We start from the raw sequence: 57,671 nt of genomic DNA on the forward strand, positions 1-57,671 counted from the left end.
TAAATAATGTCTGCCGATGGGTGATGTCTTGAGCCACTTCGCAAATCCAAATTTATTATCTCACAAGCGATATTGCTTTGTGTTGTAGAGATTTTAGTTTCTCTATCAGATACTATAAACATATATGCAGTAAAAAGTCCGACAGCTATGTTTATCATAGCCACAACTATTTTTCTTCCCATAGCTTTCCTTATTTGTCCTTGCGGATTTATAAATTATTGCATTGTTCCATGAGAATTTTATCTATCATAGAACATTTCTTGAAAAAGGGATATGTATGATAAAAGTCCTTCGGGTCAATGGAGTCAGAATCTTGCTCCATCATCCATGCCGAAACGATTAAGACCATCATTTCGTAGTTCGCCTTTTCTTTCTGCCGTGGAGACAATCGTTTCAATGCTTTCCGAAGCCCTTCTATCTTTTGGGGATATTTCCGCAACATTCGGCTTAATCCTTCAGAAAGGGTCTCGTCATACGTCTCATCGGTATGCGACAAGCAATGCCTTATCACCAATATGTAGTCCTGCTCTTCGGAATGTTCTTGGGCAAAGAAATCACCATCTATGATTCGGCTGAGAAATAGGCTGTCGGTATTCGTTTCTTTCTTGCCTTTCAATTCTATCCTTCTTATGCTTTTGTCACAGAAAAGGACTCCATCAGTAGAAGCGTTTAGTGGATAGATATAACATTTTTCTCGCCCTCTTTTAAACAAGTATTTTATATCATAGAAGATTTCGCCAGTCACAGTTAGCGTATCAGCCTCTAATGAAGCAAAGTAAAATTCTTCGATTTTATTTTTGCCAAGTGCTTTGTTACTTTTGGAGATTTCCAATGTGCCAGTGGTGTCATTATCAAATGTAAGTTTTACAGATATTGTTGTGTCAGAAAGTTTCACATCTCCGACATAACAACATATACCTTTTCCAAAAGTAGCTGATTGACATCCCATACTGCATAGAAACAGTATGGTGATGCTTGTCAAAATGATAGCTTTTCTTCTTCCCATAATCACTTTAAACATTACGTTCTTTTTCATTCGTAATAAGTTCTTTCATATCCACAGACAGTAATTGTGCAATTTCAAGAAGTGTGGTAAGGTTAGGTTGAGAGCGGTTGCATACGTAAGCATTGACCGTACTGAAACTTCTTCCCAACTTCTTTGCAAGCCATGTTTGGCTTATCCCTTTGTCCTCTAAGACTGCTCTTATGCGATTTAACTTCATCTTTTTATCGTTTTTATGCTACAAAAATAACGTTTTATTTTGATAATCCATCCAAATCCCTTGAATATCTGCTGTATTCCGTCGTAATTTAGACAAAATAGAAATATAATCTGCAAAAATGGAACTAAGCAATTGATTTCCCAATATGGGAAGATACATATATGCGTTTATGAATATGTTCTTTTTGCCATACTCTTAAAATGACATATAAAGTATTTACAACCGATTATTACTCAATATTTTATAGATAATAAGTCAGAAATATGGTTGTTATTTTTAATTGCACATTCTAAAAGGTGAAGATTTAACGCTTTTATTGATTATTAACTCAAAAAGGACATCAACTTGGGTCGTTTCTTCTCTTTTCCTTGCTATTCGTTTCCGATATTCCACTTTTGTTTTGGTCTATCTCATATGTACTGCAAAGGTATTGATTTTTGTTTGATATTGCTCCTTGCTTGCTCCTTGTCGTAGATTAATTTTCACACAGGAATTTTTGTTCTCTTTCTATAGGGGCTTGAAACAATCCATTTATTGGAAACAATTAAAGACGGAGCTGGTTTGCCCCAGTGCTTTTTAAGAAACAGGGCAATTATTTTATCTCCACAAAGGCTCTTGTTCCCAATTATGAGGAAAGCCTAATAAACGAGTTCTTACTGATGGGTATTTCGATAAAAGCTGCTTGAAATCTGCAACAAAAGTGTTGCCCATAGAAATGGAGTTAAGCCAATACACCACATAGCAGAGTTGCGGATAAAGTGTTTGTTCACGGAACGAGAAATCCGTAATCCATGTGTTTGGCATACGCATAGGCATCATTGGCTTGACAGGAAAGACCCGATTTGACAGTCTTGAATGATGGGCGCAGCAATTACGAAGTACGGGTCTGGGTACGGATTAAAAGGCTAAGTGATTATTTCCAGTCATTTAGCCTTTTTAATTATCTAATTTTTCCCCACATTTTCCCCACAGCTGTCTATTTATATATTTTAGAAACATATTTTTCCGTAAAGTTATGTACCTTTGTCGGCAAATAAAGATATTCTCGTCAAACAAATATAAGAGGAGTTCTATAAATTAAAATATTGTAGTACAGTTGTTTATATGGTTCCAAGAGCGTAAATTTGCAGAAAATAAGAATTTTATAATGAACAAGTTATCCCGATACCGTAAGCTTCGTTATAATCAACTATTTGAGTCAGAGAATCGTGAATTGCGTTTGAATGAAATGGGCAATCCTCTTGAAGTGTTGTCTCAGTATGTTGATTTTGAGATCTTTCGTCCTACTCTTGAATCAGCCCTTTTTACCGGAGAGCGCAAAAGTAATGCCGGTCGTCCGCCGATAGACTGTGTGCTGATGTTCAAGGTCTTGTTTCTTCAGCGTTATTATGGTTTGAGTGACCATCAGATAGAGTATCAGATAGTTGACCGTACGAGTTTCCGCAAGTTTCTTGGTATTGAATGTGTTGACGATGTTCCTGACGAGAAGACGGTGTGGAAGTATCGCGAACTCCTGACAAATACAGGCGTTTATGACAAGCTTTTTTCGGAATTTCATAGTTTCATGGAAAGTAAGGGTCTGCAATTCAATGAGGGTCGCATCATTGATGCCAGTTTTGTTATTGCCCCTCGCCAACGTAACACCCGTGATGAAAATGAGCAGATAAAACAGGGAGCGGGTGATAAGTTGTGGAATGACAATCCCCACAAGAAGTGCCACAAGGATGTAGATGCCCGCTGGACAAAGAAGCGTGATGAGACTTTTTACGGCTACAAGCAGCATACTAAAGTTGAGAAACGCAATAAGATCATACTTTCTTATGATACCACGTCGGCAGAAGTGCATGATTCCAAAGGCTTTGAAGGACTGCTGGATGAAAAAGACGAAGGCAAGGACTTGTATTTGGACGCCGGTTATGTCGGACAAGAGGAGATTGTAAAACAGCATAAGATGAATCCGATAATTTGCGAAAAGGGCTACCGTAACCGTCCGCTTACCAAGGAGCAGAAATCAGACAATAGGAAAAAATCCAAGACACGTTGCCTTGTCGAGCATGTATTCGGGTTTGAGGAACAAACCATGCGTGGACTTGTGGTGCGTACAGTAGGGCTTATTCGTGCTAAAGCCAATGTAGCATTCACCAGTCTTGTGTATAACATCAGTCGTTACACGCAAATAATCAGGCTGAAACCTGAGTTGTTGGGGTGAATTATGCCTGCACATCCAATTTTTACAACAAACACAAGTTAATTATTGTAAAAATCGGGGGGGGGGTAGAAAATATTCGCTAAATTTGCAAGACTAAAACTCACAAATTGGGCAGTTAAAGAGTTCTGCTGTCTGATACAAGAGGATAAATTGAATTGATAGAACTCACCATAAATAATATAAACATGGAAAAAAACAGAAAAAAACAAATCGTAGTTTTGAGTATAGCTTTAGTTTGCATTTTCATCTTGGTATTTTCATTGTTCCATAAATCAGCGACAAAAGATAGCGCAAATCCTCCTTTAACAAATGTTTTGACTGATAGCATTTCTCAAATTGTCTCAGCTTGTCCTGGCGAAATTGGTGTGGCGGTTATTGTTAATAACAGAGATACGGTTAAGGTCAATAATAAGAGTGTTTATCCTATGATGAGTGTGTTTAAGGTTCATCAGGCATTAGCTCTTTGTAATGACTTTGACAATAAAGGAATTTCACTTGATACCTTAGTAAATATAAATAGGGATAAACTTGACCCAAAGACTTGGAGTCCTATGCTGAAAGATTATTCAGGGCCAGTCATATCATTGACAGTGAGAGATTTGCTGCGTTATACTCTTACTCAGAGTGACAACAATGCAAGCAACCTTATGTTTAAGGATATGGTTAATGTCGCTCAAACAGATAGTTTTATAGCCACACTCATTCCTCGTTCAAGTTTTCAGATAGCTTATACGGAAGAGGAAATGTCGGCTGACCATAACAAGGCTTACTCTAACTATACATCTCCTCTTGGTGCTGCAATGTTGATGAATCGTTTGTTTACTGAAGGTCTTATCGATGATGAGAAACAAAGTTTCATTAAGAATACGTTAAAAGAATGCAAAACAGGTGTAGATAGGATAGCAGCTCCACTTCTTGATAAAGAAGGGGTTGTTATAGCGCATAAGACAGGTTCAGGTGATGTTAATGAAAATGGTGTTCTTGCAGCTCACAATGATGTTGCCTATATATGTCTGCCTAATAATATCAGTTATACCTTAGCGGTATTTGTTAAGGATTTCAAGGGAAATGAATCACAAGCGTCACAATATGTTGCGCATATATCAGCTGTAGTATATTCTTTATTAATGCAAACTTCAGTAAAATCTTAAACTGCACTTGCTTTGATAATTAATGATAAACAATCTAAAAGCACTCTAATCGTTATCGGAGTGCTTTTAGATTACTAATCAAATTGCTTCTATTATAATTTGAATCCTCTACTTTTTCTTTCTTCCTGTTGCGGCACTCTTGCTCCATATCTAAGCCTGTGCCATTGCTCCCTGAACCAGTCGGCAATCGGCTTCCTGTTTATTGTCAGGTTCAGCCTGCTTTCATCGTCAGGGTCATTTTCCACCCTTAAAATATCATCCTTTATATCAAAGTTCCGCCTGTGTTGCTCGGAATAGATTTTACCGCTACATTTCAGGGCTTCTTTTTTGACTATAAGACTTTCAGTCATTTCTTTAGAGAATCCCAGCATGGCACAAAACTTTTCCATGCGCAGCATTTCCCTGAACATCGGAAACCACCTGAAAGCCTTGTCTATGATTCTGGCGAGCCGTGACAGTTCTTTTTCTTTCATGTCAAGTTCCTGCCTGTGCATTTCTCTGAGATTGTGGATTTGCGTATCATGCTGTTTCTGCATCTGCTGTACTTGGCTCTGCAATTTTTCAATATTGGTGTTCCGTTTTGAAACCTCGTCTTGCAGTTTTTCGTTGGCACGTTCCAGTTCTTTCAGTTTTCCACTCCCGAAAAGAGAAGCAACTCCACTAGTTATGGCTGTCGCTGCCGTGGTGGCTGTCTTCTTTAACTTGTCAGTGCGTATTTCTGATTTCACCTGTTTCAGTTCCTGCTCGGCAAGATTTATCTGTTCTTCTTTGTGCCGTTTGGCTGCATCCATGCGTTGCAGTTCAGCTTTCTGCTTCTCAATGATAAAGTCGTTCCGTTCCAGATGCTCCTTACCAGTGACAGCCTTTGACTGCCCGCGTTCCATCAGCAGGATGTCGGATGCAAGGGTCTGCATCTGCATCATGTCATCGTCATTGAGCTTTCGGCTCTTTCCTGTTTCGTGGTTCATCCAGTCGAAAACGATATGGGCATGATAGTTCGGCTTGAACCATCTGTCCCCGACTTTGAAGCTTTCCCTGTCTTCCGCTTCCGGCTGACCGTTCAGCCAATGCCCTTCATCCTTGTGCAGGAAGATTTGCAGCGGTGTGATTCCCCAGCGTCTTTGACACTCCTCACCGAATTTACGCACGTCTGCCAGTGTGGTGTCCGACCTGACAAGCAGCACTCCTTCACGTATGGGGGAGCATCCCGCAATCTTGACTATTTTACCGTTCTTGCCTTTGCGTTCACGCTCCTTTTCCTGCATGGCACGTCCGGTCTTTTCCTTTACCATCTGTCTGATATTGTCATAATGCATCCGCAAATCCGGACTGCCGAAGTCGGGATTTATCCACTGTTCGTTATCGGTGGATAGTTCAGGAACGACATAGATTCTGGACTCTCCGATGTGGCGCATGTATTCGGCAGTCCTCCTGTTGTGAGCCTCGCTCGATGCGATGTTGCAGGGCTTGATATGTATGCTTGATTTTGTTGCCATAGATACTTGTTTTTTGGTTTGTACTTTATTGTTTGCTTTTCCGCTGTCCGTAAACGCATGGGGTTCTTAGGGGTGCAACCCATAAGCGGAGATTGCAAAGAGAGGGTCACTCTTTGCTCTGGGTTCTCAGGGGAGAAACGCCCTGAGTGGGTCATTAGGGTAAAACCCTAATCCCCTCGGGAGAGCCCACAACTACGTAAGCGGAGCGTGTAGTTATAGTGGGCTATATCAATGGCAAGCCATTGTCTGCAAACTCCAGCCTACGGCTTCCGCTCTCCTCCGTCAGGGAGGTTTTTCATCATCGTTGCCGATTGGAGATGCACCGACCAGCACAAGGTCTAAATCGTCTATCAGTTTTTGCAGGACGGGATTCTTCTCTATCATCCGCTGGAGGATTCTCTCAGCCTCGACCAAGTGGTTGGCTGTACTCATCACCTTGCCCTCCCGTATCTGAAAGATAATCCAATCGGCTATGTCGATATGGGCTTCTTTTTGTTTCGGGGTGGCATTCCTTTCGATGATGTCCGAAACCACCACCTTACAAAAGTACATGCTCTCGGCTCGCTGTTTCCACTCGGCATAAGCATCGGCATCGGGAAAGAGAAGCACGGTTCGCCCTGACAGTACACGGAGTTTCTCTTCTCTCATCTGACTCTTACCACCCGTAGCCAGCCATACATAATCGGGGAAGATAGCAGAACCGATAACGGCACTCTTCTCGGATTCCACCAAGACCACCACCTTGTCGGGATGCGTTTTCAACAAGTGTTCCCCGAAAAGGCATTGGGATAGTTGCCAATCCTCTGCCAACACACGCTGCTTTTTCAATATGCTGTGTATCCAGTTCACTGCCGATGTCTGTCCTCCCTTGATACGGTGTCCGTCTTCGGGATTGTACTGCATCACCTTTCCCGTGCGTACCTTGCCCGTCCTGTCTATCTGCCAAAAGATAACAGAGCCGTCACGGGTAGCCCCCAAACGGTATTCCTCCAACAACCGCTTCAACACCTCTTTCGCCTTGTCGCCATAGTAGGAAGTAAGGAGTGTGAAGAGGAAACGGAAGAAATTGCTACGCTCGCTTTGCGACTTCTCCACATAGTGAGGGGGAATATAGCCGATGGCTGTCGGCTTACTTTGCTGCTTCACTTTCTTCTGCTCTGCTCTTTGCCTGTCAAAAGAGAAATCATTGGTAGTTCTGTGTTCAGGATGCTCTTGAAAATACTCTTTCGGAGTGTAGTGATACCCACAACCGCTTTCGTGGTTACATCTGCCGACCGATGGATGCAACGGCACATTATTTTCGTCCACGTAATAGACGAAAGAATGCCTGTCTCCGCATTTGGGGCAGGTATGCCGTGTTGCCGTTCCTTTATACTTCTGTAATGAATAATTGCCCATAGCTTAGTCCGTTTTTGATGGTTGATTGTCGGCTGTCCCATCCTGTCCCATTGTCCCACACTCTAAGGGTTGGGACAGTGGGACACTTGGGACACCTGCGTTTTTACTCTCTTTGCTGCGCTGGATGATACGGTTTACGGTGGACTTGCCACAATTCACCTGTGAGGCTATCTCCCTGACGGACTTGCCCGATTGGGAGAGTTGCAGAATTTGGCAATCCCTTTGGCTTGATTCATTGTCGCCCAATTTTTTCAAGTGTTCCTTTTCCGTGGAATAGCCCCTGAACACGAACTGCAAGAAAGCATCCACCTTGTCAATCTCGTAAACGATTACATTATCCGCATCATGAGAGAACGTGCCATAGCGCACTTTAAGCTGCTTCACATAGCGAAGCCCTCCGTCTTGGGCACTTTTTCCAATGGTGAACACGCTGTCAAAGAAATTGTAGAGCCGTTTGCTTCCGGCAAGGTCGTTGGATGTGATGGGACAATCCAAAGAGCGTTTGGGCGTATGTGCTAGGACAAGGATAGAGAGCGCATATCTCTTTTTGAGATTGTTCAGCTGAATCATCAGCCGTCCTGCGGCATCGCCTTTCTCCATGGCGCAACACAGGTAGGTAAGATTGTCAATGATGAAAATCTTGCAGTCGGTCTGCACAGCCATCTGTTCAATGCCGCCTATGATAGCTTCCTCAAAGTTGGCATCCAAAAGCTGGTTGCAGTCAATAGACACCCGATAGAGTTTGTCGGGAAAGGTGTAGAGCTCTCCATGCTCGTTGGTATAGCGGAGCTGGAACTGCTTTTCGGACAGTTCAAAGTCCAGATACAGCACATTGTCGGTTCGGGCGATGCGGTCGGCTATCTGCACGGCAAGGATGGACTTGCCCACGTTGGAATCGGCAAACAAGCAGGAGAGTTCCCCCTCGTACCAAAAGCTGTCCCACAGCGCACGGGGCGTAGGCAATAACGATGCTTCAAGAATGGTTTGGTTTGCCGTCTTGATATTCATCATGCCTACACTGTCGGGCATACCGTTATGCGCTTGGGATGCTTTTGTGAGGTCGCCACGTATCAGGTTGATATAGTTCTTATCCTCTTCCATATCATTCACCAGTTACGTGGGTTGGGCTTGCGACGGTGGGAAGAGGATAAGGACTTGTTCAGTTCCTCGTCTGACAACGGTATGGGATTCTTTCGGGCGGTTTCCAGCCACTTGTCCAGTTCGTCACGGTAAAGGCAATAGCGTTTGCCGGGCTTGGTGGCAGGGATTGTCCCTTCTGACAGTTTCATGTAGAGCGTACCCTTAGGGATACCTAAATACTCTGCTGCCTCGTCCACAGACATGGGCACGTGGGTGTCCACCGTTTTGGCATTGTTCACACTGCGCTGCTCGGCGAGCAGGCTTTTCAGGCTCATCACTTCGTCTCGAAGCTGAGCGACAACCTCGGGGAGGTCGTTGAAGGTAAGAATTGATTTTTCCATTCGCGTACTCGTCTCTTTTGTAAGACTTGGCGCAAAGGACTGAAATGATATATCCGTGAATATCTCCACGACACGTCATTGCAAAATAATTCCCGAATAATTAAGCCCAGCCATAAATGACGGGTAAAATTACTCGGGAAACGATGTAAAACAGGCGGTTATGAGTTACCGGATGGTTGTCGTTGGTGTCGTGATTATCCTAATTCCGCACATAATCCTCGGGATAGTGGAAATCAAGTTTGCCGTTTTCGGGTTCATCAATGGGAATTTCCGTCTTTAACGGCTCTACCTTGAAATTCTTGATGGTTGATAAGTCTGTATCAGCAAACGATTTCGGGAAAAGGGCTTTGATGAACTTGGCACGGTTATCCCCATTGTAGTATCTCTTGTACAGGAAACGCTCAGAGATATTCCATACGAAGTGACGGAGTGGAATGTTGTTGATGTCTTTGGTAAACGGTCTTTGTATGGGCTTCGGGGTATAAGTGTTAAGATTCATCCATTTGTCCACCTCAGTACAGATGTGGTTCACGGTTTCTTGGTCGGCAATGCGAGGCAGGTAATAATGGCAATACTCCATGACCATGCGGATGCGCTCTTCCTTTTCCCGTTGCTCTCTGCTTGCGTAATTGGCACGGTTCTTTTCGTGAAGATCCGGGGCGATAGTAAGCTCTATCGGTTGTGTTTGGATAAGTGTCTCTTCTTTTGTCGGGGATGATTCGGGTACAGGCTCAGGGACTGATGTAGGTCCAGGCACAGATGTGGCTTCTTCAAGTGTATTTTGTGACAGTTCTTCCTGCACCTCTATGGCTTCGGCAATCGTTTCTTTCTTGCCGAACTTGATTTTGTAGATTTCGTATGTATCAAAGATAAGTGTCTGAAAGGAGAGATAGAGCAACCATCCCAACAGGTTACAGCATACGAATACTATCCACCTGACAAAGTTGTCTTGGTTGAAGCTGTCCGCTATTACCAGCGTGGCAATGGAAGATATTAGGACGATGGCGAAGCCGACAAAGCCCAAGATGATGTATTTGTCCTTGATTGATGATTCCATATTTCGTTGAGAGATTGAATGTTCCTGTATTATTTTGTGCAAAGTTAATGCTATTTTTCCCAATTACTGCCCGTTATTTGCGGTTAGAACGGTCTTTTTCAATGTATTTCACGAAATGTCATCATATCATACTCTGTTTCATACTCTGAGGGGCTTATAAATGGTGGCATCAAGCCAAAAACATAGAGGGGCGATTATAGCCTTGTAGCCATAACCGCCCCTCTGAATACCTGTCAATGTGAGACATTTATGCCTCCTTGCGCTTCAAGGTTATCTTGTCCACCACCTGACACATCTGCTGCGCTGCTATCTTGGAATAGATTTGTGTGGTGGTAATGTTCTTATGTCCGAGATAGGCTTGGATGACAGCCATGTCCGTTCCCATTTCCACGTGCAGGCTTCCGAAGCTGTGGCGGGTACAGTGAAAGGTGATTTTCTTGGTTATCCCTGCTGCCGTGAGCCACCGTTGGAGTGGTCCTTGCAGCATCTTGTCCTTGAAATCCTCAAAGATAAGTCCCTCGCCCCGTTCTCCCAGCAGTCCATAGGCTTCATCACTGATGGGGTTATGCACTATTTCTTTGGTTTTCTGCATACGGGTGGTAACGAACATCCTGCCGTTGGTGTATGGTTGTATCTGCTGCCACGTGAGCTGTCTGATGTCGCTCTTTCTCAGTCCCGTAAGACAGGCGAAAAGAAAAGCTTTTTTCAAGACCTCCTCCTCACAGGGTGTTTCGGCAAGCCGTATCAGTTCCTCTTGGCTCAAATGCTCCCTGATGGTGGGAATGCACTCGATGCGGTCTAAGAAGCCGTTTGGGTTCTCCTTTATCTTCCTGTCACGGTAAGCGGTGTGCAGCACGGCACGGAAAGTTGACCAATAGCCTGCTGCGGAGTTGATGTGCAGCTTTTGGTTGGTGTGGATGGATTGGGGTGCATCAAGCAGGTATTCCATGAACTTGCGGCACAAATCCACATCCACCTCCTCAAAGGTGCATTTGCCGTTCACGAACCGCTGGAAATGCTTGTATACGTGCTGCCACTTGATATTCTTGCGGTCAGCCAGTCCTTTGAAATAGGCAAGGAAATCGCCCTTCATCTTGGTCTTGTCAAAAAAGCCGTTGTTTTCATTGAAAATGGCTTCGTAGCGCTGGTTGCGCAGGATGACCGCTTTCTTCATCATGCGTGCGTTGAAGTCCCGTTCCTGCTGGTTTGCAGGTTTGGCGAAGATGTAAATTCCTAAGGCTTCACGTGTAATCACTCTCATGGTGACATTGTCACGGTAGCCGGGATAGTAGTCAAGGCATAGTGAATACTGTGTCCCGTTCTTAATCTTGCGCTTACGCAAGGTAACTGTTTTGCATTTACTCATAATAATTATGTTTTAATTGGTTGTATACATTTTGGAGTTGTATCCATGTTTCCGATGGCAAAGGAACAACGTGAAATATCCGTGAATACCTCCACGATACATCATTTTGAAATAATTTTCGATAATCCCGATTTTTCACGGTTATTTGTTCCTTTCAGCCATGACACGCTCCACATCTGAGCGCAAAAGCAGGTTTTTCACACCCACCTTTATCTTTTCGATGTGCTTCACCTTGACGATATGGCAGATGTTGGCTGACGAAAGACCATAGATTTGCTGCACCTGCTCAACGGTATAGTAGCGTTCATCGTTCACAAGGTCAGTTCTGCGGAGTTCGTTCAAATGTGATTTGGAGTAATAGGTACGCCCGTACTCTCTTTTAGTGGGTATCTTATGGCGATAGGTGTAGGCACGGAGTGCGGTCGGCTTCATGCCGAACAGTTCCTCCACCTCCTCGGTCAGTAGCCAGTCGGTAATTTCGCTAATATCAACTGCCACACCGAAAAACTCGTCAATATGCTTCTTGCTGTAATAGTTCTTTCCTGCGATACGGCAGATGGGGATATGGTTACGCTTGGCGGAAGTGTAAAGCCATGACTGCTTTACCTTAAAAAGGGACATCACCTCCTCGCCCGAATAGAAGTCCAACACTTCTTCGCTTTCCTTTTCCCTTTTTTCTCTTTTGGCAGGTAAGGAAGATGAAGATGATTTCCTTGGTGTGGAGGTGTTGCCGGGCAGGATGCGGTGATAGGGATTGCCCTCCAACATCTGCTCGATGTCGGCTCTGCGGATGAATGCCATGCGGTTGCTGATGCGTGAGGCTTTCAGCTTGCCGATGGCTACAAGTTTGTAAATGTACTGTCGGGAACAGCCCATGAGGATGGCTGCTTTGGAAAAGGTGAGATACTCCTGATGCTGTATCTCCATCAAGGGTTGGGCGACTTTGAAGAGGTTGTTCTTCTGCATCACTCTGGCTCGTTTGGCTTCTGCCTGACAAGCCTCACTGCAATATCTTTGCATACCGCTTCGGGTTACAAAGGACTTGCCGCAAAAACTGCATTTTCTGGTTGCTTTCATACCGTTTTATCGTTTAATGGTTCATTTCTTCAATCCTATATCTCTGAAATGGTAAACGGATGTGAACGGAAGTCAACCATTGTCGCTTTTCTACACAGTGTGACTGTTTCCGCATATCGGGGCGGTTATTGTCGCTTGTCGTAAACGGTTGTAAACCCTTGTCAACTGTCTGCACGGTGTGACAAAAAACAAGCCCCGCAAATTCTCCACGTCAGAAATACGTCTCAAAAATATGTGGAAATTTGGGAAGCGACAAATGGCAACCGAAAAGTGTTAAATTTTAGAATATGCTGGTAATTAAAGATTTACACTCGGATATTTCTGATTAGTTTTGGTTGTTCTATGGTTATAAATACATTACATGAAAATTACTGTTGGTAACTACTCTTTTACCTTTGCAAAGACTAATCTTAATATTTTGTAAAATCACAGCATAAAATGTTGTTTTTCAGAAATTAGATTTAACTTTGCACTCGAAATCAAAGCGTTCTTTGTATATTGCAAAGTTGTGAAAGAAAAAGAATATAGCTCGTTTCTAAATCGTTAGCAGTCACATTCTTTAAAATACTCAACTCGCTGATATTCAATAAATAAAAGAATTTACTGTGACTCGATACATGGAAATAGGTATGGCGAAAGGAATGGCGAAAGAAAAGATAGCCACAGCTCACCGCCTTCTATCAATGGGCCTTTCAGATGAGCAAGTATCAACTGTCACCGAGCTTCCACTGGAGGATATTCAGAAAATGAAGGAATAAGAAGAGATTACTAGGCGGTTCTCGAACATATCGAGAGCCGCCTATTTTTCTTTATCATCATCCCTATATTTTTCCCAAAAACCAGGGGCACTTGCATAAACCAGTGTTTAGGCATAGATGTTAGTAAGTCAAACTCGCTCTAAATAGGACTTCTCTTGAATATCAAGAAGTTGTAAAATTACCTATTCTATATAGATAACGATATGGAAACGAGCGGACTTCTGCTCGTTTCTGTATTTTACAAATGCAAAGAACGCCTTTATTTGGCGTGCAAAGATACGACATTTTTCCAAATTTCGCATAGCTTGCAAGAAGAAAACTATGGAAATTAGAACTTTTTAGGTTAATATTCATGCTTTATATAAAAATCTGAGCAAATATTTGTATAATAATCTATAAAAAATAGAGTACAAGTATGGCTTTACGGTATAAAAACCTTACCTTTGCAGTCGGAAATATTTGCAATGATTCCGACCAAAAATCAAATAGTAAAGCTATGCAAGAAGCTGTAGTAAACAAGATTAAGAGCAAAATCGCACATTGTAAGTTCGGGGAGGTGTTCTTCGTGTCATCCTTTCCGCAGTATGATGTGGAATACGTCACCAAGCTACTGGCGATATTCGAGAAAGAGGGGATTATCTCCCGAATATCAAAAGGTGTGTATGTCAAGGCACGCAAGACTCGCTTTGGCATACTGTACCCTTCTGCTTCTGAATTAGCATCAGAAATAGCCAAGAGAGACAAGGCTGTGATTATTCCTACTGGAGTGACAGCAGCCAACCTGTTGGGCTTCTCTACACAAGTGCCTATGACAACGAGTTTCCTCACGACAGGCTCCAGCAGAAAACTCTCCATGGGAAAACGCATGGTAGTATTGAAACATGGCGCTCCAAGAAACTTTGCTTTTAAAGGTGTCTTGATGCGTGATCTTGTACAGGCACTTCGCTGTATTGGCGAAAACAACATAACGGCTGACGATGAGAAGCAAATTTCCAAGCTGTTGGCGGAAAATCCTGAAGAGGAGACTATAGAGCACGACCTGCTGTTGGCTCCCGTATGGATGAGAAATATTATCAGAAGAAACATAAAAAGCAAGGCATTATGAGCAAATGGATAGATTTTACAATAGATGAGCGCAAGGCAATGATACAGGCTGTCAGCGAGGAAAAGCAGATAGACGAGGCATCTGCCGAAAAGGACTGGTGGGTAACGGCTGTACTCTATGCCATATTCCATACCAGCATAGGCAAGTATCTCTTGTTCAAAGGTGGCACAAGCCTTAGCAAGGGATGGAATATCATCAATCGTTTCAGTGAGGACATTGACCTCGCACTTTCAAGAGATTTCTTCTTGAATGTCAAGAGCCTTGCCTGTGCCAACTGTACTTCGAATACACAAATCCACCATTTGCGAGAAAAGGCACAGGATTATATTCTTGGCGACTTCAAGTCTGAGTTAAAGGAAGAGTTGAAAAGATTGGGACTTCCCGTAACGGTTATTGGAGACAATGACGTATTGGGTGAGAATGGAGAGCCGCTCAAAGTGCCTCACGACAAAGACCCATCTGTGATTTTCGTCAAATATCCTTCGCTCTACCAAAGCAACGCTGCATACGCCACTCCAACGGTAAAAATTGAGATTAGTGTCTTGTCTATGGCTGAGCCTTTTGAAATGAGACGCATATCGTCATTGGTAGAACAAGCATTCGATGGCGAGGATGTGGACTCTGATTTGGTTCAAACCATTCGCACGGTTACGCCTGCTCGCACTTTCCTCGAAAAGGCATTTCTTCTCTGCGAGGAATATCAGAAGGCCGATCCACGTACCCATCGGATGACACGTCATTTCTACGATTTGGAAAAACTGATGCAGACTCCATACGCAGAAGTGGCTCTCAACGATGTGGCATTATACGAAGACATCGTCAACCACAGACGCAAATTCTATCATGTAGGGTATGTGGATTATGACAAAGAACTGCCACAAAGCATCCAGATTGTTCCAAGCGATGCGCTCTTGCCAAGTTATGAGGCAGACTACAATGAGATGAGAGGTAGCTTCATCTATGGTGAATCTTTGGACTTCTCTGCCCTCATGAAAAGAATGGCGGAACTTCAAGAACGTTTCCGCAAGATTTCAACTGAACAATAACTACAAATATAGAGCCCAACCCAAACTTACCAAGGAAGCTACGCTCAGGAATGTCCCCCAACTTGTTCCGGATGGAATACGAGGAGTTTTCAAGTTTCTATCTCCATGAGATATTAAAGGCGACACCGAAAGATGCTATTCAAGATAGTGCATACGTGGTCTTGTATCCAAATAAGGAGATGGAAAACAAGACGCTTTCACTTCCAATGGGTGCACGATTTGGTAACTGAACTACTTCAATATTCCTCACTCGCTTGCCTTATGCCGATTTGGCAACTTTGTGCAAATCTACTCATTCCCAACTGTTTACGTTCCAACCTCTCTTATTCTCCTTTGGCAGCTTTAGAGCTTTATGTTAATGAATCTAAATAGGAAGAACTTGACATCTATGACACCATACTGTTGTGCCCCAAATAGCTTTATCCTCATCCTTTCCAACAACTCATCGCAACGATAGTACATACAAGCAATAGTGATAGTACTTACAAGGCGCAAAGACGTTACAGAGAGGTCGCCATGATAGTACTGACGATGCGTAAAGCGGCTTGTATCGCTTATTGCCTCACTATGGCATAACATTGCCCCTTACCAAGGCAATAAACTGCCATTGCCAGGCACAAAACGACACGTCGGGAGCTGGTATAAACAACAACTCACTTTTTTACTCTTCACTCTTCACCAAATCGGCTGAACCCCCGATAAACACTGGGGTTGCGAGAGGTGAAGAGTGGTAGTCCACTCTTCACAACTCTTCACCCGTGCAAGTTTCTAAGCTACAGATATTTATGCTCTTCCGGTGAAGAGTGAAGAGTTTTTTCAAAAACTTTAGGGCACAACTGCATGGAGTACTTGATGTAAAATTCTTTACGTATAGACTATGCTGCATCTTTGGATAACCTCATCCACGGAACTATGCAGGTACGCCTAAATTACTAGGCGATTCTCGAACATATCGGGAGCCGCTTTTTTTTCTTTATCATCATACCTACATTTTTCCCAAAAACCTTGGAAGTTACGAGGAAAAATCGTATCTTTGCCACCAAATAGCAATATTGCGTCCACGACCTTATAAAACATAAGAAGATGGCAAGATTTATAGACCCACGTGTCGATTGGGCTTTCAAGCGAATCTTTGGAAGCGAGGACACTAAAGAATGCCTGATAACATTCCTCAACGGACTGTTTGAAGACGAGCTGGTAATCAAGGACGTGACGTTTGCCAAGACCGAAAAACTTGGCTTGCGCCCCGATGACCGTGGTGTGGTCTTCGATGTCTATTGCGTCACAAACGAGGGCAAGCATGTCATCGTCGAGATGCAGAAGAAAGAACAGGAATACTTTGCCGACAGGGCATTGTATTACACGGCACGTGCCATTGTGCAGCAGGGCGTTCGTGGAATCTGGGACTATCACTTGGCTCCTGTCTATACGGTATGTTTCATGGATTTCGTGTCGGATAGTCCAATGCTAAAGGAGTTTCGTACCGACTTGGTGCTTACCGATTTACAGACACGCCAGCGAGTGTCCGACAGGATGCGTATTGTTTACCTCCAACTGCCATTGTTCGACAAGCATACGGAGGCAGAGTGTATGGATATATTTGATTGTTGGATTTATATAGTGAAGAATATGAACATGTTTGAACAGATGCCATTCAGCGAGAAGTATCCAGTCTTCCGCAAGTTGGCAGAGATAGGCGACCTCCGCAAGCTTTCCCGAGAGGAACTTGAGCTTTATGACGAGGACATCAAAAATATGCGTGATATATATGCCATCAGAAAGTTTGATGAGAAGAGAGGTATGGAAAAAGGAATGGCGAAAGGTATGGAAATAGGAATGGCGAAAGGAATGGCGAAAGGAATGGCGAAAGGAATGGCGAAAGAAAAGATAGCCACAGCTCACCGCCTTCTATCAATGGGCCTTTCAGATGAGCAAGTATCAACTGTCACCGAGCTTCCACTGGAGGATATTCAGAAAATGAGGAAAAAATAGAATAAATGCAACGAGTTCTTAAGCATGTGCTTAAAAGGGTCAAAAGCTGAAAGTAGTGCTTTGGCAATCATTACTGCTGCAAAGATCAATGGTGAGTTAGAAAATCGGATGGCAACGGGAGAGGTGAAATTCAAGATGGTCGGATAGCCATTTCAACCGTACAGGTCGCAAAAGTCCTTAATCAAACCGTTAAGCGTAACATAGAGCGATTTCCCAACGATTTTCGTTTTGAATTGAGTAAAGAAGAATGTTTGAGGTCACAAATTGTGACCTCAAACGGCAGAGGTGGTAACCGATACTCAACTTATGCCTTTACAGAACAAGGCGTGGCAATGCTTAGTAGTGTCCTTCGTTCGAAAATAGCTGTTGAAACATTCCGTTTATCACATGACCGCTTTCTTTGCATAGATGATGACGTTTATCATATAGGTGCTTCTATCAAGGATCTTCCGAGAGCCGCATATTTTCTTTTTGCACTAACCCACAACATTTCCTCAAAAGCCTTGGAAGTTACGAGGAAAAGTCGTATCTTTGCACCGAATAAGTACAACATTTATATTTTTATGATTATGAGAACAGGCGACAAAGTATTAATATCTCCAGACTTGACACATGCCAAAGACTGGACACAGGGCGAAGTGATTGAAGTTGAGAACAATCCTTTCGTAGGAATTGTCATCTCCGCAAAAACCGCAGATGGAAACATATTCTTTGGATATAAAGACTTATTTGAGCCAGCAAAGGAGGCAGTATGTACGCACTAGCATTTGATATGGTTATTTCTGATTTACAGAAATACTATGGCGAACCTTACAACAAGGCTTACTACGAAATAAAAGAGCTTTACAAGTGAAGTCTGGTGAAAAATATCTCTTAAGGGAAGATTTTATTTCCCTTAAGGAAAAAAACATTTTCCCTTAAGGAAAAAAATAAATATCCTTAAGGGAAAATTTTCAATCTCTTCTTTTCCCATTTTCCGGGAGTTTCTCCTTGATTGTCTTTTTCCAGAATATTATTTACATAGCATAATATATGCCGGCAGAATGATGGAAGGACTATAATGTGATTCCCCCTCTCACCAGCCACTTTGCAAAGAAGCGGTCACTTACCAAATAGCCGTTTGGGGTCTTGCTTACCAGCTGCTTATCCACCAATGCCTTCAATGCCGTCTTCACGCTGCTTGTGGCTGGCAGATGGTGGGTGCTGATAAACTGCTGGCTCAATGGCGAAGATACCAGACTCTCACTAGCTATCGCCAACAACAGCATCTGCTGGTTCTCCGTAAGCCAGGCACAATAGTTCTGATAAGCCATCGCCTGCTCCTCTATCAACTCCTGAATCACCTCATCCACCAACGACTTCGTTATCCCGTAAGAACCATGCTCGTAAATGCCATGCAATATCGCCTGCACATACCAGGTTACACTGCCCGACTGCTGATAGATATAAGAAAAGACGGATTCGTCTATCACCCTATGCTGAGATGACAACAGACGATTGGCAAACTTACGATAAACCGGTTCTTCGATGCAAGGCAATGACAACACCAGCGAACTCTGGAAGAAAGGATAGAAATCATCTTTCAGTTGATGTAAGTATTAATATCCATATTTTGTCTATTGATCAGTGGGTAATCTAGAAGCGAAAAAATGACTTCAACATACATCACTCCCCTATTTCATAAATAAAAAACTGCTGTTGTACAACAAAAACACCTATAGTTGTACGACTATAAAGTTACAGTTGTACGACTATATAGGCTATAGTTGTACAACCATAGAGCTATAGTCGTACAACTATAGGGGTTATAGTCGTACAACTATAGAAATCTCGAAAAACGCCCTTGAAGAGCAAAAACATAACCATCTGATTTTCAATACATTCACATCGCACCTCATATTTTCAATATTCACAAACAAATAAGAATCAGATAAAAATACGAAAATCTCAGCAAAGGAAAGCTAAAGAAAAATCGTCACAGATGCAAACGTTTGCGCATTTCTTTTGCTCAATTTACACCAGTTGGAGAAACAACTCACCGATTTTCATCGTAACTTTGCAACAGTTATCAAAGCAACAACTCTAACTGAATAAATATGAAGAAAATCTACTTAACACTCGTTGCCCTACTGGCAACCATCAATATGTTCGCACAGGGTTGGCCTGCCAACTATAGCGGCGTGATGCTGCAGGGATTCTACTGGGATTCCTTCAGCGAATCCAAATGGACCAAGCTAGAAGCACAGGCTCCGGAACTGGGACAGTACTTCAACCTCGTATGGATTCCACAGAGCGCCTACTGCGGACACAAGTCAATGGGTTACGATGACCTCTACTGGTTTTCCAACTACGAAAGTTCTTTCGGAAGTGAAAGCGAACTCCGCTCTCTCATCAAGACTTTCAAGAATAACGGCATCGGTACCATCGCCGACGTGGTAATCAACCATCGCAAGAACGTATCAACCTGGTTTGATTTCCCAGTAGAAACATACAAAGGAGTAACCTACGAGATGAAATCTACCGATATCTGCGCCAACGATGATGGCGGTAAGACCAAGAAAGAGGCAGACAAGCAAGGCGTAAAGCTCAGCAGCAATAATGACACGGGCGACGACTGGGACGGAATGCGCGACCTCGACCACAGCAGCGAGAATGTGCAGACCATCGTAAAGGCTTATCTCGATATGCTCCTCAACGACTTCGGCTATGCCGGATTCCGCTATGATATGGTAAAGGGATACAGCGGAAAATTTACAGGCATCTACAATACCGCTACCAAGCCTTCCTATTCCGTAGGAGAATATTGGGATGGTGATGTCAGCAAGGTGAAGAACTGGCTCGAAAGCACCAAGGTGAACAAAGAGATTACCAGTGCTGCCTTCGACTTCCCTATCCGCTACGTGGTGCGCGATGCCATCAATGGCAAATGGTCAAACGTAAAGACAGATGGTCTGGCCAACGACCCAGCTTACAAGCAGTATGCCATTACCTTCGTAGAGAATCACGATACAGAATACCGCTCAGCCAGCGAACAGCAGGACCCTATCCGCAAGGATACCCTGGCAGCCAATGCATACATCCTGGCATCTTGCGGTACCCCATGCGTATTCTACAAGCACTGGATTGACTGCAAGCAGGATATCAAGGCGATGATCAATGCACGTCAGATGGCTGGCATCACCAACACCAGCAATACCACCTTCAATGCCTACAAGGGCGATGGATTTAATGGTATCTTGACCACCGGCACAAAGACTTCGCTCCTTGCCATCGTGGGTCCTAACGCCAACAAGTTTGAAGTGTCTAACGCATACGCTGAAATTCTCAACGGCTATCACTATCGCTATTTCATGTCCAAGAAGGCAAACGTGGCTTGGGTAAATCTGGCATCAGGCGAATACGAGGGTGCACAGAAGGCAAAGCTCGTGGCAGTAAGCAACGCAGACGATGCACAGTTGGTTTATACAACTGATGGCACCGAACCAACAGCCAGCAGCAAGAAGGCAAAGAGCGGTGAGGAGCTGGAGATTCCTTTCGGCGAGACAACCCTGAAGGTGGGCTTGCTGATGAATGGTGCAGTCAGCGGTATTCTTACCCGTAACTATAAGGTAGAAAAACCTGCTGCTTTCGACCCATACGATATCACCGTATATGCCAACGCAGACCAGGTAGGATGGAAAGATGGTTTCAACTTCTGGGCTTGGTGCGAGAAACCAGATGAGAATCTGACTACCACAAAAAAATGGCCTGGCGATAAGGTTACCCAATGCAAGGAGATCGAAGGAAAGAAATGGTATTATCAGACTTACAAGATCAAGAGCAAGGACTATAAGGTTTCATTCGTATTCAGTACAGGTACCGGAACTCCACAGACCGTAGATTTTACGGATATCAACAAGGATACCTACCTGGAGGTTCTGAATGAGAAGAATAATGAAGGTCACTATAAGATCAAGGATGTAACTGCCGATATGCCAACAACAGGCATCACCGATGCACCAGTCATCGACAAGGCAACAAGTACCAACAATGCCTGGTACACCCTGGATGGAATGAAGATGAATCAGAAGCCACAGCAAACTGGCATCTATATTCATCAGGGCAAGAAGATCGTTATCAGATAAAGTCGTTCAAGACTTTGTAAAATATAAGATATAGGTTTCAAAAAGGTTTAGATTTATTTTATAAAAGGTTTAAGATTGTTGATGAAAGATATAGGTTCTAGTTTGAATAAGGTTTAAAGATTGTAGGGTACAGTTTTGGTTTGAATAAGGTTTAAGATTGTTGATAACAAGGTTTAGATTATTTAAAAACATAGGTTTAGTTTTCAGGGTAAACATCAAAAAGAAACGCCTGGCGTAGCAATTCTGAAAAAGCTACACCAGGCGTTATTCTTTTTATATTACTATCTCTGCCTCTGATCTGCTCCCCACATCAGCTTTTCTCTCAGCGTAGAGAAATATCGCTGGTTGCGCTGCTTCACAATCTTGATAGAGTGAGGCGCCTTGCGGATAATCAGGCGGGTCTGCTCGGTCATGCGTTCGCTTCTGCCATCAATCGCCACGAGATAATTATGGCTTCGGCTCTCCACATCCAGCACGATCTCTGCCGTATCATTGATTACGATAGGGCGGATATTCAAGCTATGAGGTGCCACAGGAGTAAGACAGAGACTGCCACTCTGCGGAATGATGATAGGTCCGCCATTAGAGAGATTATAAGCCGTAGAACCCGTAGGCGTGGTCACGATAAGACCATCCGCCTGATAGGTAACCAGAAACTCGCCATCCACCTGCGTACGGATGGATATCATCGAAGCATCATCACGTTTCAGCACGGCGATGTCATTCAGGGCAAAAGGATAGCCCGCCAGAATGCCGCCCTCTGCCTTCACCTCGATGATGGCATGTTCCTCTATCCTGCATTCACCAGCATAGAGACTATCCAGCGCTGAATCTATCTCGCCAGGCAGCACATCAGCAAGGAATCCCAATCGGCCCATATTCACGCCGAGGATAGGCGTTCCCTTGGCTCCCACACGGCTCGCCGCCTTGAGGAAGGTACCGTCACCACCCATCGAAATAACATAATCTACATCAAAATTGTAATCCTCGAATACACCTGCTGCCTGCACTTCAAGGTGCTCCACCTTGGTAAGAAAGTCGTAGAAGAGACTTTCGATATACACTTCAGCCTCTCTTTTCTCCAGATAAGAGAGGATTCGCATGATGGAAGCACTCTTCTTGGCCTGATATTCATTGCCAAATATAGCAAATTTCAAATGTTGTTGTGCCATTATTTTGTTATTTCAATTATTATTCTTACATTTGCAGTTGCAAAAATAGCATTAATTATTGAATTACGCAATAAAAAAGATAAAATTATGGCTAAGGTATATGAATTTCTTGCCAACGGCTTCGAGGAAATCGAAGGATTGGCTCCTGTTGACATCCTGCGCAGAGGTGGCGTGGATATCAAAACTGTAAGCATCACCGGAACAGAATGGGTAGAGACTTCCCACGGCATCACCATCAAGGCTGACCTCAAGTTTGAGGACATCCAGAGTTTCGAGGATGCCGATATGCTCCTCCTGCCTGGCGGAATGCCTGGCAGCAGTCATCTCAATGAGCACGAGGGTGTACGCCAGGCTCTCATCGCCCAGCACAAGGCAGGCAAGCGAATCGGTGCCATCTGCGCTGCCCCTATGGTTCTGGCAAGCACAGGTATCCTGGATGGCAAGAAGTCAACCTGCTATCCTGGATTCGAGCAGTATTTCAGCGACAGTACCGAATATACCGCTACCCTCTTCCAGGAGGATGGCAACGTGATAACAGGCGAAGGTCCTGCAGCTACCCTCCCATACGCCTACAAGATATTGAGCTACTTCGCAGGCGATGGCATCACTGGCGAATTGCAGAAGGGCATGATGTACACCCACCTGATGGAAAGCAAGTAAAAGAACAAAAAAAAGAAATATGGATTATGTAATCATAGTAGCCGGAGGCAAGGGCCTCCGCATGGGAAGCGAGATTCCCAAGCAGTTTCTGCCAGTAGCAGGCAAGCCTATCCTGATGCGCACCATCGAGCGCTTCCACGAGTACAGCCCAGAGTTGAACATCATCCTGGTGCTCCCGGAAAGCCAGCAGGAATACTGGCACCAGCTCTGCCAGGAGCATCATTTCAGCATCAAGCATCAGATTGCCAATGGCGGCGATACCCGCTTCCAGTCATCCAAGAACGGACTGGCGCTGGTTCCTGATACCGAAGACGGCGTGGTAGGTTTCCACGATGGCGTGCGCCCTTTCGTATCAACAGAGGTAATCGATGAATGCTACGAAACGGCACGCGAGGAGTATGCAGCCATCCCGGTATATGCCGTTACCGATACCCTGCGCTACATCGACCAGCACGGAGGCGGAAAGAATGTACTCCGCAGCGACTACCGTGTGGTTCAGACTCCCCAGGCCTTCGACATCGGTCTAGCCAAGCAGGCATTCAACCAGGAGTACAAGGAGCAGTTCACCGATGATGCATCGGTAGTAGAGAGCCTCGGCTGCCAGGTGGCAATGGTAGATGGCAATCGTGAGAACATCAAGATTACCACCCCCTTCGACATCAAGATTGCCGAAGCCCTCCTGAATCAATAGCCCGCCAGCGCAAGCACGCTATCAGCAAACTCGCCCCCCGTTCCAGACGATTCCATCGCCTGTCCCCCATATCAAAACCATCACAAATATGAGCAGTATTCTAGATCAAGACATCCAATTCCTACCTAGCGTAGGCCCCAAGACGAAAGAGATTCTGAGCAAGGAGCTCGGCATCCGCTCGTATGGTGACCTGCTGGAATACTACCCCTACAAATACGTAGATCGCTCAAAGATCTTTCATATCAGCGAGTTAACCTCAGATATGCCCTTCGTACAGCTTAAGGGAAAGATCCTGAGCTACGAGGAAGTCGATATCGGCAAGCGCAACAAGATGCTCGTGGCGCATTTCTCCGATGGCTACGGCGTGGTAGATCTGGTATGGTTCCGCAGCGCCCAGTACATCATCAAGAGCTACAAGGTAGGAACCGAATACATCGTCTTCGGCAAGCCGTCCGCCTATAACGGCAGATTCCGGTTTGCCCATCCCGACATAGATGATGCAAGCAAGCTGCAGATTTCCGAGATGGGAATGCAGCCCTTCTACGGGTTGACAGAAAACATGAAGAAGCGCGGTTATACCTCACGAAGCATCGAAAGGATAACCCGCAACCTGGTCAGCATTCTCCCTCCTCTGCCCGAAACGCTCCCCGACTTCATCGTCAACCGCCTGCATCTCGTATCCCGCGATGCCGCCCTCCGGATGATCCACTATCCCCATTCCCACCAGGAAATGCAGAAGGCGCAGGTAAGACTGAAGTTCGAGGAGCTGTTCTACGTGCAGCTTAATATATTAAGGTACGCAAGCGACCAGCGACGCAAATACCGCGGCTACATCTTCAACCGCATCGGAGACATCTTCAACGGTTTCTACGCCCATCATCTTCCGTTCGAACTCACGGGTGCCCAGAAACGGGTGATGCACGAGATCAGGGCCGATATGTGCAGCGGCAGGCAGATGAACCGGCTCCTTCAGGGCGACGTAGGCTCGGGCAAGACGCTTGTAGCCCTGATGACTATGCTCATCGCTCTGGACAACGGCTATCAAGCCTGTCTGATGGCACCTACCGAAATCCTCGCAGAGCAGCATCTGCAGACCATCCGCGATTTTCTGCAGGGCATGGACATCCGGGTGGAACTCCTCACCGGCATCGTCAAGGGCAAGAAACGGAAGGAGATACTCGACGGACTTGCCACCGGCGATATCCAGATACTGATAGGCACGCATGCCGTGATAGAAGACCCTGTGGCTTTCCATCGCCTTGGCGTAGCGGTAATCGACGAGCAGCACCGGTTTGGAGTGGCGCAGAGAGCCAAGCTCTGGGCGAAGAGCGAGAATCCGCCCCATGTGCTGGTGATGACCGCCACCCCTATCCCCCGCACGCTGGCGATGACCATCTATGGCGATCTGGACGTGAGCGTTATAGACGAGTTGCCGCCTGGCAGAAAACCGATTCAGACACTGCATAAGTTTGACAATCAGCTCACCAGTCTCTATCAGAGCATCCGCCGGCAGATTAATCTGGGCAGACAGGTCTATATCGTCTTCCCGCTGATCAAGGAGAACGAAAAGATAGACCTGAAGAATCTGGAAGAAGGTTATGAGACGCTGAAGCAGGCTTTTCCGGAGTTCCGCCTGAGCAAGATTCACGGCAGGATGAAATCTGCCGAAAAAGAGGCAGAGATGGAGCAGTTTGTGAAGGGAGAAACTCAGATACTCGTTGCCACCACCGTGATAGAGGTAGGCGTGAATGTTCCGAACGCCTCGGTGATGGTAATCCTGGATGCCCAGCGCTTCGGACTCTCGCAGCTGCATCAGCTCAGAGGACGAGTGGGACGTGGCTGTGACCAGAGTTACTGCATCCTGGTAACCGGTTACAAACTTTCAGAAGAAACCCGCAAGCGAATAGACATCATGTGTGATACCAACGATGGATTCCGCATAGCCGAAGCCGACCTGAAGCTCCGTGGTCCGGGCGACCTGGAGGGCACCCAGCAGAGCGGAATGGCCTTCGACCTGAAAATAGCGAATATAGCCCGAGACGGCCAGCTGGTGCAGCTAGCCCGTACCGAGGCCCAGGCCATCATCGATGCCGATCCGCAATGCGAGCATCCTCAGAACTCTCTCCTCTGGAACCGCCTCCGGGAGCTCAAGAAAACCCATATCAATTGGGCAGCCATCAGCTAGAGTTTATAGTTAAGAGTAATCATAAAGTTCAAAGTTCAAATATCAAAGTTCAAAGTAATCATAAAGTTCAAAGTTCAAATATCAAAGTTCAAAGTCAAAGTAAATGGATAAAAGACGCAAACCAGCCATCCGGGAGCCTCGTCCCCACCTCACTATGGAGGAGATGAGATCCTATCTCACATCCCTAAAGGAAATAGAAAGCGTAACGGGCATCCGCTACATCAAGCTCCACGTTACCGCCAAGATGATTATAGGTATCCGCGAAGCATCGGGCAAGGAATTCACCATCAATCTCGATGATCTCTTCCGTGCCTACAACGAGTGCCTGCGCTTTACAAGTCCCGAAGTAAAAAAGTACATCTTCATGGGCCATTCACCCGCCGTGGCGCTGCTCAGAAGACTGCAAAACCGGCAACCATTTGATACAGAATCTTTCCACGAAGAAGAAAAGAAATGAAAAAATACCCTGTAAAGCTCTATTTGTCAAGAATACGAAAAAGAAGTTGCTAACAAAAGTTAAAAACAAAAAGTCAGCGTTAAATATCAAGCAGATAGCGTTAACAACCTTGGTTTTTTGGAATATTCTTGTTATATTTGCAACGTCTATATAACAAAATCACATCTTAAGGCACTTGCTTTAGTGGTTTTGGCAGGATTTTTTGCTATATTACGTTCTGCACTTATTGACACAATGGACCTAAAAAAGAAAATAGAATTTAAAAGTAGTATGAGTTTTAGAAAGCAAATAAAGAAAATTTCGGTCGTGGCGTTGTTGGCGTTAACAACTGTACCCGTTTGCGGTCAGGACTTATTAGCCAGACAAGCTCCAGTTGACCATCGAATGAAATCATTGGATACTCTCGCAGTATCGCATTATCGACTGATGGAAGATCGAGAAAACCCTTCTGCAGAACTGTATGAGGATTTCTCCAACAAGTATGCCCACAAGGCAACCACATTGCCTGAGCGCTACCGTATCGACCTCCGTCACTTCTGTATGCCAACTTCTAGTCGTGTTGTCACAAGTAACTTCGGTTACCGTGCTAGCTTTGGCCGCCAACATAAAGGTATGGACATCAAGGTTTATATTGGCGACTCAATCCACGCAGCCTTCTCAGGCAAAGTTCGCATAGTAAGATACGACCGTGGTGGTTATGGTAAGTTCATCGTAATCCGTCACAACAATGGCTTGGAGACCATCTATGGCCATCTCTCTGAGCAGCTCGTTTCAGAGAACCAGGAGGTAAGAGCCGGAGAAGTAATCGGCTTGGGTGGTAATACCGGTAGAAGTACAGGTTCTCACCTCCACTTCGAGACTCGTCTCTGCGGTGTAGCCCTGAACCCAGCCCTGTTCTTCGACTTCCGCAACCAGGACGTTACCGGTGACTTCTACAATTTCAACCGTGATACTTACGAGAGTGAGTATGCTGAGGCAAATGCAGCCCGTGGCAAGATTGGCAACGGCGGCTATACCCGAGAGCAGGTAAACGGTGGCGAAGTGGGCAGATATACCACAAGCGCATCTGGCGAGAAGCTTTACCACAAGGTAAAGGCTGGCGAGACTTTGATGAGCATTGCTGAAAAACGTGGCGTTAGCGTAGAGCAGATCTGCCGCCTCAATGGCTATCGCAAGGATAAGAAGCTGTCTCCAGGACAGATTATCCGCTACTCTTAAATTACCAGTAAGTTAATATACAAACAAAAAAAGAGATAAGCACTTCGTGATGCTTATCTCTTTTTTTTGTCTGTATCTATTATATTCTCCAGCGACCATTACATCAAGCCGAAGAATCGCAATACATCGTTCAGATTCGCTACAACAAGCAGCAGCAGGAGGATTCCGAATCCCACATACTCTGCACGCTCCATGAACTTATCGCCAGGCTTACGACCCGTAATTACCTCGTAGAGGAGGAAGAATACATGACCGCCATCCAATGCCGGGATAGGAAGGATATTCATGAATGCCAAGATAATGCTCAGGAATGCTGTCATCATCCAGAAGGCATGCCAATCCCACATAGAAGGGAAGAGGCTACCCAGGGCTCCGAAACCGCCCAGACTCTTGGCGCCCTCCTTGGTGAATACATATTTCATATCGCCTACATAGCCCGACAGCACATTCCAGCCATACTTCACACCAGCCGGGAAGCTCTGGAAGAAGCCATAACTGATATGGGTTACCTTGTAATCGAGCATCACAGGATGATTGTAGAAGCCGAACTTCACACCCTCATCGCCTGCCTGAAGCAATACGCTGTTCTTCAGGGTATCGCCAGAAGCCTTCACATACTCAACACTGGCTGTGAGTGCCTTCACGCTGTCCTGATGAGAGGTAGCGGCGGTAAGCATATCGTTCACACGGCCCATCTCCAACTGGAAATCGTTGAAAGACTCCACTTTCTTGCCGTTTACGGTCAGGACCTTGTCCCCCTTCACCAATCCCAGTTTGCTGGCAGGCGAATCCTTCATCACACTGTCTATCTGCAATGGGATATACACCTCAACGAATCGAGGGCTCTCCTTGATCATGCTCAGCATATCGAGATCGCCAGGCAGATTCAAGCTCATCGGCTTGCCGCCACGGATGATATCCACACGGGTGGCTGTAGAGAGATCGCGATACATATCGCCATCATAGGTCTTGAACTCGCCCTTGTCGGTACCAACCAGGATATCGTGATCCTGGAAGCCCAATGCCTTGGCCTCTGTATTGAACTTCATTCCCTGGGTCATGTGCTTGGTAGCCACATAGTCGTCACCCCAATGGAAAAGAATCATAGAATAGATAAAGAGCGCCAGCAAAAAGTTGACCAGCACACCACCTATCATAATCAGCATTCGCTGCCATGCCGGTTTGCTTCGGAACTCGTATGGCTGCATAGGCTGCTTGAGCTGCTCGGTATCGAAACTCTCATCTATCATACCCGAAATCTTGCAATATCCACCCAATGGCAGCCATCCCAAACCATAAGTGGTATCAGAGTTCTTTGGCTTGAACTCGAAGAGGTGGAACCATGGATCGAAGAACAGATAGAACTTCTCCACTCTTACGCCAAAGAGCTTGGAGAAGAAAAAGTGTCCGCCCTCATGGAGCAGCACCAGGATGGAAAGCGATAGCATCAACTGCAACGCTTTGATCAAAAATACTTCCATTTATTTACTTTGAACTGTGAACCTTGAACTTTGAACTTGATGATTAGTCCTATATTCTGCGTTCATTTTTAACTATTAACTATTAATTATTAACCATTAACTTTCATCAACTCTGCGGCAATACGGCGCGCCTCGGCATCAGTCTGCAGATAGACATCAAGATCAGGATTGCTGTCGAAAGTGGCCTTTGCCATCGTCTTCTCGATGATATCCGCCATCTGCAGGAAGCCACACTCTCCCTTGCGGAAGCCGGCATTTACTATCTCATTGGCAGCATTCACGATGCACGACATATTGCCACCCTTCTTGATGGCATCAAAGGCAAGCTGCAGACACTTGAACTTCTTGTAATCAGGCTCAAAGAACTGCAAGTCTTGAGCCTTGAAGAGGTCGAGACGGTCGCCATTGAGATGCAGGCGCTGTGGGAAGGAGAAGGCATACTGGATAGGCAGACGCATATCTGGCACACCCAACTGAGCCTTCACGGCACCATCAGCAAACTGTACGGCACTGTGTACGATGCTCTGTGGATGAATCAGCACCTGAATCTTCTCGGCAGGAACGCCGAAGAGCCACTTAGCCTCTGTCACCTCGAAGCCCTTGTTCATCAGCGACGCAGAATCGATGGTAATCTTGGCGCCCATATCCCAGGTAGGATGCTTCAGCGCATCGGCAGCGGTAACCTTCTCCAGTTGCTCGTGGGTAAAGTTGCGGAAAGGACCGCCTGAGCAGGTAAGGAGGAGTTTCTCTACCTCGTTATCGCCCTCGCCCACCAGACTCTGGAAGATGGCGCTGTGCTCGCTATCCACAGGAAGGATAGGCACATGGTATTCCTGGGCAAGATTGCAGATCAGCTCACCAGCCACCACCAGGGTCTCCTTGTTGGCAAGACAGATCTTCTTGCGAGCCTTGATGGCATGGATGGTTGGCTCCAGACCGGAAAAACCTACCATGGATGCAAGTACCATATCGATAGGCTCTGCCTGCACGATATCGCAGAGCGCCTGGGCACCGGCATAGACCTTGATATCAGGTTCATCGCTGAGCAGATTCTTCAACTCGTCGTAATGCGCCTCATTGGCAACCACTACAGCAGCAGGATGGAACTTATGCGCCTGCTCGGCAAGCTCCTTCACCCTGTTATTGGCGGTAAGGCAATATACCTCGTAAAGGTCGCTGTGCTGCTCGATGACATCCAGCGCCTGTGTACCAATACTTCCCGTAGAACCGAGAATACATATCTGTTGTTTCATTTTATTTAGAACTTTGAAATTTGAACTTTGAAATTTAAGCTTGATGATTGGTAAAGCAAATAGAACTCTTCACTTAACTTACAAATCGAGCAGCCCCTCTGGGATTGCCATTCTGATTTCCTTTCTTTCAGCACTCACCTCTTCTATCAAGTCGTTGCTGGCAGGAATCAGCAGGTCATCACCTTCGGGGGTTGTTACCTCGAAAAGGAGATTGAGCGTGGAATCATCTACACGATCCAGGGTTCCCACCACCTTTCCGGTTACGGCATCCACCAGCTGGAAGCCGATGATTTCTGCCCAGGTCATGTTCTCTCCATCGCTATCCGAGAGGTGGCGAGGGAAAAAGACCTCACATCCGGTATAGTTGCGCGCCTGCTCCTGCGTATCGATATCCTCGAACTTCACGAGCACATTCTCATCGTTCTTGAAGCGATACTCCTCCAGATAGAAAGGCACCAGGATGCCATCGATATCAAGAACAAGATATTCTGCATCCACACGGTCGAAGACATCATCGGTGATGGCAAAGGTTATCTCGCCCTTCACTCCATGAGGCTTGCCCAACTTACCTATCTTATATACTTCGTCACGTCTTATCATAATTTACTTGGAACTTTGAATTTTGTTACACCTAGTCGCTGACACGGGTAATCTTGGCACCCAACTGGTTCAGGCGCTGCTCGATATCCTCGTAGCCACGGTCTATCTGGGCGATATTGGCAATACGGCTGGTGCCGTTGGCGCTCATCGCAGCAATCAGCAGGGCAATACCGGCACGGATATCCGGACTCGTCATTCTGCCCGGACGCAGCTTCAGCTTGTGATCATGACCTACCACCACTGCACGGTGAGGATCGCAGAGGATGATCTGCGCACCCATATCTATCAGTTTATCCACGAAGAAGAGACGGCTCTCGAACATCTTCTGATGGAAAAGCACACTTCCGCGAGCCTGGGTTGCCACCACGAGGAGCACCGACAGGAGGTCTGGCGTAAGTCCTGGCCATGGTGCATCTGCCAGGGTCATGATGGTGCCATCAATGAACGAGTCGATCACATAGTGCTTCTGTTCCGGAATGAAGAGGTCATCGCCCTCTACCTTCACCTTCACACCGAGTCGGCGGAAGGCATCAGGAATGATACCCAGGTCCTTCACCGACACATCCTTGATGCGGATGCCGGCTCCACACATGGCAGCCATACCGATGAAGGAACCCACCTCGATCATATCAGGCAGGATGCGATGCTCGGCGCCATGCAGCTTCTCCACACCCACGATGGTGAGCAGATTGCTGGCAATGCCACTGATCTGGGCACCCATAGAATTGAGCAGGTGACAGAGCTGCTGGATGTATGGTTCGCAGGCTGCATTATAGATGGTGGTGGTTCCCTTGGCAAGAACCGCCGCCATGATGATGTTGGCAGTACCGGTAACCGAAGCCTCATCAAGCAGCATATAGCATCCCTTCAGCTTCTTGGCCTGTATCTGATATACATTGCGCTCCTCATCGTGTACGAAGGTTGCACCCAGGTACTTGAATCCCAGGAAGTGGGTATCAAGACGGCGGCGGCCGATCTTATCGCCACCCGGCTTGGCGATGGTAGCCTTGCCGAATCTTCCGAGCAATGGTCCGAACATCAGTACACTGCCACGCAGCGAAGAACACTTCTTCACGAACTCCAGACTGTCGAGATAATCCAGTTTCAGCTCATCACTCTGGAAGGTATAATCATGACGGCTGTTTCGGGTTACCTTCACACCGATTTCCTGGAGCAACTTAATCAGGTTGTTCACATCCAGGATGTCCGGCACATTGGTAATGCGCACGGGCTCATCGGTAAGAATGGTAGTACAGATCACCTGCAGCGCCTCGTTCTTGGCTCCCTGCGGGGTGATGGTACCTTGGAGCGGATGACCGCCCTCTATGATGAAAGACTCCATAAGCTTGTCTAATTATTATAATCTAATTATCTAAAATTATAAAAGGTGATTACTTTTTCTTCTTATTATTATTGTTATTGCTGCGAGCTGGGGTCTCCTTTACTTTCTCGAAGACGAAATGCTTGAGATCGAGTTTGATCTTGCCATCGGTAAATCTCGCCAGATCGGCAGCCACCTTCTGCTCATCGCAGGAACCATGGCTCCACTGCATCAGGTTGCGATGCATCTGGTTGGCTGTCAGCTTCACCAGTTCATCTCTTTCCTTGCCCGGCTCCATGTGCTTCAGCTTCTCGAAGATTTCGAAAAGCATGGCACCATAATGGCGCACAGGAATACGCAGGTTAGGATATTCCACGGTTTCGGGTTTCTTGGCAATCTTTGCAGCATTGCTTACATCGAAAGGATAATCGATGTCGAGTTGGAAATTGCTCATGATGGCGAGATGATCCCAGAGTTTCTGCTCATGGTTTTCCAAGCCTCTGTTTTCCGGAAACATACGATCCATGATCTTGATGATAGACTCGGCACAGCGCTGGCGCTCCTTGCGGTCTTCCAACTCTACACAGTAATCCACCATCTGCTGAATCTCACGTCCGTATTCAGGCAGCACGAGCTTTTCTCGCGTTGTATTATAGTCTAATCCTATTTTATTCATATTTTCTTGCTTGTCTCTTTTATTATTCAGAGGATAACCCCACTATTCAAATCTGCGGATACTCCCGCCATCCATCTCTCCTAGATAAGCTTCTTAGGCATCTTTGCCACGAAATCCTTGAGATAGAATGGTACGAAGTAAGCCACATCCTCAAACTTGCCCTCTACGAATCTCTTCTCGGCAAGCGGTGCCATATTCTTGGCAAGCGGCTCGATGCCCTCCACGAGATGCGCATGAGGATGGTTGATGGTCTCCATACACTTGGCTGCACCGTTTCCGAAGAAATATACATGATGCCCGTCCAGATATTCCTTGTAGGTTTCGGCATCCACGATATCAGCCTGGATAGGGCGAACCACCTTCAGGGAGCGGTCGAGCACTTCGGCATACACCTCCATGCGGCGTGCGTCGAGCATAGGTACGATGAGGGCATCTTCCTGTTCAGGATGTTCACCAAGCAATACTGGCACAGCCATCAATTCGAGGGTTGGTACTGCGATGAGCTTCACCCCACGACCATAGCAGATGCCCTTAGCCATACTCACACCGATACGCAATCCGGTATAGGAGCCAGGACCACAACTTACAGCCACAGCCTCTAATGGAAGACCATGGGAATCGAGGAAATCAAGAGCCTCATCAACAAACACACCCAACTTAACTGCATGGTTAGGACCCGTGTGATCTTCCTGGTTGAAAATCACCTGTCCACTATCACTAATTGCCAGTGAGCACACGTCCGTACTCGTCTCAATATTCAAAATACACGACATAATTAAAAAATATATTCTTAAATAAGTTGCAAATATACGCATTTTCTCGCTTTTTTTTGTACTTTTGCAGAAATTTAACGTGAAAGATTATATGATACAGTCAATGACAGGCTTCGGAAAAGCTACCGCGGCCTACAAAACAAAGAAGATTAATGTAGAGATAAAGTCATTAAACAGCAAGAATCTTGACCTCTCTACACGTATCGCCCCTCTCTACAGAGAGAAGGAGATGGAGATTCGTCAGTATATAGCTAAGAGCCTGGAAAGAGGCAAGATTGACTTCTCCATCTGGATTGAGAAGGATGCAGCTACAGATGCTACCCCCATCAACAGTGCGCTTGTTCAGAATTATTATCAGCAGATCAAGAAAATATCTGCTGAAACAGGTATTCCTGAGCCTACCGATTGGTACAGCACCTTGTTGCGTCTTCCTGATGTAACAACCAAAACTGATGTGGAAGAATTGACCGACGAGGAGTGGGCAGTGGCAAAAAATGCAATTTGCGAGGCTATCGGCCATCTGAGCGACTTCCGCAAGCAGGAAGGAGCTGCCCTGCAGAAGAAATTCACCGAGAAAGTGGATAATATCCAGGCTCTCCTTGCCAGCATTGAACCATACGAGAAGGCACGCGTGGAGAAGATCCGCCAGAACATCGTAAACGGTCTGCAGCAGATTCCGAATGTGGATTATGACAAGAACCGTCTGGAGCAGGAGCTCATCTACTACATCGAGAAGCTCGACATCAGCGAAGAGAAGCAGCGCCTTGCCAACCACCTGAAGTATTTCCGCGAGACCATGAATGAGGAAGGTCATGGTGTGGGCAAGAAGCTCGGATTCATCGCCCAGGAAATGGGTCGCGAAATCAACACCACCGGTTCAAAGAGCAATCAGGCTGAAATGCAGAACATCGTGGTGAAGATGAAGGATGAGTTGGAACAGATTAAGGAACAAGTGCTGAATGCACTCTAAAGAAAAAAGGAAAAATGAAGAACGGATTGTTGATTTTCAGCGCCCCATCGGGCAGCGGCAAGAGTACCATCGTCAACTGGTTGATGAAAGAGCACCCTGAGTTGAAGTTGGCTTTCTCTATCAGTTGTACCTCTCGTGCCCCTCGCGGCACAGAGCAGAATGGAGTAGAGTATTTCTTCCTGTCTCCAGAGGAATTCAAGTCCAAGATTGAGGCTGATGAGTTCCTGGAGTATGAGGAAGTTTACCAGGATAGATTCTACGGCACCTTGAAGTCGCAGGTAGAAAACCAGCTTGCCAAGGGCGAGTCTGTGATTTTCGACGTAGATGTAAAGGGTGGCGTCAATATCAAGAAGTTCTATGGCGAACGTGCCCTGAGCATCTTCGTGCAACCTCCTTCGGTAGAGGAACTGCGCCGCCGTCTGGTAGGCCGCAACACAGATGCCCCTGAGGTAATCGAGCAGCGCCTTGCCAAGGCTAGCTACGAGTTGACCTTCGCTCCTCAGTTCGACCACGTAGTCGTAAACGATGATCTGGGAAAAGCTCAGCAAGAGGTTTATCAGCTAGTAAAAGACTTTTTGAGCGAATAATTGAAATGAAGAAGGTAGGAATCTTCGGAGGCAGCTTCAACCCCATCCATACCGGCCACATCGCATTGGCGAAAAGCCTCTGCGAGAAGGCGGGGCTGGATGAAGTGTGGTTCATGGTCTCCCCCATGAACCCATTCAAGAAAGCTGCTACCGACCTGCTCGATGACCACCTGCGCCTGGAAATGGTAGAAAAGGCCCTGGAGAATGAACCCCAGCTGAAGGCATGCGACTATGAGTTCCGCCTGCCCAAGCCTTCCTATACCTGGCACACCCTGCAGGCCATCAGCAAGGATTATCCAGAATGTGAGTTTACATTATTAATAGGAGGCGACAACTGGGCAGCATTCGACAAGTGGTATCATCACGACGATATCCTTGCCCACTACCCTATCGTAGTCTATCCCCGCCAAGGCTCCTGCATAGGCGAAGTGCCTGCCGGCGTGACCATCGTAGAAACCCCGCTGCTCAACATCAGCAGCACGGAGATACGCGAATGCATCAAGACCGGAAAAAGCATCGAAGGTATGGTTCCCGAATGCATCGAGAACCTCGCCATCAAAAACTATCAGGCGCTCTAAGTCTAAAAGAGTGCCCAAACATCAATTCTCTAAAAATAGCAAACATCATCAATAGAAAGCTATGAGTTGGAAAGAAATCATCAAGAACTGTCTTAGTCTGGCATCAGCCCCAATCAGGCGCAATGCCAACTTCTTTGTGTCCATGTACATCCTGGGCATGGTTAGTTCACTCATCACGATTCCAAAGAACGGAACGCTCTACGAGAACATGTTCCTGGAGCTGTTCCTGGACCTCTATATCGTGAGCGCCATCCTCGCCGTCTTCCCGAAGAAGGTGCGCAGGGGACTGCGTGCCATATTATACATTATATTATATGTCACGGCTGCCGCCGATACCTACTGCTTCGTGAATTTCGGTTCCACACTCAATCCTTCTATGCTGATGCTGGTGGGAGAAACCAACAGTTCCGAGGCAAGCAGCTTCCTCTCTGCCCTCATCTCTGTCGAAGTGCTCTTCAGCAGCGTAGGCTGGATTCTGCTCCTGGCGCTCCTGCAGATACTCATCGTCATCTTCCGGAAACGGCTCATCAAGTTCTACGTCTTCCTCGTAACCGTACTCGAATTGGCATCGCTCAAAAAGCGACTGATGGCTATTCCGCGAATGACGGCAGCCATGCCAGCCACCTTCGGCATCCTCTGCCTGGCTATCCTCATCACTTCCATCTGCACCTCCTGGCACAACAAGGAGGCTTACCATAAGCTGATGTCGGGAAGAACCATCGGAGAGGTGGAGCACACCCTTACAGAGAAAGATCATGCCGTACTCTATCTGCCAATCTACCGACTCCAATTCAGCATCTATGCCAACCAGCTGGCAGCGCATCAGATTACCCAACTGATTCATGCTGCCCACGAGGTGAAGGTAGATAGCTGCAGCTTCCGATCGCCAAACATCGTACTGATCATCGGCGAAAGCTACGGTCGCCATCATTCACAGCAATATGGCTACTTCATGAAAACCACCCCAAACCAATCGGCGCTGGAGAAATCGAAGAAACTCACCAAGTTTACAGATGTCGTGACCTGCTGGAACCTCACCAGCTTCGTATTCAAGCACATGCTCTCTACCTATGTGGTAGGCGACAAGGGAGAATGGTGCGACTATCCGCTCTTCCCGGAGGTTTTCCGCAAGGCAGGATACAACGTAACCTTCATCACCAACGAATTCCTGCCTCAGGCTAAGGAGGCGGTATATGACTTCAGCGGCGGCTTCTTCCTGAACAATCCGGAACTGAGCAAGCTGCAGTTCGACCACAGAAACACCCAGCTGCACGCACTGGACGATGGACTGCTGAAAGATTATGATGACAGTCTGAAGCAATACAAGACCGACCATAATCTCACCATTTTCCATCTGATGGGTCAGCACGTGAACTACAAGCTGCGCTATCGCCAGAATCAGGCTAAGTTCTGGGCAAGCAGCTACGAAGACAAGCGTCCTGAACTGACTGATGCCCAGCGCAAGGTATTGAGTCATTACGACAACGCCACCCTCTACAACGACTCCATCGTGGCAGAGATCGTGAAACGATTCCAGAAGGAAGATGCCGTCATCATCTATGTGCCCGACCATGGCGAGGAGTGCTACGAGGAAAACCGTGGCTTCATCTGCCGCAACCACTCCGCCAACATCGACTGGAAACTGGCACACTATGAGTTTGAAATTCCTTTCTGGATCTACTGCTCAAAGAAATACATCCAGAAACACCGCGCCATCTACCGGCAGATACGTGCTGCCAAGGACAAGCGGATGATGACGGATGCCCTGCCGCACCTGCTGCTGTATCTTGCCGGCATAGAGACTCCGACCTACAAGGAGGAGAACAATATTCTGAGTCCGAAATACAACGAGATGCGCCCCCGCATCCTGAAGAACTCAGCCGACTACGACAAGCTGCGGGATGAATATTTCAAGACGCAGGCTAAGCAGGAAGAAAAGAAGCAAGACAAGAAAAAAGATAAGAAACAAGGTAAGAAACAAACAAAGAAAGGAGCCAGGAAATGAATCAGAACATACTTTCCAGAAGTGCATGCAATGCATTGAGAGGACTTGCCATCATCGGCATCTTCCTACACAACTATTGCCATTGGCTAGGTCCGATTGTCAAGGAGAATGAATATCAGTTCTTCCAGCACAACGCCGACTGGCTGCTACAGGTGATGGCGAATCCCGACATCAACCTGCCTGTCCATCTGCTGTCGTTCTTCGGTCATTACGGAGTGCCCGTATTCCTCTTCCTGAGTGCCTACGGACTGGTGATGAAATATGAAGCCAAGCCTCATCTTTCTGCCGACCAACAGGCTCAGATGTACAACATTTCGGGCAGGAAGCAATCCTGGAGCATCAGCTGGCGCGAACCTCTGCGCTTCATCCGCTATCACTATCTGAAGCTCTTCAAGATGATGATCGTGGGTTTCATCGCTTTCACGATGATAGACTACATCACTCCGGGTCCACGCCATTACGAGGTGCTGGGCATCGTATCGATGCTGGGTATGTTTAACAATGTATTGCCAAACCCCGACAACATCATCTGGCCAGGACCTTACTGGTTTTTCGGTCTGATGCTGCAGCTTTACATCGTATATCGACTGCTGCTCTATCGCCGCCACTGGGGATGGACGGCAGGATTGATGCTTCTCTGCATCGGCATCCAGCTGCTGCTGGGCTTTGACAATCCCGAGAGCGAGGCGATGAACCGCTACCGCTATAATTTCATGGGCGGTATGCTTCCATTCGGTCTGGGCATTCTGTACGCCCGCTATGGCGAGAAGATTCTGATGACCTTCCATTCTCCTGTAACCAATATCTTCGGCTGCGTATTCTGCATCTCGCTGATCTACAGTCTGAGTCTCAATATGATAGGATGGACCTTCGTACCATTCTTCATCTGTCTGCTCAGTGTGCTTGTAGCCGATTTGCTGCAGGAGGTAAGTTGGCTGTCGGGCATCTACAAGGTTCTGGAATGGATGGGCGTCATCTCAGCCGCCCTCTTCGTCACCCATCCCATCACCCGCAAGATATTCATCCCTATCAGCCGTCATGGAGACATCTATGCCGGCCTGCTCCTCTACATCATATCGAGCATCTGCCTGGCTTGGCTCTTCACCCAACTGATGAAGAAGATTCCAAACCCGAAATATTAAAAGAAAATCATGAAGATAAAAGATATAGAACTGGCGAATATCAGCAGATATCGCGGTGAATTGATGGGAGCCGCCATGCTCTTCATCATTCTCTTTCATGTAGCACTGCCTAGAGAGGACGCTTTCTTCGGATTGCGCCGCATGGGCAATGTAGGAGTAGATATGTTTCTGTTTCTCAGCGGCATCGGCCTGTGGTTTTCCTGGATGAAGAATCCTTCTGCCAAGCATTTCTTCATCCGCCGTTACCTGCGTATCTACCCGGCATGGCTCATCATCGCCTGTCTCTACTACATTCCCCGATTCCGGGGAGGAGACCTCGAGGCGTGGATCAACCTGATAGGCGAGATTACCATCAACTGGAATTTCTGGCGATACGACGAGCTTACCTTCTGGTACATCCCAGCCACCATGATGCTCTATCTCTTCGCCCCAGCCTATATGGAACTCATCAAGCGCCACCCCATCTACAAATGGCTACCGGTGGTGATGATCATGTGGTGCATCCTGGTGCAATACGTCACCCCGATTCATCAGGCAGTAGGTCATCTGGAAATCTTCTGGAGCCGAGTACCTATCTTCTTCATCGGCATTAACATGGGCGAGATGGTGCGCCAGAAGCAGACACTTGATGGTGCCAGCATCTGGATGATATGGCTGATGTTCCTGATGACGCTGCTCGCAAGCATCTTCCTGGAACAAGAGAAGCACGGCATGTTTCCGCTCTTCCTGGAGCGAATGCTCTACATCCCGCTCACCATCACGAGCATCCTGCTCCTGAACCGCATCTTCCGCCGTACTCCAGGATGGTTTAACCGCAGCTTCATGCTGGTAGGAGCATTGAGCCTGGAATGCTATCTCATCCACATCCACTTCGTGCTCCATTATATCGAGCCTCATCACTTGGGATACTGGCCAACCTTCATCCTCTGCATAGCCATCACCCTGCCACTCTCCTGGATTTTGAGCAAGATTGCAGAATGGATTTCAAGGGAACTATCTAAGATTATTAAATAAAAAGAATCATCTAAGATTAAATAAAAAGAAGTTTTTATGAACGAGAATGAAATAAAAGACAGCAAAGGCTTCGCCGCCTTGATGCGCCTGATCCGCCCGAAGCAGTGGATCAAGAATATGTTTATCTTCGTGCCCCTCTTCTTTGGTGGTGCCCTGTTTCATACAGATGCCCTGCTGGCGGGTCTGATTGCTTTCTTTGCCTACAGCTTTGCCGCATCGAGCATCTATTGCTTCAACGATATCCATGATGTGGAGGCAGACCGCCGCCACTCGGTGAAGTGTCACCGCCCTATCGCATCAGGAGCCGTAAGCATCAGGCAGGCTTACGCATTGATGTTGCTGATGCTTATCCTCTCAATGGGGGTATGCAGTCTGCTCGATTCGTGGGAGACGATGGGAATCATCGCCTTCTATTGGGTCATGAACCTCTGCTATTGCGCCAAGCTCAAGCAGTATGCCATCATTGACGTGTGCATCGTGGCATTCGGATTTGTGCTCCGCTTGCTGGCGGGTGGCGTCGCCACGCACATCATGCTCAGTAAATGGATAGTGCTGATGACCTTCCTCATCACCCTCTTCATGAGTTTTGCCAAGCGCCGCGATGACGTGCTGCGAATGGAAAAGACAGGCGAGGCACCACGCAAGAATACGAGCCGATACAACCTCACCTTCATCAATCAGGCTATCACCATCACGGCATCAGTTACCCTGGTTTGCTACATCATGTACACGGTGAGCCCTGAAGTAATAGAGAATTTCCATACCGAATACCTCTATCTTACCAGCGTATTTGTATTGGTAGGTTTGCTGAGATACATCCAGATTGCAGTGGTTGACCAGCAGAGCGGCGACCCTACGAAGATTATTCTGCGAGACCGAATCACCCAGTTTATCGTCCTTGCCTGGTTGCTCTCCTTCCTCATCCTTATCTATATCGTATAAGAAAGAGTTAATCCAAAAGAAGAACAAGAAATGAAGAAGAAAATATATTGTTTCGATTTCGACGGAACACTGACAACGAGCGATACCTTGCTGGAATTCATCAAGTATGCCAAGGGCAGAGGCCGCTTCCTGATGGTTTTCCTGATGTACAGCCCACTGCTGGTATTGATGAAACTGCACCTGTATCCCAACTGGAAGGCGAAGCAGCAGATCTTTGCCCACCTCTTTGCCGGCATGCGCATCGAAAAATTTGATGCACTCTGCCGTGACTTCGCTGAAGAAAGCCAGCATCTGCTCCGCCCGAAAGGCATCACCCTGATGCACGAAGCGCTGGTGGCAGGAGCCCAGGTTTTCATCGTAAGCGCCAGCATTGACAACTGGGTTCGCCCTTTCTTTGATATCCGCAACCTGAAAGGTGTTCAGGTACTCGGCACCCAGATAGAAGTAGAAGACGGCAAGCTGACGGGCCGATTCAAGTCAAACAATTGCTACGGTAAAGAGAAGGTGCACCGCATCGCAGAGGCACTAAAATCTTTCGAACGTTCAGAATACGAGATAGAAGCCTTTGGAGATAGCCGTGGAGACAAAGAGATGCTTGCCTTCGCCGACAAGGGACACTTCAAACCATTCCGAGAATCATAAATTTCCATTTTACAGAAAATAACATGAAAAGAAATACAGACCTCGACTTGATACGAGCCATCCTCATCATTCTCATGATATTGATTCATATCGTGAGCTTCGGCAACGCATATCCCCAGCTGAAGGCAGGCATTCTCTCGTTTATGATGCCTACCTTTCTCATCATCACGGGTTATCTTGTCAATATCGAGAAAAGTCCCAAGCAAATGGGAATATACCTGATGTGTCTCGCCCTACCCTACGTTATCATGGTATCCGGTTTCTCTGTACTTTCCTATTTCATGCCCGTAAGAGATGGCATCACGGAATTATCCTTCTCACAGATTTGCGAGAAGATATTTGTCACATCTATAGGTCCTTATTGGTTTATCCAGACGATGATTATCTGTGGCATTCTTTATTATATCAGTTTCAAGGGGGCTACTTGGGAAAGCCTCAAACAAGGAAAAACGACGATGAGTACCACTACAAGCCTCTTCATCTTCGCCACCCTACTCTTGCTGGCATCCAAGACACCCGCTCTTTCGCCCAGTGCCGCAGCCTATTATTTCATCGGTACAGCAATTCGCCAATGCCACATAGAGTTTGGCAAGATATTCCATCCTTCCCCTGCAGCCTTACTGCTCTGGCTCAGCTTGCTGGGCTTAGAGGAATGGTACGACTGGGGATGCCTGGCTGTAATCTTCTCCTGCTGGTGCTGCATTTCGTCATTGATGTGGATACATAGCCTCATCACTCGCATTCAAGGCAAAATCTACATTCAAAAGATAGACAACACCTTATTATATATAGGGCGCAACACGCTGCCTATCTATCTCTTCCACCCCATCTTTACGATGGCTGCGAAGTTCTATCATCCACTCTTTTCCTGGGATCCGAGCGAGATCTCGTTTGCTGTCGTCACCATCATCCTTGCCATTACAGGCAGCCTGCTCATTGCCAAGATGATGGAGAAGACCAAACTGGCTTATCTCTTTGGAAAAGGGAAACTATTAAGATAAATCCAAGCAGATTAATATTTTGTAGAAAGAATATTTGCTAGAAACAGGAAAAAGGCGTATTTTTGCACGCCGTAAAAGATAAAACAATGAATATCAAGAACAAGATTAATAATATGGATGATGCCAGACGGGAAAAGCTGGGCGAAGTCATCAGATTCGGAATCGTAGGCGGACTGGCTACGGTGCTGCAATATGTCATCTATCTGGCTATGATGCCGGTGCTGAACCATTTCATTCCACGAATGGGTGATCACAGTCTGGCTACCACAGCCAACACCATCGCCTACATCGTGAGCTTCATCTTCAATTTCATCGCCAGCACCCGATACACCTTCAAGGTGAAGGCAAACGCCAAGCGAGGTGCCGGCTTCACCCTCTCGCATGTGGTAAACTATACGATGCAAACCGTCTGCCTCAACCTCTTCGTTGGTCTGGGACTAGCCAAACAGTGGGCGATGATTCCTACCCTCTGTATCTGTATCCCCGTTAATTTCCTATTAGTAAGATTCTTCCTGAAGAAATAAAAGAATCTTCAAAACTCGAAAGAGAAAGACTAAGAGAAGATTCCTCTCAAAACTTGAAAGAGAAAGAAATAGAAAGATATGAAAAAGATATTCGATATTTTCAAGATCAAGAAAGAAGAAAGATGGCTCGCCCTGGGCATTTTTCTGGCACTTGCCGTTCTGAATGGTGTAGTGATAGCCCGCTATGCCAGTCATTTCACCCTCATCACGGATGATTATTACAAGAATTTCATCCGCCACTTCTGCGTATCGGGCTTCGACCCGCTTACCTACTGGGTATTGAGCGACTGGAATGCAGCATACAATGTATATCGCCATCCGCTGCTCGCCTTCTATATGTATATTCCTTACCTCATCAATGTGGGTCTGATGAAACTCACAGGCTACAACTGTGCCCTTTTCATCGCGGTAGTCATCCAGATATTCTGCGGATTCTATGCCACCCTCTTCCTGAAGAGAATCTTCCGGGAGGTAATGGATCTCGACAAGACGGCATCTCATATCCTTACCCTGCTGTTCTTCTCCTTCGGATATGTGATGGTTACCTGCATCGTGCCCGACCATTTCGTCATCTCCATGATGCTGCTCATCCTGGCACTCTACGTATCCGGTCTCAGAATGAAACATCACCATCCGCTCAAGATATGGCAGAGCGTGGTATATTTCATCCTTACAGCCGGTACATCGCTCAATAACGGATTGAAGATTTTCTTCTCAGCATTCTTCGTGAATGGAAAGGGATTCTTCCGCCCTAAGCATCTTCTCCTGGCAGTCATTCTGCCAGCAGCCCTGCTGTGGGGATTCTGCAGATGGGAATACCGCGTCTTCGTATGGCCTAACGAGATGGCACGCAAGGAACTGAAAGCCAAGAAAGCGGCTGAGAAGAAAGCCAGACAGGAACGTATGGCACAAATCAAGCATACCCGTGATTCGCTGACAAACGACTCCATCAAAAGAGGCTTGAAGATTATCTCTGCCCAGGAGATAGCCCAGAAAGCCAAGAACGACAGCATAAGGAAGGCAAAGGAACTGGCTAAGAAAGAAGCCAAAAAGAAAAGGGGTCCTAAGCAAGGTGCCCCTATCATGAAAGGTGAATTCATGAACTGGACGGATGCTACAAGCTCCCGCACACAGTCGATCATCGAAAATCTGATGGGCGAATCTATCCAGCTGCATCAGGATTATGTGCTGGAGGATGAATTGCGTCATCGCCCGATGTTCGTGAAATACCGATATGCCATCAATTATGTTGTAGAGGCAGTCATCATGCTGCTGTTTGTTGCCGGCATCTGGGCGGGCAGAAAGAGCAAGTATCTCTGGCTGGTGATGTCGTATTTCGGTCTAGATATGATGCTGCATATCGGACTCGGCTTCGGTCTCAACGAGGTATATATCATGGCGGGGCACTGGATATACGCCATTCCGATAGCCATCGGTTTCCTTCTGAAGCAAAAACGACAGCAGCTCTACAGCCGTTGCCTAAAAGGCGTATTGCTCGTCCTGGGTCTGGCACTGCTGATATACAATGGTATTCTGATTATCGGATATTTCTGCTAGGAAGAGATCAAGCGTGCTTATCTCTTCCAATCATCTTGCGCCATCTGCGAGCCATCGCCTTGAAGATACTGGAGAAATTACCATATCTCAGATTCAGAAAGAGTTCTTCCAGGGAGCGTGACATCTTGATGAATGGGTGGCCCCAGGCATTGATCTTGTACACCCGCTCCTTGAAATCTACGTTTTCCACCACATATTTAGGATGTTTCAGCGGAAACTCCAGTTCATGGCGCTTCATGGTAAAGATTCTACGATAAGCCTTGGGAGTCGTCTTCATGCTTCCGGAGAAATGAGTGGAGTCATCAGAGAGACCCAGATTATTGATCAGATTCCTGCATGGCATGATGGCAAGGCTGGAATTCAGCAGCATCGAAGCCCAAAAGATGCTTTCATAAAACTCCTTTCCACTATGGGCATGATCCCTGCACATCGGGATGAAGTCCTTACGGAGCCCACGCTGGCGAACCACCGATTCCAACTGTCGCATCGCCTGCTTATCGCGCAGAAAGGCATAGTCTCCCTCCCATTTGTCCACCACACGGCGCCACGAAGCCCATCCCCAGATAGAGAAGACAGAAGTAAAGAAATAGCTGTCCTCGCAGTCGGGGGTCACCTCATCTTCATTGAATCCGGCAATCATGGCAATACGTTCGTCGTGCTCATAGCGGTCGAGCATCTCCTTGCAGAAAGGGAAGAAAGATTGCGAAGGCACATCGTCATCTTCCAGCACGATACACTTATCCACAATCGAGAAAGCCCATTTCTGTGAGAGATACTCCGATGGATCGCATCCCTGGTTCTTGGTCTGATAAGATCTGTGCACCTCACACTCCCAATCAATATTCTCATCTGATGCTATCTGCCGACATGCCTCGATACCAGGCACATCCCGCTCACCTCTTGCTCCATCCTGATAGAGGAACAACTGGGCAGGACGAGCCTTCTTCACCTCGTCAAACACTTTCTGGAAATTGTCGGGACGATTGAAGAAAAGCATCAATACGGCGACATCAATCTTAGCTGGCTGTTTCATATCTATGATATTCGTTAACTATACACAATTGTCGGAATCTGTCATCATCCGTTTTTGGGAGACAAAGATAATCCAAAAAGCAGACAATGCCAAATAAACAGCCACAAAAATCCAACAGGAATGAAATATTTCCTCATTTTTCTTCCCACAATCAATTTTTTACACTAACTTTGCAGCCAAATAAGAATAAAACGATGAAGAATATTTTTAAAATCAAGAAAGAAGAAAGGATACCGGGCCTCGTGGCTTTACTGGTATTCGTGCTGCTCAACGGGTTGTTCTTCTACAAATACGGCAACCTTTTCCTCAGAGCGCACCACGTCAGCTTCTGGCAGTTATTCGCCAAGACCTTCCATGTATCCGGCTTTGATGCATGGTCGTACATCTTTATGTCGAATGGCAAACTCTATTTCGAGATTCCCCGCCATCCGCTTTTTGCAGTCATCCTTTATCCCTTCTATCTCATCAACAAGGAACTGATATCTTCGGGCGATACCAACTATGCGATGATATTCATGGCCATCCTGCTCATAGCAAGCGCCTTCTATTCCTTCATCTTCGTATACCGCATCTTCCGGGAAATCATCGAACTGAAGAAGAAAGACTGCATCCTTTTCTCTGCCATGCTCTATTCCTTCGGTATGGTGATGGTTTCCATGCTGGTACCCGACCACTTCTGCTGGTCGCTCCTCATGCTGACCATGACGCTGTATCTGGCAGGTATGGCGATGAAGGAAAGACGCCAACTGTCTGCCTGGACCATCGGCATCCTCAGTTTCCTAACCGGAGGAGTCACCCTCAGCAATATTGCCAAGATCTATCTGGCTGCCTGGTTTGTCAATGGGAGGAAAGTCTTCGCCCCTAAGAATCTCGTGGCTATGATTCTGCCAGCCATCCTGCTGGTAACAACTGCCTACCTTATCTATACAGAGGTAAGGGAACCTCAGTTTCATGTAGATAAGCAAATTGAGATAAAGGCTCATGCCAAGGACCCGGAACAGCAGCGGAAGGATTCCATCCATCATGCATGGGTTCTGGCTCATACAGGAGAACCGATGAAGCAGGAGGGATTCTGGAAATGGACCGATACGTCAACTTCCAGGACGGATGCCCTGATTCACAACATGATGGGAGAATCCATCCAGCTCCACGACTCTTATCTCCTGGACGATATGTGCGTAAACCGCCCTACCATCGTGAAGTATAACTATGCATTCAATTATGTCATCGAAGCCATCATCTCGCTGCTGTTCATCATCGGCATCGTGGTTGGCATCCGGCACAAATTCTTCCTCCTGGTACTGAGTTGGCTAGGATTAGACATCGTCATCCATTTTGTGATGGGATTCGGTCTGAACGAGGTGTATATCATGGCTTGCCACTGGATATTCATCATTCCTATTGCCATCGCCTACCTGATGAAATCGCTCACACCTGGCAGACAGGTCGTCCTGAGATATTTCTGCTGGTTACTCACCCTGTATTTCTGGGTATGGAATGGCTACTGGCTGTTTACTTACATGTCAGACCAGGCAACCCAAATCATGAAATAAGCGGCTCCCAAAAGCCACATTCTTTATAATAACTCTCTAAAAAAGGAATCTTATGAACATAGCAGTCATCTTTGCAGGAGGCTCAGGCCTCAGAATGCACACCAAGTCAAGACCTAAGCAGTTCCTGGAACTGAACGGCAAACCTATCATCATCTATACTTTGGAATTGTTTGACAATCATCCGGAGATAGATGGCATCGTCGTAGCCTGCATCGAATCATGGATTCCTTTCCTTGAGAAGATGATACGCAAGTTCGAAATCAGCAAGGTGGTGAAGATTGTACCGGGTGGCAACAGCGGCCAGGACTCCATCTATCACGGACTCTGTGCTGCCGAGGAGTTTGCCGACGGCAAGGATGCCAACGTGCTCATTCATGACGGTGTACGCCCGCTCATCACCGAGGAAACCATTACTGATAATATCCGCAAGGTGGAAGAATGCGGTTCCTGCATCACCTGCATACCAGCCACAGAGACTTTCATCGTAAAACAGGAAGACAACTCGCTGGAAATTCCGGAACGAGACAATTCTCTGATTGCCAGAGCACCACAGAGTTTCCGACTGAAAGATATCCTCTCTTCACACCGCAAGGCGATTGAAGAAGGCAGGCACAACTTTATTGATTCCTGTACGATGATGAGCCATTACGGCTATAAACTAGGTACCATCATCGGTCCGATGGAGAACATCAAGATTACAACGCCAACCGATTTCTTCGTGTTCCGTGCCATGGTAACAGTACATGAGAACCAGCAGATTTTCGGTTTTTAATAAAGATAGAGAAGAAATGAAACATAACGAAATAGAGCTAGAAGACTGGAAAGACTTTGCCAGCAGATTTCCTCTTTACGAACAACTGAGAAACAAGACCATCGGCATTACGGGTGCTACGGGCTTGCTGGGCTCCTGCATGGTTCATTGCCTGGAAGAACTCGACAGACAGCACGGACTGAACCTGACCATCGTCTGCTTCGTAAGAAACGAAGAAAAGGCGCAGCAGGTACTGGGTCATCCTCAGGATGATGCCCATTCAGGAGAAGCTCTGGGCAAGAACATCATTATCCTGAAGCATGATTTCAGCAAGACAGAGGAGATGCCACAGGAGGTTCATATCGATTATCTGGTGCATTTTGCCAGTCCTACGGCTTCCCAATACTTTGTCAGCAAACCGGTAGAAACCATGATGACCGATTTCGACGGCACGGCCCAGCTCCTGCGTTTCGCCCTCCGCCAGAACACCGCCTCCATCGTCAATGTTTCATCCCTGGAGGTATATGGAAGCATCTATGATGATTCCCATCCACTCAGCGAGGAAGAGCAGGGATACATCCATCTTTCAGATACCCGCAGCAGCTATCCCGTAGCCAAGAGAGCAGCCGAATGTCTCTGCCATGCCTATGCCCAGGAATATGGGGTGCATGTCAAGACAGCCCGCCTCGCCCAAACCTTCGGAGCAGGAGTTACGGCAGATGACAACCGCGTTTTCGCACAGTTTGCACGCAACATCATTGCCGGCGAAGACATCGTTCTTCATACCACCGGTGAACTGAGCCGCTGCTATTGCTATACAATTGACGCCATCGAGGCGATCCTTTTCATCCTGCTGAAGGGTGAAGACGGCGAGGCATACAATGTTGCCAACGAATCAACCTACATTTCCATCATCGATATGGCGAAGTTCCTCTGCAAGACTTTCAATCCCAACATACAGCCGGTCATCCAGCTGAAGGAAGGCATGGGCTATTCTCCGATGACCCGGCTCCGTCTGTCCTGTAGCAAGGTGCATCAGCTCGGCTGGATGCCAAGATACGACATGAAAACCATGTTCCAGCGTCTCATCACTTCCCTGAAAGCAGCAGCAGCTTCTCATTAAAACATCAAAAGCATCCATCAGCATCATGACATCCATTCTAAAGAAAATATACAAGAGTACATTGGGAATATACGAACGCAAGGACCTGTCGTCCTGGAGCCATACACCTGCCTGTTCTACTCCCATCTATGGCATCTACCATATCTTCTGCGACGCCAACTGGAAAGAGATGGTAAGGGAACAGATGCAGCATCTCGCCGACAGCGGACTGCTCGAGGCAAGCAACCGACTCTATATCAGCTGCATCGCCAGAAACGACGAAGATATCATGGAATTGGAAGATATCCTGCGACAATACTCGGCAGATAAGATAGAATTTGTTTCCAAGACCACCAATCCGCAGCGATTCGAATTTCCGGCACTCGACTATATGTATGAGAAATCGCAGCACGAAGACTTCCTCTTCTATTATTTCCATACCAAGGGAATCACCTATCAGACTCCCCTGAATCAGGAAGACAAGGAATTCAAGGGATTCGTGGATAAGATTGTGGCATGGAGAAGAATGATGGAATATTTCCTGATGAACCAGTGGAAAGTGGCTGTCAATACCCTGGAAGCGGGATATGATACCTACGGAAGCTATCTCTTCCCTCCTTTCAAGAACCGGATGTATGCCGGCAACTTCTGGTGGGCGAAGGCTTCTTATTTCAGAACGCTCCCTGCCCTAGACGAAGATACCAAACTGCACAACCGTTTCATGGCAGAAGAATGGCTGCTGAGCCTGCCGGGAGTAAAGGCTTTCTCGGCTTTCGATACGGTGGCAGACCTGTATTTTGTCAGGATTCCGCCAACCATTTATGAGGTCGGCAGACATTCCCTTTGGGATTCCCTCAAATACTGCACCATCTATACCTATAGAAAATATCAGCGCAAATGGTTCGGTTACAGCTATAAGCAGCACTGCCAACAAAAATTCCAGCAACTCAAGCAATCGCTTTAGTTGCTGGAATTTTCCATTTATAACTGGTTCATGACTTGAACTCCAACTTGCCGACGTGCAGATTCACCTTGTCCAGATCCGGCAACTGCATATAGTCGCCATATTGGTCGGTCAGCACCTTATCGTAGTTTCCCGGCACAGGCATCTGATGCCCCTCAAACTCCAGGGTGGTCAGCGGGAAGATGTCTTCCAGATGGCGCTCTACGACAAAAGGCACACCGAAAGCATCCAGATAGGCACCACCGGTCAGTTTGGCGATACCTCTCATCACCGGATAAATCAGCCGTTCATTCAGATGCACCCAGCGCATCACCTTGCCAATAATCACCTCATCCTGCAGATCCTTCCGCTTCAATATCTTGTAGGTGTGCCCGATGGTCTGCATCGACAACCGCTGCAGCCATTTGGGATGCTTGTCGATAGGAAAGATGTCTATGTAGATGCCCCGCTCCTTGAAAATCCGGTCATAGCCATTGTTCTCATCCAGCACTGAACGGCGGTCTCTCAGCTTGGCATACTGGAAGAAATAGTTTTCATCCGTCTGTCTGCATTGCAGCGCCATCGTTTCATCCAGTTCTCGGGGCAGAATCTCAATCATCTTCAGATAGTCCTCCCGAAGCATCTGCACATCCATATCATCATCCCAGGGAATGAAACCCTGATGGCGGGCTGCACCAATCAGTGTGCCGCCTATCAGCCAGTAACGGATGTGATGACGCTTGCAGATAGCATCAAAAGCCAGCAGCAGCTCTACCATCCTTTGCTGATGCTTCCACAGCAGAGAACCTTCGGGATTGAACCGGGCTCTCAACTCCTCATTACTATATTGTCTTGTCAGATTTTCCATCATATTCATCTATTTTTTCTTTAATACAAAATGGATACACTCATCCAAAATGGCAACCCGAGCCACTTTCATGACCACGAAATATAATACGGCTGCCATCACAACCCTAGCCAGAAGCAGAAATACCAGATTGGTAATGCTCATCGTTGCCAGATAGGTGAGGCTCATCACACCCAGAGCCGCCAGCAGGAACGGACAGGTATCTTTCAGAAAGTCCAGCGGACGGTAACTGATATAACGGTAAGCCAGCGCATACCATACAAACATCCAGACGATGGTCAATGCCACATAGACTGATACCATCAGATGGATGCCATAAGGCCAGAGAAGCAGCATCAGCACAATCTGGGTGACACTCAAGGAAACCGTACACCAGAAATAGGCACCAGATTTCCCCTTACTGATCACCACATTGGAAAACAGCGTATAAAGAGGCATCACCGAACCGCCCACGCACAGCATACGCAGCAGTTCTGCACTCGACTGCCATTTCTCGGTCAGCGTGATGATGATAAACTCATTGGAAACGAGTCCCAATCCGAACAGCAGAGGGAAAGAAAGGAAGCAGATAAACCTGACCATCTTTCTGAAAGCCATCAGCTGGCGCTCCCTGTCGTCAGAGAGATTTACCAGGGTAGGCTGGATCACCGGATTCAACATTCCCTGCAGCAGGAGATAACACTTCGAGTTCCACTGATAAGCCTGGTTGTAGCTACCCGTAATGGCATTGGTATAGAAACGGCCCAGCAGGATATTCATCACATTGTCGTTGATTTTGGTGGCGATGGTTGTGGCAGCTATCTTGAAGCTGAACGGAAACATCGTCTTCACGGGCGTGAAATCTATCTTCAGCGAAGGTCGCCAGGTGGAATAATGCCATACCAGCAGGGTGTTCAGTCCCACATAAACCACTCCCTGGGCAGCCAGAGACCAATAGGCAAAGCCATTCCATGCCATCAGAACACCCACGCTACTCGACAGCAGAACCGCCGTGATACTCGCCTTTGCCTGCTGCTTCACCATCATGTTCTTGAAGAGGAATGCAGCCTGAGCCGTACCCAGACTGGAAAAGAGAATATTGATGAATGCCAGCCGGCATAAGGATACCAGCCTTTCATCATGATAGAAATCGGCTATGAAAGGGGCACAAAAGAAAAGGATGACATAAAGAGAAGATCCCACTATGATGTTAAACCAAAACACGGAGTTGTAATCATTGGCTGTAGGATGCTTCAGATTACCGATGGCCGAAGCGAATCCGCTGTTCTGAAGAGCTATCGCTATGAGCGGGAACACATTGATCATCGCCATCATTCCATAGTCTTCCTTCGACAACAGTCTGCCCAGGACGATGCCGAATATCAGTCCGATAACCTGCATCGCCCCATTGTTCATGGCTCCCCAGAAGAGACCCTTTGCTGTTTTTTCCTTTAATGTTTCTGCCATTTAAATCTATTTTTTTTCTTGCTAAAATCATGAGAACTAGCGCTTGAAGAGACTCCTCACCACAAACCAGGTATGCACCAGAACCGTGGTGACAATGCCATAGTTGCTGCGCATCACCTCGAAACGCTCCTTGAGCGAAGCCTTGTGATTCTGCACCGACATGCCGCCATCCAGATAGTTGGTGATGACTGCATGGACATTGCGCAACGGAAGATGGCGCTGCTGAGCCGCCTTCATGATGCGGATGCACCAGTCCACATCCGCCGAAAGGCGATAGTGAAGATTATAATGAATCTGGCGGGCGATATCCGTGCGGGCATAAAACGACTGATGACAGACGAGCATACCCCACTTGAACGAGCGCCAGTTCAGCTTCTCGGGAGGCGAAAGACGGCGATGGCGCAGGAATCTTCCTTCGTCATTCACGATATCGGTATCTCCATAAAGCACGCCCGGCAGGTTCTCGCCCTCTCCTACGCATCCCTCCACATACTCCAGGGTATCGTCGGAAGGAAAGACATCTCCCGCATTCAGAAACACAAGATAGTCGCCCGTGGCACGGTCGATGCCCTTGTTCATAGCGTCATAGAGTCCCTTGTCAGGTTCCGAATACACCACGATTTCGTGGGCATTCTCTCCAGCCTTTGCCCTGTTCTGGTATGCCCGAACCATAGCCAGGGTCTTGTCCTTCGAAACACCATCTATGATCAGGTGCTCGATGTTGCAGTAAGTCTGCTTATTGACACTATCCAACGTACGCTGCAACACACGCTCAGCATTGTAGGTACAGGTTACGACGGTAAACTTAATCATATCCGGTAGTTTTTAAAGGCCATCGCCTGATTATACACCTCAACATATTTCAGCGCCACCGCATGCTGCGAATAGTTATGCATCACCTTCTGCAGGCACGCCTTCTTCAGATTCTCCTCATCGGCTTCTTCCAGCACCCAGTGGATTCCAGCCGCCAGATCCTTGGCATCGCGGTAGTTTGCCACATATCCGTTCTTCTGATGATCGATCATCTCCGGTATGCCGCCCACCTTGAATCCTACGCTCGGCACGCCGCAAGCCATCGCCTCCATGATGGTATTCGGCAGATTCTCCGACAGGGAAGGGAGCACGAAGACATCGGCAGCATTGTAGATATCTGCGATGCGCTTGTCATCACTCACATAACCGAGCGAAACGATCGGGAACGAAAGCTTGCCTTCGAACTCCTCGCTGTGTCCACCCAGTATTGCCACGCAGGTGTTCTCCCTCATCTCGGGATGCTGCTCAGCCATCAGCCGGCACGCCTCTATCAGATAATCCATGCCCTTATAGGGATTGGTGGCTCTCTGGGCGATGAAGAGGATGATGCGCTTGTCCTTCGGCAGCTGCGTGCGCAGACGGGATTCCAGCTTATCCTGCGGACAATAGACATGGGTATCTATCGGATTGGGAATCGTCTCGATGCGATGACCCGCCAGGAGTCCGCTCAACCGGGCTTCCGCTGCCAGCCATCTGCTGCAGGTAACAAAGGAAAGAGCCCCGCTGTTATACACCTTCTGCTTCTTCTTCCATATCTTAGCCGACAGATCGTTCTTTCCCCCGTTTCCCGGCAGATACTTGCAGTTGCCGCAGCCATTGTTGTAATGATGGCAACCCAGGGTAAGATGACAGATGGATGAAGCCGGCCAGATGTCGTGCATGGTCCATACCACCGGTTTTCCGCTGCTGATGATCTTCCGGATGGTCTTCAGCGAAAGCATGCCCTGGTTGACCCAGTGCAGATGGATGATGTCAGCCTCCTTGAACTCTGGCAGTGAAGTGATGTCGTATCCCGCATTGGCGATATCAAGTGCAAAGAGATTCTTCTTGGAAAAATGAAGGTGGCAGAAGATGCACCAGCGCTCCCACAGGAAATTCCACTGCATCCTGAGCGAGCGTGGCAACCCTACCACGGTAATATCATCGGTCACCTTATCGCGCACCAGCATCTTAGCCTTAACACCATTGTTGTTAAGGGCATCCATCAGGCGGTTGGCAGCTACGGCAGCTCCACCCGCCTTCTCACTTGTATTTACTATGAGTACTCTCATGATTATCCTTTTAATTCTGCTTGCAAAGATAATGTAAAAATTTGAGTTGGCGAAGAAAAAAGGAGACTTTTCTGAGATAAAGAGAATGTTTTTTCTGAAATGATGAGAATGTTTTCTGAAATGATGAGAATGGATATAATAAAACATGCCACAACTCTCAACGAGCTGTGGCATGCACTATGTTTAACTTAAAAATTCTAATCAAAATAGTCTCACGACCTTCTCAATTATCTGTTAAACAATCTACCTTAAAACCTAATAACTAAAAACCTAAATCTATTACTACTAACCTAAACAATCTATTAACCTTTTGACGCTGCAAAGATAGTACTTTTTCTACGAATCTCCAAATAATTCGGCAAAAAAAGTATTATTTTTGAGATTTTTTGATATAAATCAACGAATTATTAGAAATTTCATCAAAAACTAACGAGTTTTTAACCCTCATTAAGCCTTTTCTATCAATACTGTAGCGTAAGCTGAGATTCCTTCCATTCTTCCGGTAAAGCCCAACTTCTCTGTGGTTGTAGCCTTGATGGAGATCTGGTCTTCCTCTACACCCATCACTTTTGCCAGGCATTCCTTCATGGCAGGAACATGCGGATTGAGCTTCGGACGCTCTGCACAGACCGTTGCATCGATGTTGCCCAGGGTATATCCCTTGGTGGCAATCAGGTCCATCGTCTTCTTGAGCAGAATCTTGGAATCCACATTGAGGGTCTCTGCTGCCGTATCAGGGAAATGATAACCGATATCACGCATATTGGCTGCACCCAGCAGGGCATCGCAAATGGCGTGAATCAACACGTCGGCATCACTATGACCGAGCAAACCCAACTCATAATCTATCTTGATACCACCCATCCACAAGTCACGGTTCTCTACCAACTTGTGAACATCGTATCCAAATCCTACACGAATATTCATAATTCTATTATTGATGATTAAAGTTATTAATATGTTTATATTCTCTATTTATTATCTTCCAACAAGGCTCTTCCTCCCTTATTGCCAGCCTGCCTATCGCTTGAACAGGTCTTTCAATCCGTCCATATCGAACGCCAGCGTAAAGCGCAGGGTCTGGTCGAGCGGATTGCTCTTGGCGGTGGCTACCACATAGGAAGCATCGAGCGAGAAGACATTCATCTTGAAGCCGGCTCCCACCGTGAAGTACTTGCGGTTGCCCTTGCTCTGGCTCTCGTGATGATAGCCGGCACGCAGGGCAAACTTGTCATTATATACATACTCGGCACCTACGCCATAGTTGATTTCCTCCAGCTCTTCCTTGAATCCGCCTGGGGCATCGCTGAAGCTCCTGAAGATGCCGCTGATGCCCGAAATATCGTTGTATTCGCGATGCACACGGTCTTCATACTCCGAGTTGTCCTCTCCCTCCTTCTGAGCAGGAACCGTCGGTACGAGATACTTGTTGGCATCTGCGGCTATGGTAAAGCGGTTGTACTCGTCGATAGGAATCATCAGTGAGGCGCCCAGACGCAGATTGGTAGGCAGGAACTCGCCATACTCCTGACCGCTGAAGGTAATCTTGCTGCCGATATTCGAAATGTTCAGACCTACGCCCAACTGGCACTCACGCGGTCCGATGTTGACATAGTTCTGATAATAGGCTGCGATATCCGCCGCAAAAGCCGAGGCTGGCGAATTTTCCTCCTGATAGTCGAAGCGCAGGTCGGAATAGATCCAGCGGATGGCTGCCGCCAGGGAAAATTTCTCGCTGAGCATCAGAGAGTAAGCCACATCAATCGACATCTCATAGGGATTGATGGTCATCGTATTGTCGTTTTCTCCCGGCTCAGAAAGAAACACCTCACCCATGTTGAAGTAACGGAGCGAAGCGGATACGGCACTGTAATCGCCTATGCGGTAATAGCCCGAGAGATAGGCGAGATTCATGTCGTTGACCAGCGAGCGGAGCCATGGAGTGAAGTTCAGCGCCACGCCCGCCCTGGAGATGTTGAAGGGATACTTTGCCGGATTCCAATACTGCGAGTTGACATCCGGATCGGTTGCCGCACCCACATCACCCAGACCTCCGCCACGGGCATCGGGCGCTATGGTCTGAGAGATGACGGCATAGTTTACCGGATTGAAAAGACTCTCCTTGGTATCTCCCTCTCCGTTCTGCGCCGATGCCGTCAGCGCCCATACCGAGAGGAAACCGGTTGCGAATATCTTGACGATTCTATTCATACTACATTATTTTATATGATGATATTTTCTATTTTATAATGATCAGTTTCCGGGTCTTGGAGGCATAGCTGCTGCCATCCGATGAAACCTTGACCCGATACAGATAGATGCCCGTACCCAGAGGGCGACCGCCATCTACCGATAGATCCCACTTCACGGTATAGACCTCCGAAGCCGGTACTCCGCTCTCGGCATGGCGCCAGAGCTGTCTGCCCGAAGTATCATAGAGTTCGATCACCACATCCATCCGGCTCTCCGTCCTGTCGTGAGAAACGATGAAGGTGGTGCTGCTGCGGGCTGGATTCTCCGTCACGCCCACATCGAAGAGTGATGGAGCCAGACCGCTAACCACATTGAAGTGGAGGGTGGTGGTAGAACTGTTGTTCTGGATATCCCATGCCGTGAAGGTAAGCTGATGCCTGCCTGCCGGGAGTACCGGAATACTGTAGCAGGTGGAACCGCTGGTATAGGTTCCGAAATCATACGAAAAATAACCGTTGAGATTGTAGGTCTTCGACTGATCTCCGTCTATCACCAGCTTCAGGTCATGGCCGAGTCCGCTTCCTGCGGCATTGATTCCGTCCTTGTCTGATATCCTTGCCACGAAATAAGGGGTGGTATTCACATTGCCGCCATCCACGAAGGTAGGCGAGTTCAGATAGCAGAATACCGACGGGCCGATGGAGTCATTTTCTGCCACCACGCTGCCGCCCACCTTGAACCGTGCGCTTTCTCCATTCGCCCGCAG

At 47.0% G+C, this 57,671-nt stretch carries 54 protein-coding genes and 2 pseudogenes (1 of these 56 running past the window's edge); 30 read left to right on the forward strand and 26 right to left on the reverse strand.

The features are described 5' to 3' along the window. From DXD25_RS17135 to DXD25_RS05955, 3 genes are all read right to left on the reverse strand, one after another. Positions 1-182: hypothetical protein (locus tag DXD25_RS17135; protein ID WP_222847541.1), on the reverse strand; the 182-nt coding region annotated here is incomplete at its 3' end. 26 nt (positions 183-208) lie between these two features. Beyond that, positions 209-1,036 carry a hypothetical protein gene (locus DXD25_RS05950; protein WP_134844615.1) on the reverse strand — a complete coding sequence of 276 codons (828 nt, stop codon included), beginning with the start codon at positions 1,034-1,036 and terminating at the stop codon, positions 209-211. Beyond that, positions 1,014-1,223, reverse strand: a complete 210-nt coding sequence (locus DXD25_RS05955) for a helix-turn-helix domain-containing protein (RefSeq protein ID WP_117662222.1) — start codon at positions 1,221-1,223, stop codon at positions 1,014-1,016. The genes DXD25_RS05950 and DXD25_RS05955 overlap by 23 nt, the downstream gene beginning before the upstream one ends. A 1,147-nt stretch (positions 1,224-2,370) precedes the next feature. On the opposite strand from DXD25_RS05955, the gene DXD25_RS05965 reads away from it, so the two are divergent. Together DXD25_RS05965 and DXD25_RS05970 are read left to right on the forward strand one after the other, a co-directional pair. Further along, positions 2,371-3,432 carry an IS5-like element IS1169 family transposase gene (locus DXD25_RS05965; protein WP_008777670.1) on the forward strand — a complete coding sequence of 354 codons (1,062 nt, stop codon included), beginning with the start codon at positions 2,371-2,373 and terminating at the stop codon, positions 3,430-3,432. A 185-nt stretch (positions 3,433-3,617) separates the two neighbouring features. After that, entirely contained in the window at positions 3,618-4,583 is a 966-nt protein-coding gene (locus DXD25_RS05970) for an extended-spectrum class A beta-lactamase CfxA3 (protein ID WP_004348227.1), read from the forward strand. Positions 4,584-4,675: 92 nt separating this feature from the next. Here the strand turns inward: DXD25_RS05970 and DXD25_RS05975 are convergent, their stop codons facing one another. The 7 genes from DXD25_RS05975 to tnpA all read right to left on the reverse strand — a co-directional run bounded on the left by DXD25_RS05975 (position 4,676) and on the right by tnpA (position 12,458). Beyond that, positions 4,676-6,079, reverse strand: a complete 1,404-nt coding sequence (locus DXD25_RS05975) for a hypothetical protein (protein WP_004292734.1) — start codon at positions 6,077-6,079, stop codon at positions 4,676-4,678. Between the two features lie 282 nt (positions 6,080-6,361). After that, entirely contained in the window at positions 6,362-7,477 is a 1,116-nt protein-coding gene (locus DXD25_RS05980) for a DUF6371 domain-containing protein (RefSeq protein ID WP_004292742.1), read from the reverse strand. Between the two features lie 3 nt (positions 7,478-7,480). Beyond that, entirely contained in the window at positions 7,481-8,578 is a 1,098-nt protein-coding gene (locus DXD25_RS05985) for an AAA family ATPase (RefSeq protein ID WP_004348225.1), read from the reverse strand. 5 nt (positions 8,579-8,583) lie between these two features. Continuing rightward, positions 8,584-8,958, reverse strand: a complete 375-nt coding sequence (locus DXD25_RS05990; RefSeq protein ID WP_004338328.1) for an excisionase family DNA-binding protein — start codon at positions 8,956-8,958, stop codon at positions 8,584-8,586. A 199-nt stretch (positions 8,959-9,157) separates the two neighbouring features. Beyond that, a complete protein-coding gene (tnpC, locus tag DXD25_RS05995) occupies positions 9,158-10,015 on the reverse strand; it encodes a transposon Tn4555 protein TnpC (protein ID WP_004339687.1) in 858 nt (285 codons plus the stop codon). Positions 10,016-10,262: 247 nt separating this feature from the next. After that, positions 10,263-11,381, reverse strand: a complete 1,119-nt coding sequence (locus DXD25_RS06000) for a site-specific integrase (protein ID WP_004338318.1) — start codon at positions 11,379-11,381, stop codon at positions 10,263-10,265. A gap of 141 nt (positions 11,382-11,522) precedes the next feature. Then, complete coding sequence (gene tnpA / locus DXD25_RS06005; protein ID WP_004292844.1) at positions 11,523-12,458, reverse strand: transposon Tn4555 protein TnpA; 936 nt, start codon at positions 12,456-12,458, stop codon at positions 11,523-11,525. Between the two features lie 629 nt (positions 12,459-13,087). Here tnpA and DXD25_RS17435 point away from each other — a divergent pair. The 7 genes and pseudogenes from DXD25_RS17435 to DXD25_RS06045 form a co-directional block, all read left to right on the forward strand. Next, positions 13,088-13,216: a hypothetical protein gene (locus tag DXD25_RS17435; RefSeq protein ID WP_255415685.1), complete on the forward strand. Its 129-nt coding sequence runs from the start codon at positions 13,088-13,090 to the stop codon at positions 13,214-13,216. Between the two features lie 496 nt (positions 13,217-13,712). Beyond that, a complete protein-coding gene (locus tag DXD25_RS06015; RefSeq protein ID WP_117662309.1) occupies positions 13,713-14,321 on the forward strand; it encodes a DUF6088 family protein in 609 nt (202 codons plus the stop codon). Continuing rightward, on the forward strand, positions 14,318-15,367 hold the full coding sequence (locus DXD25_RS06020; RefSeq protein ID WP_117662223.1) for a nucleotidyl transferase AbiEii/AbiGii toxin family protein: 1,050 nt from the start codon (positions 14,318-14,320) through the stop codon (positions 15,365-15,367). The genes DXD25_RS06015 and DXD25_RS06020 overlap by 4 nt, the downstream gene beginning before the upstream one ends. Positions 15,368-16,450: 1,083 nt before the next feature. Further along, on the forward strand, positions 16,451-17,359 hold the full coding sequence (locus tag DXD25_RS06030; RefSeq protein ID WP_117662224.1) for an Rpn family recombination-promoting nuclease/putative transposase: 909 nt from the start codon (positions 16,451-16,453) through the stop codon (positions 17,357-17,359). A 170-nt stretch (positions 17,360-17,529) separates the two neighbouring features. Further along, positions 17,530-17,730: pseudogene (locus tag DXD25_RS06035) on the forward strand (ORF6N domain-containing protein); the annotation flags it as partial. A 198-nt stretch (positions 17,731-17,928) separates the two neighbouring features. Beyond that, positions 17,929-18,123 carry a transcriptional regulator gene (locus tag DXD25_RS06040; RefSeq protein WP_117662311.1) on the forward strand — a complete coding sequence of 65 codons (195 nt, stop codon included), beginning with the start codon at positions 17,929-17,931 and terminating at the stop codon, positions 18,121-18,123. Then, positions 18,111-18,209, forward strand: a pseudogene (locus tag DXD25_RS06045) (virulence protein); the annotation flags it as partial. The gene DXD25_RS06040 and the pseudogene DXD25_RS06045, both read left to right, overlap by 13 nt. Before the next feature lie 205 nt (positions 18,210-18,414). Here the strand turns inward: DXD25_RS06045 and DXD25_RS06050 are convergent. Next, positions 18,415-18,906 (reverse strand): hypothetical protein, encoded by a 492-nt coding sequence (locus tag DXD25_RS06050; protein ID WP_187360443.1) that lies wholly within the window; start codon positions 18,904-18,906, stop codon positions 18,415-18,417. A gap of 549 nt (positions 18,907-19,455) precedes the next feature. Here DXD25_RS06050 and DXD25_RS06055 point away from each other — a divergent pair. Continuing rightward, a complete protein-coding gene (locus DXD25_RS06055; RefSeq protein WP_117662228.1) occupies positions 19,456-21,483 on the forward strand; it encodes an alpha-amylase family glycosyl hydrolase in 2,028 nt (675 codons plus the stop codon). Between the two features lie 281 nt (positions 21,484-21,764). Here DXD25_RS06055 and DXD25_RS06060 read toward each other — a convergent pair whose 3' ends face one another. Continuing rightward, positions 21,765-22,655 carry an NAD kinase gene (locus tag DXD25_RS06060; protein WP_089544384.1) on the reverse strand — a complete coding sequence of 297 codons (891 nt, stop codon included), beginning with the start codon at positions 22,653-22,655 and terminating at the stop codon, positions 21,765-21,767. 87 nt (positions 22,656-22,742) lie between these two features. Here DXD25_RS06060 and DXD25_RS06065 point away from each other — a divergent pair, with 87 nt between their 5' ends. From DXD25_RS06065 to DXD25_RS06085, 5 genes are all read left to right on the forward strand, one after another. Further along, positions 22,743-23,315 carry a DJ-1 family glyoxalase III gene (locus DXD25_RS06065; RefSeq protein ID WP_117662230.1) on the forward strand — a complete coding sequence of 191 codons (573 nt, stop codon included), beginning with the start codon at positions 22,743-22,745 and terminating at the stop codon, positions 23,313-23,315. Between the two features lie 19 nt (positions 23,316-23,334). Next, positions 23,335-24,006, forward strand: a complete 672-nt coding sequence (locus tag DXD25_RS06070; RefSeq protein WP_117662232.1) for a 2-C-methyl-D-erythritol 4-phosphate cytidylyltransferase — start codon at positions 23,335-23,337, stop codon at positions 24,004-24,006. A gap of 88 nt (positions 24,007-24,094) precedes the next feature. Then, positions 24,095-26,191 (forward strand): ATP-dependent DNA helicase RecG, encoded by a 2,097-nt coding sequence (gene recG / locus DXD25_RS06075; protein ID WP_117662234.1) that lies wholly within the window; start codon positions 24,095-24,097, stop codon positions 26,189-26,191. Positions 26,192-26,294: 103 nt separating this feature from the next. Further along, positions 26,295-26,648: a hypothetical protein gene (locus DXD25_RS06080; RefSeq protein WP_118312055.1), complete on the forward strand. Its 354-nt coding sequence runs from the start codon at positions 26,295-26,297 to the stop codon at positions 26,646-26,648. Positions 26,649-26,918: 270 nt separating this feature from the next. Further along, entirely contained in the window at positions 26,919-27,866 is a 948-nt protein-coding gene (locus DXD25_RS06085) for a M23 family metallopeptidase (protein ID WP_117662238.1), read from the forward strand. Positions 27,867-27,964: 98 nt separating this feature from the next. On the opposite strand, the gene rseP is transcribed toward DXD25_RS06085, so the two are convergent. From rseP to tsaB, 6 genes are all read right to left on the reverse strand, one after another. After that, positions 27,965-29,347, reverse strand: coding sequence for an RIP metalloprotease RseP (gene rseP, locus DXD25_RS06090; RefSeq protein WP_117662240.1), 1,383 nt, complete (start codon positions 29,345-29,347; stop codon positions 27,965-27,967). Positions 29,348-29,436: 89 nt separating this feature from the next. Next, positions 29,437-30,600, reverse strand: a complete 1,164-nt coding sequence (locus tag DXD25_RS06095; protein ID WP_089544391.1) for a 1-deoxy-D-xylulose-5-phosphate reductoisomerase — start codon at positions 30,598-30,600, stop codon at positions 29,437-29,439. Positions 30,601-30,678: 78 nt separating this feature from the next. Then, a complete protein-coding gene (gene rimM / locus DXD25_RS06100; RefSeq protein ID WP_117662242.1) occupies positions 30,679-31,200 on the reverse strand; it encodes a ribosome maturation factor RimM in 522 nt (173 codons plus the stop codon). Positions 31,201-31,231: 31 nt separating this feature from the next. Continuing rightward, the gene (murA, locus tag DXD25_RS06105) at positions 31,232-32,542 is read right to left on the reverse strand and encodes a UDP-N-acetylglucosamine 1-carboxyvinyltransferase (protein WP_089544393.1); all 1,311 of its coding nucleotides are present in this window, start codon (positions 32,540-32,542) and stop codon (positions 31,232-31,234) included. Positions 32,543-32,591: 49 nt separating this feature from the next. Next, positions 32,592-33,197 (reverse strand): DUF4290 domain-containing protein, encoded by a 606-nt coding sequence (locus tag DXD25_RS06110; protein WP_089544394.1) that lies wholly within the window; start codon positions 33,195-33,197, stop codon positions 32,592-32,594. 80 nt (positions 33,198-33,277) lie between these two features. Continuing rightward, positions 33,278-33,970 (reverse strand): tRNA (adenosine(37)-N6)-threonylcarbamoyltransferase complex dimerization subunit type 1 TsaB, encoded by a 693-nt coding sequence (gene tsaB, locus DXD25_RS06115; protein WP_117662244.1) that lies wholly within the window; start codon positions 33,968-33,970, stop codon positions 33,278-33,280. 91 nt (positions 33,971-34,061) lie between these two features. On the opposite strand from tsaB, the gene DXD25_RS06120 reads away from it, so the two are divergent. The 11 genes from DXD25_RS06120 (at position 34,062) to DXD25_RS06170 (ending at position 44,932) form a co-directional block, all read left to right on the forward strand. Next, the gene (locus DXD25_RS06120) at positions 34,062-34,940 is read left to right on the forward strand and encodes a YicC/YloC family endoribonuclease (protein WP_089544396.1); all 879 of its coding nucleotides are present in this window, start codon (positions 34,062-34,064) and stop codon (positions 34,938-34,940) included. Positions 34,941-34,954: 14 nt separating this feature from the next. After that, the gene (gene gmk, locus DXD25_RS06125; RefSeq protein WP_117662246.1) at positions 34,955-35,527 is read left to right on the forward strand and encodes a guanylate kinase; all 573 of its coding nucleotides are present in this window, start codon (positions 34,955-34,957) and stop codon (positions 35,525-35,527) included. A 5-nt stretch (positions 35,528-35,532) separates the two neighbouring features. Further along, the gene (gene nadD / locus DXD25_RS06130) at positions 35,533-36,105 is read left to right on the forward strand and encodes a nicotinate (nicotinamide) nucleotide adenylyltransferase (protein ID WP_117662248.1); all 573 of its coding nucleotides are present in this window, start codon (positions 35,533-35,535) and stop codon (positions 36,103-36,105) included. 61 nt (positions 36,106-36,166) lie between these two features. Continuing rightward, positions 36,167-38,110 carry a phosphoethanolamine transferase gene (locus DXD25_RS06135; protein ID WP_117662250.1) on the forward strand — a complete coding sequence of 648 codons (1,944 nt, stop codon included), beginning with the start codon at positions 36,167-36,169 and terminating at the stop codon, positions 38,108-38,110. Beyond that, the gene (locus DXD25_RS06140) at positions 38,107-39,252 is read left to right on the forward strand and encodes an acyltransferase (RefSeq protein ID WP_117662252.1); all 1,146 of its coding nucleotides are present in this window, start codon (positions 38,107-38,109) and stop codon (positions 39,250-39,252) included. The genes DXD25_RS06135 and DXD25_RS06140 overlap by 4 nt, the downstream gene beginning before the upstream one ends. A 9-nt stretch (positions 39,253-39,261) precedes the next feature. Beyond that, the gene (locus DXD25_RS06145) at positions 39,262-40,266 is read left to right on the forward strand and encodes an acyltransferase (protein WP_117662254.1); all 1,005 of its coding nucleotides are present in this window, start codon (positions 39,262-39,264) and stop codon (positions 40,264-40,266) included. Positions 40,267-40,302: 36 nt separating this feature from the next. Beyond that, positions 40,303-41,208 carry a decaprenyl-phosphate phosphoribosyltransferase gene (locus tag DXD25_RS06150; protein WP_117662256.1) on the forward strand — a complete coding sequence of 302 codons (906 nt, stop codon included), beginning with the start codon at positions 40,303-40,305 and terminating at the stop codon, positions 41,206-41,208. A 30-nt stretch (positions 41,209-41,238) separates the two neighbouring features. After that, complete coding sequence (locus DXD25_RS06155; protein ID WP_117662258.1) at positions 41,239-41,850, forward strand: HAD family hydrolase; 612 nt, start codon at positions 41,239-41,241, stop codon at positions 41,848-41,850. Positions 41,851-41,873: 23 nt separating this feature from the next. Further along, on the forward strand, positions 41,874-42,851 hold the full coding sequence (locus tag DXD25_RS06160; protein WP_117662260.1) for an acyltransferase: 978 nt from the start codon (positions 41,874-41,876) through the stop codon (positions 42,849-42,851). Between the two features lie 86 nt (positions 42,852-42,937). Then, the gene (locus tag DXD25_RS06165; RefSeq protein WP_187360444.1) at positions 42,938-43,375 is read left to right on the forward strand and encodes a GtrA family protein; all 438 of its coding nucleotides are present in this window, start codon (positions 42,938-42,940) and stop codon (positions 43,373-43,375) included. Between the two features lie 78 nt (positions 43,376-43,453). After that, positions 43,454-44,932 carry a DUF6080 domain-containing protein gene (locus DXD25_RS06170; RefSeq protein ID WP_117662262.1) on the forward strand — a complete coding sequence of 493 codons (1,479 nt, stop codon included), beginning with the start codon at positions 43,454-43,456 and terminating at the stop codon, positions 44,930-44,932. 7 nt (positions 44,933-44,939) lie between these two features. On the opposite strand, the gene DXD25_RS06175 is transcribed toward DXD25_RS06170, so the two are convergent. Further along, entirely contained in the window at positions 44,940-45,965 is a 1,026-nt protein-coding gene (locus DXD25_RS06175) for a hemolysin activation protein (protein ID WP_117662264.1), read from the reverse strand. Between the two features lie 194 nt (positions 45,966-46,159). Between DXD25_RS06175 and DXD25_RS06180 the strand changes: the two genes are divergently transcribed. From DXD25_RS06180 to DXD25_RS06195, 4 genes are all read left to right on the forward strand, one after another. Then, positions 46,160-47,518 carry a DUF6080 domain-containing protein gene (locus DXD25_RS06180; protein ID WP_117662266.1) on the forward strand — a complete coding sequence of 453 codons (1,359 nt, stop codon included), beginning with the start codon at positions 46,160-46,162 and terminating at the stop codon, positions 47,516-47,518. A gap of 52 nt (positions 47,519-47,570) precedes the next feature. Then, positions 47,571-48,290, forward strand: coding sequence for a 2-C-methyl-D-erythritol 4-phosphate cytidylyltransferase (locus DXD25_RS06185; RefSeq protein WP_117662268.1), 720 nt, complete (start codon positions 47,571-47,573; stop codon positions 48,288-48,290). 16 nt (positions 48,291-48,306) lie between these two features. Beyond that, entirely contained in the window at positions 48,307-49,392 is a 1,086-nt protein-coding gene (locus DXD25_RS06190) for an NAD(P)-dependent oxidoreductase (protein ID WP_117662270.1), read from the forward strand. A gap of 61 nt (positions 49,393-49,453) precedes the next feature. Beyond that, positions 49,454-50,335: a hypothetical protein gene (locus tag DXD25_RS06195; protein WP_158556310.1), complete on the forward strand. Its 882-nt coding sequence runs from the start codon at positions 49,454-49,456 to the stop codon at positions 50,333-50,335. Between the two features lie 28 nt (positions 50,336-50,363). On the opposite strand, the gene DXD25_RS06200 is transcribed toward DXD25_RS06195, so the two are convergent. The 7 genes from DXD25_RS06200 to porU form a co-directional block, all read right to left on the reverse strand. Continuing rightward, positions 50,364-51,191, reverse strand: a complete 828-nt coding sequence (locus DXD25_RS06200; RefSeq protein ID WP_233522209.1) for a phosphorylcholine transferase LicD — start codon at positions 51,189-51,191, stop codon at positions 50,364-50,366. After that, positions 51,192-52,628, reverse strand: coding sequence for a lipopolysaccharide biosynthesis protein (locus DXD25_RS06205; protein ID WP_117662274.1), 1,437 nt, complete (start codon positions 52,626-52,628; stop codon positions 51,192-51,194). Between the two features lie 36 nt (positions 52,629-52,664). Then, a complete protein-coding gene (locus DXD25_RS06210) occupies positions 52,665-53,441 on the reverse strand; it encodes a glycosyltransferase family 2 protein (RefSeq protein WP_089544413.1) in 777 nt (258 codons plus the stop codon). Continuing rightward, positions 53,438-54,712, reverse strand: a complete 1,275-nt coding sequence (locus tag DXD25_RS06215) for a glycosyltransferase family 4 protein (protein ID WP_117662275.1) — start codon at positions 54,710-54,712, stop codon at positions 53,438-53,440. Before DXD25_RS06215 ends, DXD25_RS06210 begins: the two co-directional genes overlap by 4 nt. Positions 54,713-55,159: 447 nt before the next feature. After that, positions 55,160-55,639 (reverse strand): 2-C-methyl-D-erythritol 2,4-cyclodiphosphate synthase, encoded by a 480-nt coding sequence (gene ispF / locus DXD25_RS06220; RefSeq protein WP_117662277.1) that lies wholly within the window; start codon positions 55,637-55,639, stop codon positions 55,160-55,162. A 93-nt stretch (positions 55,640-55,732) separates the two neighbouring features. Further along, on the reverse strand, positions 55,733-56,923 hold the full coding sequence (gene porV / locus DXD25_RS06225) for a type IX secretion system outer membrane channel protein PorV (protein WP_117662279.1): 1,191 nt from the start codon (positions 56,921-56,923) through the stop codon (positions 55,733-55,735). Positions 56,924-56,951: 28 nt separating this feature from the next. After that, a protein-coding gene (gene porU, locus DXD25_RS06230; protein ID WP_117662281.1) for a type IX secretion system sortase PorU crosses the window boundary here: on the reverse strand, positions 56,952-57,671 show its 3' end. It continues 2,895 nt past the right edge of the window; the window shows 720 of its 3,615 coding nt (coding positions 2,896-3,615); its start codon lies beyond the right edge, outside the window; the stop codon is at positions 56,952-56,954.

Source organism: Prevotella sp. TF12-30 (genome assembly GCF_003436715.1).
In the GTDB taxonomy this organism is placed as follows: Bacteria; Bacteroidota; Bacteroidia; order Bacteroidales; family Bacteroidaceae; genus Prevotella; species Prevotella copri_A.

Excerpts from the sequence above, each read along its gene's own strand:
- DXD25_RS05950 (WP_134844615.1), bottom strand. The coding sequence starts at position 1,036 with ATGAAAAAGAACGTAATGTTTAAAGTGATTATGGGAAGAAGAAAAGCT.
- DXD25_RS05955 (WP_117662222.1), bottom strand. The coding sequence starts at position 1,223 with ATGAAGTTAAATCGCATAAGAGCAGTCTTAGAGGACAAAGGGATAAGC.
- DXD25_RS05965 (WP_008777670.1), top strand. The coding sequence starts at position 2,371 with ATGAACAAGTTATCCCGATACCGTAAGCTTCGTTATAATCAACTATTT.
- DXD25_RS05970 (WP_004348227.1), top strand. The coding sequence starts at position 3,618 with ATGGAAAAAAACAGAAAAAAACAAATCGTAGTTTTGAGTATAGCTTTA.
- DXD25_RS05975 (WP_004292734.1), bottom strand. The coding sequence starts at position 6,079 with ATGGCAACAAAATCAAGCATACATATCAAGCCCTGCAACATCGCATCG.
- DXD25_RS05980 (WP_004292742.1), bottom strand. The coding sequence starts at position 7,477 with ATGGGCAATTATTCATTACAGAAGTATAAAGGAACGGCAACACGGCAT.
- DXD25_RS05985 (WP_004348225.1), bottom strand. The coding sequence starts at position 8,578 with ATGGAAGAGGATAAGAACTATATCAACCTGATACGTGGCGACCTCACA.
- DXD25_RS05990 (WP_004338328.1), bottom strand. The coding sequence starts at position 8,958 with ATGGAAAAATCAATTCTTACCTTCAACGACCTCCCCGAGGTTGTCGCT.
- tnpC (WP_004339687.1), bottom strand. The coding sequence starts at position 10,015 with ATGGAATCATCAATCAAGGACAAATACATCATCTTGGGCTTTGTCGGC.
- DXD25_RS06000 (WP_004338318.1), bottom strand. The coding sequence starts at position 11,381 with ATGAGTAAATGCAAAACAGTTACCTTGCGTAAGCGCAAGATTAAGAAC.
- tnpA (WP_004292844.1), bottom strand. The coding sequence starts at position 12,458 with ATGAAAGCAACCAGAAAATGCAGTTTTTGCGGCAAGTCCTTTGTAACC.
- DXD25_RS17435 (WP_255415685.1), top strand. The coding sequence starts at position 13,088 with ATGGCGAAAGGAATGGCGAAAGAAAAGATAGCCACAGCTCACCGCCTT.
- DXD25_RS06015 (WP_117662309.1), top strand. The coding sequence starts at position 13,713 with ATGCAAGAAGCTGTAGTAAACAAGATTAAGAGCAAAATCGCACATTGT.
- DXD25_RS06020 (WP_117662223.1), top strand. The coding sequence starts at position 14,318 with ATGAGCAAATGGATAGATTTTACAATAGATGAGCGCAAGGCAATGATA.
- DXD25_RS06030 (WP_117662224.1), top strand. The coding sequence starts at position 16,451 with ATGGCAAGATTTATAGACCCACGTGTCGATTGGGCTTTCAAGCGAATC.
- DXD25_RS06040 (WP_117662311.1), top strand. The coding sequence starts at position 17,929 with ATGAGAACAGGCGACAAAGTATTAATATCTCCAGACTTGACACATGCC.
- DXD25_RS06055 (WP_117662228.1), top strand. The coding sequence starts at position 19,456 with ATGAAGAAAATCTACTTAACACTCGTTGCCCTACTGGCAACCATCAAT.
- DXD25_RS06060 (WP_089544384.1), bottom strand. The coding sequence starts at position 22,655 with ATGGCACAACAACATTTGAAATTTGCTATATTTGGCAATGAATATCAG.
- DXD25_RS06065 (WP_117662230.1), top strand. The coding sequence starts at position 22,743 with ATGGCTAAGGTATATGAATTTCTTGCCAACGGCTTCGAGGAAATCGAA.
- DXD25_RS06070 (WP_117662232.1), top strand. The coding sequence starts at position 23,335 with ATGGATTATGTAATCATAGTAGCCGGAGGCAAGGGCCTCCGCATGGGA.
- recG (WP_117662234.1), top strand. The coding sequence starts at position 24,095 with ATGAGCAGTATTCTAGATCAAGACATCCAATTCCTACCTAGCGTAGGC.
- DXD25_RS06080 (WP_118312055.1), top strand. The coding sequence starts at position 26,295 with ATGGATAAAAGACGCAAACCAGCCATCCGGGAGCCTCGTCCCCACCTC.
- DXD25_RS06085 (WP_117662238.1), top strand. The coding sequence starts at position 26,919 with ATGAGTTTTAGAAAGCAAATAAAGAAAATTTCGGTCGTGGCGTTGTTG.
- rseP (WP_117662240.1), bottom strand. The coding sequence starts at position 29,347 with ATGGAAGTATTTTTGATCAAAGCGTTGCAGTTGATGCTATCGCTTTCC.
- DXD25_RS06095 (WP_089544391.1), bottom strand. The coding sequence starts at position 30,600 with ATGAAACAACAGATATGTATTCTCGGTTCTACGGGAAGTATTGGTACA.
- rimM (WP_117662242.1), bottom strand. The coding sequence starts at position 31,200 with ATGATAAGACGTGACGAAGTATATAAGATAGGTAAGTTGGGCAAGCCT.
- murA (WP_089544393.1), bottom strand. The coding sequence starts at position 32,542 with ATGGAGTCTTTCATCATAGAGGGCGGTCATCCGCTCCAAGGTACCATC.
- DXD25_RS06110 (WP_089544394.1), bottom strand. The coding sequence starts at position 33,197 with ATGAATAAAATAGGATTAGACTATAATACAACGCGAGAAAAGCTCGTG.
- tsaB (WP_117662244.1), bottom strand. The coding sequence starts at position 33,970 with ATGTCGTGTATTTTGAATATTGAGACGAGTACGGACGTGTGCTCACTG.
- DXD25_RS06120 (WP_089544396.1), top strand. The coding sequence starts at position 34,062 with ATGATACAGTCAATGACAGGCTTCGGAAAAGCTACCGCGGCCTACAAA.
- gmk (WP_117662246.1), top strand. The coding sequence starts at position 34,955 with ATGAAGAACGGATTGTTGATTTTCAGCGCCCCATCGGGCAGCGGCAAG.
- nadD (WP_117662248.1), top strand. The coding sequence starts at position 35,533 with ATGAAGAAGGTAGGAATCTTCGGAGGCAGCTTCAACCCCATCCATACC.
- DXD25_RS06135 (WP_117662250.1), top strand. The coding sequence starts at position 36,167 with ATGAGTTGGAAAGAAATCATCAAGAACTGTCTTAGTCTGGCATCAGCC.
- DXD25_RS06140 (WP_117662252.1), top strand. The coding sequence starts at position 38,107 with ATGAATCAGAACATACTTTCCAGAAGTGCATGCAATGCATTGAGAGGA.
- DXD25_RS06145 (WP_117662254.1), top strand. The coding sequence starts at position 39,262 with ATGAAGATAAAAGATATAGAACTGGCGAATATCAGCAGATATCGCGGT.
- DXD25_RS06150 (WP_117662256.1), top strand. The coding sequence starts at position 40,303 with ATGAACGAGAATGAAATAAAAGACAGCAAAGGCTTCGCCGCCTTGATG.
- DXD25_RS06155 (WP_117662258.1), top strand. The coding sequence starts at position 41,239 with ATGAAGAAGAAAATATATTGTTTCGATTTCGACGGAACACTGACAACG.
- DXD25_RS06160 (WP_117662260.1), top strand. The coding sequence starts at position 41,874 with ATGAAAAGAAATACAGACCTCGACTTGATACGAGCCATCCTCATCATT.
- DXD25_RS06165 (WP_187360444.1), top strand. The coding sequence starts at position 42,938 with ATGAATATCAAGAACAAGATTAATAATATGGATGATGCCAGACGGGAA.
- DXD25_RS06170 (WP_117662262.1), top strand. The coding sequence starts at position 43,454 with ATGAAAAAGATATTCGATATTTTCAAGATCAAGAAAGAAGAAAGATGG.
- DXD25_RS06175 (WP_117662264.1), bottom strand. The coding sequence starts at position 45,965 with ATGAAACAGCCAGCTAAGATTGATGTCGCCGTATTGATGCTTTTCTTC.
- DXD25_RS06180 (WP_117662266.1), top strand. The coding sequence starts at position 46,160 with ATGAAGAATATTTTTAAAATCAAGAAAGAAGAAAGGATACCGGGCCTC.
- DXD25_RS06185 (WP_117662268.1), top strand. The coding sequence starts at position 47,571 with ATGAACATAGCAGTCATCTTTGCAGGAGGCTCAGGCCTCAGAATGCAC.
- DXD25_RS06190 (WP_117662270.1), top strand. The coding sequence starts at position 48,307 with ATGAAACATAACGAAATAGAGCTAGAAGACTGGAAAGACTTTGCCAGC.
- DXD25_RS06200 (WP_233522209.1), bottom strand. The coding sequence starts at position 51,191 with ATGAATATGATGGAAAATCTGACAAGACAATATAGTAATGAGGAGTTG.
- DXD25_RS06205 (WP_117662274.1), bottom strand. The coding sequence starts at position 52,628 with ATGGCAGAAACATTAAAGGAAAAAACAGCAAAGGGTCTCTTCTGGGGA.
- DXD25_RS06210 (WP_089544413.1), bottom strand. The coding sequence starts at position 53,441 with ATGATTAAGTTTACCGTCGTAACCTGTACCTACAATGCTGAGCGTGTG.
- DXD25_RS06215 (WP_117662275.1), bottom strand. The coding sequence starts at position 54,712 with ATGAGAGTACTCATAGTAAATACAAGTGAGAAGGCGGGTGGAGCTGCC.
- ispF (WP_117662277.1), bottom strand. The coding sequence starts at position 55,639 with ATGAATATTCGTGTAGGATTTGGATACGATGTTCACAAGTTGGTAGAG.
- porV (WP_117662279.1), bottom strand. The coding sequence starts at position 56,923 with ATGAATAGAATCGTCAAGATATTCGCAACCGGTTTCCTCTCGGTATGG.